This window comes from Stenotrophomonas sp. P5_A9 (assembly GCF_056400525.1).
Map to the genome: position 1 here is coordinate 1 of NZ_JBFULC010000031.1, position 42,755 is coordinate 42,755.

Annotated in this window: 36 protein-coding genes; 15 read left to right on the forward strand and 21 right to left on the reverse strand. The window is 66.6% G+C overall.

Annotation, left to right across the window (positions count from 1 at the left end):
* The first annotated feature begins 204 nt into the window (after positions 1-204).
* Positions 205-2,076, forward strand: coding sequence for an ABC transporter ATP-binding protein (locus AC1DR7_RS11470; protein ID WP_478051570.1), 1,872 nt, complete (start codon positions 205-207; stop codon positions 2,074-2,076).
* A 95-nt stretch (positions 2,077-2,171) separates the two neighbouring features.
* Positions 2,172-2,951: a ferredoxin--NADP reductase gene (locus AC1DR7_RS11475; protein WP_457320580.1), complete on the forward strand. Its 780-nt coding sequence runs from the start codon at positions 2,172-2,174 to the stop codon at positions 2,949-2,951.
* Between the two features lie 234 nt (positions 2,952-3,185).
* Here the strand turns inward: AC1DR7_RS11475 and AC1DR7_RS11480 are convergent, their stop codons facing one another.
* Positions 3,186-3,668, reverse strand: coding sequence for a glutathione peroxidase (locus AC1DR7_RS11480; protein WP_478052793.1), 483 nt, complete (start codon positions 3,666-3,668; stop codon positions 3,186-3,188).
* A gap of 262 nt (positions 3,669-3,930) precedes the next feature.
* Between AC1DR7_RS11480 and AC1DR7_RS11485 the strand changes: the two genes are divergently transcribed.
* Positions 3,931-6,102: a M3 family metallopeptidase gene (locus AC1DR7_RS11485; RefSeq protein ID WP_256775569.1), complete on the forward strand. Its 2,172-nt coding sequence runs from the start codon at positions 3,931-3,933 to the stop codon at positions 6,100-6,102.
* A gap of 93 nt (positions 6,103-6,195) precedes the next feature.
* Here AC1DR7_RS11485 and AC1DR7_RS11490 read toward each other — a convergent pair whose 3' ends face one another.
* The 4 genes from AC1DR7_RS11490 to AC1DR7_RS11505 form a co-directional block, all read right to left on the reverse strand.
* Entirely contained in the window at positions 6,196-6,720 is a 525-nt protein-coding gene (locus tag AC1DR7_RS11490) for a hypothetical protein (RefSeq protein WP_256775570.1), read from the reverse strand.
* Between the two features lie 94 nt (positions 6,721-6,814).
* Complete coding sequence (gene cfa, locus AC1DR7_RS11495; protein WP_478051567.1) at positions 6,815-7,933, reverse strand: cyclopropane fatty acyl phospholipid synthase; 1,119 nt, start codon at positions 7,931-7,933, stop codon at positions 6,815-6,817.
* 14 nt (positions 7,934-7,947) lie between these two features.
* Positions 7,948-8,835 (reverse strand): DUF3298 and DUF4163 domain-containing protein, encoded by an 888-nt coding sequence (locus AC1DR7_RS11500; RefSeq protein WP_457321247.1) that lies wholly within the window; start codon positions 8,833-8,835, stop codon positions 7,948-7,950.
* A gap of 36 nt (positions 8,836-8,871) precedes the next feature.
* Positions 8,872-9,186 carry a GNAT family N-acetyltransferase gene (locus tag AC1DR7_RS11505; RefSeq protein WP_457321245.1) on the reverse strand — a complete coding sequence of 105 codons (315 nt, stop codon included), beginning with the start codon at positions 9,184-9,186 and terminating at the stop codon, positions 8,872-8,874.
* A 306-nt stretch (positions 9,187-9,492) separates the two neighbouring features.
* On the opposite strand from AC1DR7_RS11505, the gene AC1DR7_RS11510 reads away from it, so the two are divergent.
* Positions 9,493-9,669 (forward strand): hypothetical protein, encoded by a 177-nt coding sequence (locus AC1DR7_RS11510; RefSeq protein ID WP_256775574.1) that lies wholly within the window; start codon positions 9,493-9,495, stop codon positions 9,667-9,669.
* 111 nt (positions 9,670-9,780) lie between these two features.
* Here AC1DR7_RS11510 and AC1DR7_RS11515 read toward each other — a convergent pair whose 3' ends face one another.
* Together AC1DR7_RS11515 and AC1DR7_RS11520 are read right to left on the reverse strand one after the other, a co-directional pair.
* Positions 9,781-10,404, reverse strand: a complete 624-nt coding sequence (locus AC1DR7_RS11515) for a rhomboid family intramembrane serine protease (protein ID WP_256775575.1) — start codon at positions 10,402-10,404, stop codon at positions 9,781-9,783.
* A gap of 8 nt (positions 10,405-10,412) precedes the next feature.
* A complete protein-coding gene (locus tag AC1DR7_RS11520) occupies positions 10,413-11,975 on the reverse strand; it encodes a POT-type proton-dependent oligopeptide transporter (RefSeq protein WP_256775576.1) in 1,563 nt (520 codons plus the stop codon).
* 173 nt (positions 11,976-12,148) lie between these two features.
* Here AC1DR7_RS11520 and AC1DR7_RS11525 point away from each other — a divergent pair, with 173 nt between their 5' ends.
* A complete protein-coding gene (locus tag AC1DR7_RS11525; RefSeq protein WP_457319278.1) occupies positions 12,149-13,000 on the forward strand; it encodes an endonuclease/exonuclease/phosphatase family protein in 852 nt (283 codons plus the stop codon).
* Positions 13,001-13,076: 76 nt separating this feature from the next.
* On the opposite strand, the gene AC1DR7_RS11530 is transcribed toward AC1DR7_RS11525, so the two are convergent.
* Positions 13,077-13,688 carry a superoxide dismutase gene (locus AC1DR7_RS11530; protein WP_256775577.1) on the reverse strand — a complete coding sequence of 204 codons (612 nt, stop codon included), beginning with the start codon at positions 13,686-13,688 and terminating at the stop codon, positions 13,077-13,079.
* Between the two features lie 247 nt (positions 13,689-13,935).
* On the opposite strand from AC1DR7_RS11530, the gene AC1DR7_RS11535 reads away from it, so the two are divergent.
* Complete coding sequence (locus AC1DR7_RS11535) at positions 13,936-14,397, forward strand: guanyl-specific ribonuclease (protein WP_256775578.1); 462 nt, start codon at positions 13,936-13,938, stop codon at positions 14,395-14,397.
* Positions 14,394-14,846: a barstar family protein gene (locus tag AC1DR7_RS11540; protein ID WP_256775579.1), complete on the forward strand. Its 453-nt coding sequence runs from the start codon at positions 14,394-14,396 to the stop codon at positions 14,844-14,846. The genes AC1DR7_RS11535 and AC1DR7_RS11540 overlap by 4 nt, the downstream gene beginning before the upstream one ends.
* A 316-nt stretch (positions 14,847-15,162) precedes the next feature.
* On the opposite strand, the gene AC1DR7_RS11545 is transcribed toward AC1DR7_RS11540, so the two are convergent.
* Together AC1DR7_RS11545 and AC1DR7_RS11550 are read right to left on the reverse strand one after the other, a co-directional pair.
* The gene (locus AC1DR7_RS11545) at positions 15,163-16,905 is read right to left on the reverse strand and encodes a hypothetical protein (RefSeq protein ID WP_478076493.1); all 1,743 of its coding nucleotides are present in this window, start codon (positions 16,903-16,905) and stop codon (positions 15,163-15,165) included.
* A gap of 9 nt (positions 16,906-16,914) precedes the next feature.
* Positions 16,915-17,514: an NfuA family Fe-S biogenesis protein gene (locus AC1DR7_RS11550; RefSeq protein WP_256775581.1), complete on the reverse strand. Its 600-nt coding sequence runs from the start codon at positions 17,512-17,514 to the stop codon at positions 16,915-16,917.
* Between the two features lie 102 nt (positions 17,515-17,616).
* On the opposite strand from AC1DR7_RS11550, the gene AC1DR7_RS11555 reads away from it, so the two are divergent.
* The 3 genes from AC1DR7_RS11555 to zupT all read left to right on the forward strand — a co-directional run bounded on the left by AC1DR7_RS11555 (position 17,617) and on the right by zupT (position 19,281).
* Positions 17,617-17,958: a 4a-hydroxytetrahydrobiopterin dehydratase gene (locus AC1DR7_RS11555; RefSeq protein ID WP_457319275.1), complete on the forward strand. Its 342-nt coding sequence runs from the start codon at positions 17,617-17,619 to the stop codon at positions 17,956-17,958.
* 4 nt (positions 17,959-17,962) lie between these two features.
* The gene (locus AC1DR7_RS11560; protein WP_457319274.1) at positions 17,963-18,379 is read left to right on the forward strand and encodes an energy transducer TonB; all 417 of its coding nucleotides are present in this window, start codon (positions 17,963-17,965) and stop codon (positions 18,377-18,379) included.
* Between the two features lie 92 nt (positions 18,380-18,471).
* Positions 18,472-19,281 (forward strand): zinc transporter ZupT, encoded by an 810-nt coding sequence (gene zupT, locus AC1DR7_RS11565; RefSeq protein ID WP_457319273.1) that lies wholly within the window; start codon positions 18,472-18,474, stop codon positions 19,279-19,281.
* 62 nt (positions 19,282-19,343) lie between these two features.
* Here zupT and AC1DR7_RS11570 read toward each other — a convergent pair whose 3' ends face one another.
* Complete coding sequence (locus AC1DR7_RS11570; protein WP_478052796.1) at positions 19,344-20,321, reverse strand: RluA family pseudouridine synthase; 978 nt, start codon at positions 20,319-20,321, stop codon at positions 19,344-19,346.
* Positions 20,322-20,727: 406 nt separating this feature from the next.
* Here AC1DR7_RS11570 and AC1DR7_RS11575 point away from each other — a divergent pair, with 406 nt between their 5' ends.
* Positions 20,728-24,273, forward strand: a complete 3,546-nt coding sequence (locus AC1DR7_RS11575; protein WP_478051670.1) for an Rne/Rng family ribonuclease — start codon at positions 20,728-20,730, stop codon at positions 24,271-24,273.
* A gap of 90 nt (positions 24,274-24,363) precedes the next feature.
* A complete protein-coding gene (locus tag AC1DR7_RS11580) occupies positions 24,364-24,792 on the forward strand; it encodes a hypothetical protein (protein WP_457319335.1) in 429 nt (142 codons plus the stop codon).
* An 82-nt stretch (positions 24,793-24,874) separates the two neighbouring features.
* Here the strand turns inward: AC1DR7_RS11580 and AC1DR7_RS11585 are convergent, their stop codons facing one another.
* From AC1DR7_RS11585 to AC1DR7_RS11630, 10 genes are all read right to left on the reverse strand, one after another.
* A complete protein-coding gene (locus AC1DR7_RS11585; RefSeq protein ID WP_457319336.1) occupies positions 24,875-25,804 on the reverse strand; it encodes an endonuclease/exonuclease/phosphatase family protein in 930 nt (309 codons plus the stop codon).
* Positions 25,804-28,938 (reverse strand): discoidin domain-containing protein, encoded by a 3,135-nt coding sequence (locus AC1DR7_RS11590; RefSeq protein ID WP_478051673.1) that lies wholly within the window; start codon positions 28,936-28,938, stop codon positions 25,804-25,806. The genes AC1DR7_RS11585 and AC1DR7_RS11590 overlap by 1 nt, the downstream gene beginning before the upstream one ends.
* 47 nt (positions 28,939-28,985) lie before the next feature.
* Positions 28,986-29,822, reverse strand: a complete 837-nt coding sequence (locus tag AC1DR7_RS11595; RefSeq protein WP_259203364.1) for a carbohydrate ABC transporter permease — start codon at positions 29,820-29,822, stop codon at positions 28,986-28,988.
* Positions 29,819-30,700, reverse strand: coding sequence for a carbohydrate ABC transporter permease (locus AC1DR7_RS11600; protein ID WP_256775590.1), 882 nt, complete (start codon positions 30,698-30,700; stop codon positions 29,819-29,821). The genes AC1DR7_RS11595 and AC1DR7_RS11600 overlap by 4 nt, the downstream gene beginning before the upstream one ends.
* Entirely contained in the window at positions 30,697-31,998 is a 1,302-nt protein-coding gene (locus tag AC1DR7_RS11605) for a sugar ABC transporter substrate-binding protein (RefSeq protein ID WP_478052799.1), read from the reverse strand. The genes AC1DR7_RS11600 and AC1DR7_RS11605 overlap by 4 nt, the downstream gene beginning before the upstream one ends.
* 39 nt (positions 31,999-32,037) lie before the next feature.
* The gene (locus AC1DR7_RS11610) at positions 32,038-33,672 is read right to left on the reverse strand and encodes a glucoamylase family protein (RefSeq protein WP_478052306.1); all 1,635 of its coding nucleotides are present in this window, start codon (positions 33,670-33,672) and stop codon (positions 32,038-32,040) included.
* Between the two features lie 231 nt (positions 33,673-33,903).
* Positions 33,904-36,963, reverse strand: coding sequence for a TonB-dependent receptor (locus AC1DR7_RS11615; RefSeq protein WP_256775592.1), 3,060 nt, complete (start codon positions 36,961-36,963; stop codon positions 33,904-33,906).
* Positions 36,964-37,052: 89 nt separating this feature from the next.
* Positions 37,053-38,090, reverse strand: coding sequence for a LacI family DNA-binding transcriptional regulator (locus tag AC1DR7_RS11620; RefSeq protein WP_256775593.1), 1,038 nt, complete (start codon positions 38,088-38,090; stop codon positions 37,053-37,055).
* A 149-nt stretch (positions 38,091-38,239) separates the two neighbouring features.
* Positions 38,240-38,509 carry a BolA/IbaG family iron-sulfur metabolism protein gene (locus AC1DR7_RS11625; protein ID WP_256775594.1) on the reverse strand — a complete coding sequence of 90 codons (270 nt, stop codon included), beginning with the start codon at positions 38,507-38,509 and terminating at the stop codon, positions 38,240-38,242.
* Positions 38,506-38,805, reverse strand: a complete 300-nt coding sequence (locus AC1DR7_RS11630; RefSeq protein ID WP_256775595.1) for a YciI family protein — start codon at positions 38,803-38,805, stop codon at positions 38,506-38,508. The genes AC1DR7_RS11625 and AC1DR7_RS11630 overlap by 4 nt, the downstream gene beginning before the upstream one ends.
* 345 nt (positions 38,806-39,150) lie before the next feature.
* Between AC1DR7_RS11630 and AC1DR7_RS11635 the strand changes: the two genes are divergently transcribed.
* From AC1DR7_RS11635 to AC1DR7_RS11645, 3 genes are all read left to right on the forward strand, one after another.
* On the forward strand, positions 39,151-40,056 hold the full coding sequence (locus AC1DR7_RS11635) for a segregation and condensation protein A (protein WP_256775596.1): 906 nt from the start codon (positions 39,151-39,153) through the stop codon (positions 40,054-40,056).
* A gap of 15 nt (positions 40,057-40,071) precedes the next feature.
* Positions 40,072-41,016, forward strand: a complete 945-nt coding sequence (gene scpB, locus AC1DR7_RS11640; RefSeq protein WP_478051031.1) for an SMC-Scp complex subunit ScpB — start codon at positions 40,072-40,074, stop codon at positions 41,014-41,016.
* Positions 41,009-42,755, forward strand: a 1,747-nt coding sequence (locus AC1DR7_RS11645; protein ID WP_478076494.1) for a pseudouridine synthase, incomplete at its 3' end; no start/stop codon positions are given. The genes scpB and AC1DR7_RS11645, both read left to right, overlap by 8 nt.

Sequence of the window (42,755 nt, forward strand, 5' to 3'; positions counted from 1 at the left end):
TGTGCCGACCAACGGTCGGCACCTACCGCGTGATTGCCGTGCTGCGCCGTGCCGACCAACGGTCGTCACCCACCGTGTGATTGCCGTGCTGCGCCGTACCGACCAACGGTCGGCACCTACCGATTTGGATAATTGCGCGCTTTGGTGTCGTAGCGTGCAACGCATTCATCCCTCCGCCACGGCACGGGCGCGCACAATAGCGGCATGCCCGCCTCCCCCGCCGCCGGCGCTTCCGGCCAGAAGAATCCCAGCCTGCGCGAACGCTTCCAGGCGATGCGCAACCTGCCCCCGTTCCTGCGTCAGGTCTGGCAGACGAGCCCCGGCCTGGCCAGTGCCAGCCTGGGCCTGCGCCTGATCCGTGCGTTGCTGCCGGTGGCGATGTTGTACGTGGGCAAATTGATCATCGACGCGGCGCTGCACCTGAGCCAGCACGAAGCCGGCTTCCCGCCGTTTGGCGAGGCACTGTCCAGCGGCGTGCTCAATCCACTACTCGGCCTGCTCGCACTGGAGTTCGGCCTGGCGATCGTCTCCGACCTGCTGGGCCGCGCGGTGAACTATGCCGACAGCCTGCTCTCGGAACTGTTCACCAACGTCACCAGCGTGCGGCTGATGGAGCACGCCGCCGAACTGGACCTGGAAGACTTCGAAGACCCGGACCTGCAGGACAAGCTGGACCGCGCGCGGCGCCAGACCATGGGCCGGATGAACCTGATGAGCCAGCTGTTCGGCCAGGTGCAGGACGCCATCACCGTGGCCAGCCTGGCGGTGGGCCTGCTGGTGTACGCGCCGTGGCTGATCCTGCTGCTGGCGGTGGCGCTGGTGCCGGCCTTCATCGGCGAGTCGCACTTCAACGCGGCCGGCTATTCGCTCAATTTCCAGTGGACGCCCGAGCGCCGCCAGCTCGATTACCTGCGCCAGATCGGGGCCAGCGTGGAAACGGCCAAGGAGGTGAAGATCTTCAACCTGCACCGCTTCCTGATCGAGCGCTACAAGTTCCTGGCCGACAAGTTCTTCCACGCCAACCGGGCGTTGGCACGCAAGCGCGCGTTCTGGGGCACCTTGCTGGCCGCGCTCGGCACGCTGGGCTATTACACCGCGTATGCCTACATCGCGTGGCGCACCGTGCGCGGCGATTTTTCGATCGGCGACCTGACCTTCCTGGCCGGCAGCTTCCTGCGCCTGCGCCAGTTGCTGGAAGGGCTGCTGATCGGCTTCTCGCAGGTGGCCGGGCAGGCGCTGTACCTGGACGATCTGTTCTCGTTCTTCCAGATCCAGCCGGAGATCCACTCGCGCACCGATGCGGTGGCGATCCCGCAGCCGATCACCGACGGCTTCGTGTTCGAGAACGTCGGCTTCCGTTACCCCGATGCGGAAAACTGGGCGGTGCGCCACCTGGATTTCGAACTGCACGCCGGCGAAGTGCTGGCGCTGGTCGGCGAGAACGGCGCCGGCAAGACCACGCTGGTGAAGCTGCTGGCGCGCCTGTACGACCCGGACGAAGGCCGCATCCTGCTCGACGGGCGCGACCTGCGCGACTACGATCTGGATGACCTGCGCGCCAACATGGGCGTGATCTTCCAGGACTTCGTGCGCTACAACCTGAGCGCGGGCGAGAACATCGGCGTCGGCCTGGTCGAAGCAATGACCGACGATGCGCGCATCCGCGACGCCGCCCGCCGCGGCATGGCCGATGAGGTGATCAACGCGCTGCCAAACGGCTACGACCAGCTGATCGGCCGACGCTTCAAGCAGGGCGTGGACCTGTCCGGCGGGCAATGGCAGAAGATCGCCATCGCCCGCGCCTACATGCGCGATGCACAGGTCATGATCCTCGATGAGCCAACCGCCGCACTGGACGCGCGCAGCGAATTCGAGGTGTTCCAGCGCTTCAAGGAACTGTCCGACCAGCGCACCGCCGTACTGATCTCGCACCGCTTCTCCTCGGTACGCATGGCCGACCGCATTCTGGTGCTGGCCGGCGGCCGGATCGAGGCCAGCGGTACCCATGCCGAACTGATGACCCAGGGGGGCCGTTACGCCGAATTGTTCGAGCTGCAAGCGGCCGGGTACCGTTGAAACCCCCACTCCACAAGCCTTTCCGGCCAGTCAATGAGAATTTATCTCATTTGAGATAAACTGGACGGGACAAAACAGATCAGACCCCCACCCCCATGTCTTCCGCTTTCGGCGCCGAAACGGTGCTTGAGGTCCGCCACTGGACCGACGCCTACTTCAGCTTCACCACGACCCGCGACAGCGGCTTCCGCTTCGAGAACGGCCAGTTCGTGATGATCGGCCTGGAAACCGAGGCACGCCCGTTGCTGCGCGCGTATTCCATCGCCAGCGCCAACTGGGAAGAGAACCTGGAGTTCTTCAGCATCAAGGTCCAGGACGGCCCGCTGACCTCGCGCCTGCAGCACATCAAGCCGGGCGACAAGGTCCTGGTCGGCAAGAAGCCCACCGGCACCCTGCTGATCAGCGACCTGCACCCGGGCAAGCACCTGTACCTGCTGGGCACCGGCACCGGCCTGGCGCCGTGGCTGTCGGTGATCAAGGACCCGGAAACCTACGAGCGCTTCGACAAGGTGATCCTCACCCACGGCGTGCGTTACGAAAAGGACCTGGCTTACCGCGACCTGTTCGAGAAGGAACTGCGCGAGCACGAATTCCTCGGCGAGATGATCGGCGACAAGCTGCTGTACTACCCGGCCGTCACCCGTGAGGCGTTCCCCAACCAGGGTCGCCTGACCTCGTTGATGGAAAGCGGTGAAATGCAGAAGACCCTCGGCCTGCCGCCGCTGGATCCGGGAAACGACCGCGCCATGATCTGCGGCAGCCCGCAGATGCTGGCCGACCTGCGCACCGTGCTGGACAGCCGCGGCTTCCAGACCTCCCCGCGCATCGGCACCCCGGGCCACTACGTCTTCGAGCGCGCGTTCGTCGAGAAGTAAGCGCGAATGGCGCACCGAAGGTAGAGCCACGCCACGCGTGGCTGAAGCCTTCCACGCACCCATTCGCCACCCGGTAGAGCCACGCCCCGCGTGGCTGGGGCCTTCCACGCATCCACTCGCCACCCGGTAGAGCCACGCCATGCGTGGCTGAAGCCTTCCACGATCGTCGTGTGCGAGGAGCCGGCCAGCGGCCGGCACTACCTTGCCGCGATCAGGCGGGGGCGAGTGCCCGCATCACCCCAGCGCCGCCTCGATATCCCCGCGCAGCGATTCCGGCTTGTCGGTCGGCGCATAGCGTTCCAGCACCTGCCCATCGCGCCCGACCAGGAACTTGCTGAAGTTCCACTTGATCCCGCGCGTGCCCAGCAGCCCGGACTTCTCCGCCTTGAGCCACTGCCACAGCGGATGCGCGCCCTCGCCGTTGACGTCCACCTTGTCCGACAGCGGGAAATCGACCGCGTAGGTCAACGAGCAGAAATTGCGGATCTCGTCGGCGTTGCCCGGCTCCTGGTGCCCGAACTGATCGCACGGGAACCCGATCACCACCAGCCCGCGTGCCGCGTACTCCCGACACAACGCCTCCAGCCCCTCGTACTGCGGGGTGAAGCCGCACTTGCTGGCCACGTTGACCACCAGCAGCACCTTGCCCCGGTACTGCTCCAGCGGCTGTGGCTGGCCGGTGAGGTCCACGAACGAGAAATCGAATGCGCTGGTCATGGGAAAGGCTCCGGTGGAAGGGGATCATCTTAGCGCCGTGGGGGTGTGGGGCTGCTGCCGAGAGCAGCCACCCATGGGGTGGCTCTACCGATTCGGGTTCATGCGGAGGAGGCCAGCGGGCGGCACCTGCGGTTCCAACACAGCAATCGGACGTCAAGCGATTCGACGCCTGCTCCAACCCGCAATCCCATGCCTTTCGACACAAGCCCCACGCCATCGCGCCGGGGTAACCTCGTGCACTTGTCTGACCGGAGAATTCCCCTTGACCACCCGCCTTGCCCTTGCCGTCGCCGTGACCCTCGGCCTTGCCCTGCCCGCCTATTCCGCCGTCGCCGCCGCCCCCGTGGCCGCCAACGCCCAGCAGGCCAACCCGTTCTTCGCCGACAGCCCCCTGCCCCTGCACTACCCGCAGTTCGACAAGATCAAGGACAGCGACTTCGCGCCCGCCTTCGACGCCGGCATGGCCCAGCAGCTGAAGGAAGTGGAGGCAATCGCCAACAACAAGGCCAAGCCGACCTTCGACAACACCCTCATTGCCCTGGAAAAGAGCGGTGACACCCTCGACCGCGCCACCACCGTCTTCTTCAGCCTGGTCGGCGCCGACACCAACGACGCCCGCAAGAAGCTGCAGGCCGACTACTCGGCCAAGTTCGCCGCCCACAGCGACGCCATCGCCCTCAACGGCAAGCTGTTCGCCCGCATCCAGGCCCTGTACGACACCCGCACCCAGCTCGGCCTCGACGCCGAAGGCGTGCGCCTGGTCGAGAAGTACTACGACAGCTACGTCCGCGCCGGCGCCAAGCTCAATGATGCCGACAAGACCAAGCTCAAGGCGATGAACGCCGAGCTGGCCAACCTGGGCACGAAGTTCAGCCAGAACGTGCAGAACGAAGTGAATGCCTCGGCCGTTGTGGTGGACGACGTCAAGCAGCTCGACGGCCTGTCCGCCGAGCAGATCGCTGCCGCCGCCGAAGCCGCCAAGGCCCGCAAGCTGGATGGCAAGTACGTCATCGCCCTGCTCAACACCACCGGCCAGCCGCCGTTGACCAACCTGCGCAACCGCGAGCTGCGCCAGAAGATCTACGAAGCGTCCGTCACCCGCGGCAGCCGCGGCGGTGAGTTCGACAACACCGCGCTGGTCTCGCGCATCATGCAGCTGCGCGCCGACAAGGCCAAGCTGATGGGCTTTGCCAACTTCGCCGCGTACAACCTGACCAACCAGACCGCCAAGACCCCCGAAGCGGTCAATGCCATGCTCGGCCAGCTCGCCCCGGCTGCGGTGGCCAACGCCAAGCGCGAAGCCGCCGACCTGCAGGCCATGATCGACAAGGAACAGAAGGCCGCCGGCAAGCCGACCTTCCAGCTCGAAGCGTGGGACTGGGCCTTCTACAGCGAGAAGGTGCGCCAGGCCAAGTACAACTTCGACGAGTCCCAGCTCAAGCCGTACTTCGAACTGAAGAACGTACTGGAAAACGGCGTGTTCTTCGCCGCCAACCAGGAATACGGCCTGACCTTCAAGCAGCGCACCGACCTGCCGGTCTACCACGACGACGTCACCGTCTATGACGTGTTCGATGCCGACGGCAGCCAGCTGGCGATCTTCATCTTCGACCCGTATGCACGCGCCTCCAAGCGCGGCGGCGCCTGGATGAACTCCTATGTGTCCCAGTCCGAGTTGACCGGCTTCAAGCCGGTGGTGGCCAACCACCTCAACATCCCCAAGCCGCCGGCCGGCCAGCCCTCGCTGCTGACCTGGGATGAAGTGACCACCACCTTCCACGAGTTCGGCCACGCCCTGCACGGCATGTTCTCCAACGTGAAGTACCCGTACTTCTCCGGCACGGCCGTGCCGCGCGACTTCGTCGAGTTCCCCTCGCAGGTCAATGAAATGTGGTCGGACAACCCGGCCATCCTGAAGAACTACGCCAAGCACTACCAGAACGGCACCGCGATGCCGCAGGCACTGCTGGACAAGGTGATCGCCGCGGCCAAGTTCAACCAGGGCTTTGCCACCACCGAGTACCTCGGTGCGGCCATGCTGGACCAGCGCTGGCACCAGATCGGTCCGGACCAGGTCCCGGCCGCCAAGGACGTGATGGCCTTCGAGCGCGCCGCGCTGGAGAAGGACGGCATCTACTACGCGCCGGTCCCCCCGCGCTACAAGACCCCCTACTTCAGCCACATCATGGGCGGCTACTCGGCCGGCTACTACGCCTACATCTGGTCCGAAGTGCTCGATGCCAACACCCAGAAGTGGTTCCGCGAAAACGGTGGCCTGAGTCGCAAGAACGGCGACCATTTCCGCCAGACCCTGCTGTCCAAGGGCGGCAGCGTGGATGCGATGGAACTGTTCCGCAATTTCGCCGGGCATGAGCCGCAGATCGAACCGCTGCTGGAAAAGCGTGGTTTGACCGGTGGTGATGGCAAGAAGTAAGCGTTCGATTCAACGACGCGTGTAAACAGGACCGCCCGGCAGTGCCGGGCGGTTTTTTGTTGCCGATCACGTGAGAGGATCCCGCCCCCCCCATCAATGGGCTTGTGGATCAAAGTACGCTTCCCACGTGCAGGACAATGCCGACAGCGCGCAGGCTCGGGTGAACGCCGTCTTCGCGCGTGCCGGCTCGCTCAGGTTGATCAACGCCACCCCCAGGTTGAAGTAGGCATTTTTGTCCCGGCTGCCCAACGCCAGCGCCCGTCGCAGCGGCGCAAGCGCCTGCTCGTGCTGACCCCGATCGCATGCAACCGCCCCCAACGCGGTAAGCAACCGCGCATCATCAGGATGGTGGCCCAGTGCATTGGCAAGAAACTCATGCGCAGACCGCAGCGCTCCCTCCGGATCGGATGCTCCTGCGAAGGCAGATTGAACCCGCTGACCAGCGGCCAGAAGGGCGTCAAGCACGGTCACGTCGTCGAAGGTCATGAACACATCGTAGTTGGCTGCCTGCTTCGGCGACAACCGACGAATCACATGGATTGAGTTCAACAGCGCGGCGTCACAGTGGCGATCAAGCTGACAGTGGCAAGAGCAATATTGAAGCCTGATATGACGCATCAACCGTGTTCTCGGATCCTGCTTTGCACAGGTCGCCGAAGCAGCCCTGATCGACCGCCAGGCCGGCAGGACTGGGGCATCTGCGCCGCCGCCATCACCGCGGCGCGATATACCCACCCGGTACGCCGTTGGGCGACAACACCAACTGCCACAACTGCGAATTCCGGCAGCGGAAGCTCGCCATCGACGCCGCCAGGTAGAACCGCCACATCCGCTTGAAGCGCGCGTCGTAGCGCTGCGGGTCAAGCCCGCCCCACGCCTGCTCGATGTTCAATCGCCATGCCTGCAGCGTGCGGTCGTAATCGGTTCCAAAACTGTGCCAGTCCTCCAGCACGAACAATCCTTCATACGCGGCGGTAATCTGCGCCGCCGAGGGCAGCATCGAATTGGGGAAGATGTAGCGGGTAATCCACGGATCGGTGCGGTGCCGCGAGATATTGCTGCCGATCGAGTGCAGCAGGAACAGGCCGTGCGGGTGCAGGCAGCGCCGCGCCATTTCGAAGTAGCCGCGGTAGTTCTTGTCGCCGACATGCTCGAACATGCCGACCGAAAAAACCGCGTCGAAGGTTTCTTCGACGTCGTGGTAATCCTGCAGCCGGATCTCGATCGGCAACCCGGCGCACAGCTGGCGTGCGTAGTCGGCCTGCTCCTGGGAAATGGTGACGCCCACGCCGGACACGCCGTAGCGTTCGGCGGCGTACTTCAGGGCTTCGCCCCAACCGCAGCCGATATCGAGCACGTGCTGGCCCGGGCGCAGCCCGAGCTTGCGGCAGATCAGGTCGAGCTTGGCTTCCTGCGCCGCATCCAGGTCCGTCGCATCGCGCCAATAGCCACAGCTGTAGACCAGGCGGCGGCCAAGCATCGCTTCATAGAGGTCGTTGCCGAGGTCATAGTGGCGCTTGCCAACCTCGAAGCTGCCATTGCCGGCCTGCAGGTTGAACAGACGCGCCTTGAGCGCGTCGGCGACTTCGCGCCAGCCGTGCACGCGATCGTCCAGGTGTGCCTGCATCAGGTGATACAGGAAGTCGTCCAGCGCGGCGGCGTCCCACTGGCCGTCCATGTAGCTCTCGCCCAGGCCGAGTGAGCCGTGGGCCATGACCCGCGTGTAGAACTGCGGGTCATGGACGTGGATGTCATGCGGCCGGTCACCGTCGACGGTGATTCCCGCGTCGTGCAGCAACAGCGTCACTCGTCGTTGCAGTCCCGCGTCCACGTCGCCTCCGTCGATCAGCCCTGGGCAAACAATCCCGCATACGCCGCACCGACATGCGGCGCCAGTACGTTGGCCGGCACATCCACGGTCTGGGTGCCATCCGAATACGGCCCCACCTGGTAGGGCGGGAACACGAAGCGTACCGCGCTGATCTTGCCATCGGTGCCGGTCAGCGGCTGGAACTGGCTGAAGTTCTCCGCGCTCGGCTCGGTGCCGTCGGCGATCATCCGGCTGGCGCTGCGCAGCGATTCCTGCAGTTGGCCCGGCTCCATGTCTTCGCTGCTCAAGCGGGTGGCCACGCGCTCGCGCAGCTGGTCACCGATGTAATCGCTGACCGCCTTCCAGCCCTTGGCATCTGCCACCAGCTTGTCGGCGGTGAGCATCTGCTGCTGTTCGGGCAGCCACACGAAGCGCGCCACCAGCGGCTCGCCATGGGCACCGCCGGTGTAGCGGCTGCCATCGGCGCTCACCACCACCAGTTGCGGGGTTTCCAGCACTTTTTCGAAGCTCAGCGACAGCTCGTAGGGCATGGTCGGCTTGTCGTTGCCCAGACCATCGACGGCCTGCTGCAACTCGCCGCGCGCGGCAGTGGCGTAATCGGCCAAGGCCTTGGCCAGGCCCGGGTACTTGGCGATATCGGTCGGGTAGCTGATCCCGATGACGGCCTGCGGCGTGTTTTCGATCACGTCGCGCAGCTCAACCGGCGCTGCGGCGACAGGCGTTTCAATGTTCGCCGGCTGCGTGGCGGTCGCGCCATCGGCCGGTGCCGTGGCGGTGTCGCCCGCGTCGCGCTTGCAACCCGCCACCAGCACCAGGCCCACGGCCATGGCCAACGCGCTGGCGCGCAGCGCGCGACGGTTTACTACGATGTTCATTGCAATCCCCTTGTTGAAACCCAGCATCATGGTGTGTCGTCCCTGAAGCGAGACCGCCCGCGGTCAACCGGCGAGCAGGTCGTCGTATTCCTCGTGTCGTTGCATGAAGGCTTCGGCGTAGGCACACGCCGGCACCACTTTGTATTTGTGTTCGCGCGCATAGCGTAGCGCCACCTTGGTCAACTCCCCGGCAATACCGCGCCCGGCGATCGGCTCAGGCACCTCGGTGTGGGTGATGACCATCCGCTTCTGTCGTTTCAGCGACGTGATCTGGTAGTCCAGCAGCGCCAGGTGCCCCTGGATCCGGGCCTGGAAACGGTGGTTGGCCAGATCGTGCTCCACCTCGTACGCCAATCCGGGCGGGGTGACCGAAGCCATGGGCGGTGTCTCCTGCGGCAACTGACGCGATAGTGCGCAGCGTAGCGCCATGATCGCGTGAAGCCTGAACAGGGGCAAGCAGCGACGCTGAGCGTCACTTCCGGACCCCGTGCCCTTCCCGGGCAGGACGGGGGCACCGGCGCCTTGCCACGCGGCCGGTCATCGCCATGCCGCCATCAAAGCGCGGTGCTGGGCGCCGCTAAAGTCTCGTTGGTTCAAGCCGATACCGGTAGCGGACAGGGCGTGAAAGCTGGCACGAGTTTTGCGACACCTGCCTGCCCGAATCCGTTTTACCAGGAGGTCCTCATGGACAACGCACCTACCTCCCCGGCCCCGGCCGACGCCGACAGCTCGCTGCTGGAAGGCCTGTTCCAGCTGGCCGTGAACGGCCAAACCAACGGCTGGGAATTCGATCAGATCGACAACGAGGTCTACGCCCGCCTGCTCAGCGCGTACGGCACCGACGGCAAGAAAGTAGCGTAACGCGTCGTTTGCAGGGGGCACGACCCACGGTCGTGCCCTTCCGCCGGCTGCTGCCGGCGTTCCTGGACCCGGCAGGTGCCGACCGTGGATCGGTACGTCTGCATCCCGGCATCACCCCAGCGGACGGAAGCTCGGGTTGCTCAGCTCGCGCAGGAAGTGCTCGAAAATCGCCGGGCGCATCGCCAGCATGAAGATCACCCCGAACGCGGCACCGGCCAGGTGCGCGCTGTGGTTGATGCGGTCGCCGCCACGGCGATCCATCCAGATGCTGTAGCCCACATAGAACGCCGCGTAGATGATCGCCGGCGCCGGGATGAAGAACACGAAGATCACGCTCCACGGGCTGAGCAGGATGAAGGCGAACAACACCGCCGACACCGCGCCCGACGCGCCCAGGCTGAGGTAGTTCGGGTTCTTCTGGTTCTTCAGGTAGCTGGGCAGGATCGACATCACCAGCGCGCCGAGATAGAACGCCGGATAGGTCAGGTAGCTGCCGGTCAGCTGGATCATCACCGACTCGATCTGGCCGCCGAAGAAGAACAGCGTGATCATGTTGAACGCCAGGTGCGCCAGGTCCGCGTGGATGAACCCGTAGGTCACCAGGCGGTCGTACTGGCGGTGGCGGTCCACCGCCGGCGGCCACAGGATCAGGCGGTCGCCGAGCTTGCGGTTCTTGAACGCCATCCACGACACGATGACGGTGATGGCGATCAGCAGCAGGTTGACGGGGGTCATGTCAGGGCTCAGGCCGTACGGTAGTTGTCGACCATACGATAGCGCCTGGCATACCAACCGAAGGCCAACGCGGCGAGGAAGGCGAAACCGGCGAAGAAGAACATCAGGAACGCGGCCTCGCTCAGGCCGGTACTGGCGATCTTGTGGGTCACCGTATCGTTGCGCACGGCCGCGTTGGACAGCAGCACCCACAGGTTGCCGATGGTGGTGGTCAGGTTCCAGAAGCTCATGACCACGCCCTTCATCGCCTGCGGCGCCTGGCTGTAGGCGAACTCCAGGCCGGTGGCCGAGACCAGCACCTCACCGAAGGTCAGCAATGCGTAGGGCAGCATCTGCCAGAAAATCGACATGACGTTGCCGCCATCCATCATCACCTGGATGCCACCGACCACGACCCAAGCCAGGCCGCTGAAGGCGATGCCCACGGTCATGCGGCGCAGCGCGGTGGGCTCGACGCCGAAGCGGCGCAGCGCCGGGTACAGCACCAGGTTGTTGAACGGGATCAGGATCATCACCAGCAGCGGGTTCAGCGCCTGCATCTGCGAGGCGGTGAACCAGCTCGGCATGGCCATCTGCTGGCCCTGCAGCACCCAAGTGGATGCCTTCTGGTCGAACAGCGAGAAGAACGGGGTGGTCAGGGCGAAGATCACCAGCACCCGCAGCACCGAACGCACGCCTTCGACCGCGTCGGCCGGGTGCACCGCGCGGGCGCGGTCGAGCTGGATCCAGGTACCGCCACCGATACCGACCAGCAGCAACACCAGCGCGATGCACAGGCAGATCACGATGCCGAGGCTGCCGACCAGGCCCAGCGAGGCCACCGCCAGCACCGCGCCGAGGATCGCCAGGGTGCGGCCCGGACGGCCCTTGCCCGGGACCTCTGCCGACAGCGCGCTACGCACCACGTTGCCGAACGAATGCGGGTCCTTCGGCGGCAGCGGCACGAGCACGTAACGCTTGCGTCCCAGCCAGAACACGAAGGTGGCCACGAACATCAGGATGCCCGGGATGCCGAATGCCCACTGCGGGCCCAGGTTCTTCAGCGCCAGCGGGATCAACAGCGAGGCAAACAGCGAGCCGAAGTTGATGATCCAGTAGAAGGCGTCGAACACGACCTTGGCCAGATGCTTGTTGCTCTGGTCGAACTGGTCGCCCATGAAGGAGGCCACCAGCGGCTTGATCCCGCCGGCGCCCAGCGCGATCAGGCCCAGGCCGAGGAAGAAGCCCTCCCGGCTGTCCTCGAACACGGCCAGGCAGGCGTGGCCGGCGCAGTAGATCAGGCTGAACCACAAAATGGTGTGGTACTTGCCGAAGAACTTGTCGGCCAGCCAGCCACCAAGCAGCGGGAAGAAATACACGCCGATCATGAAGCTGTGCATGATGTCCTTGGCCTCGCCCGCACGGCCTTCGGCGGTGATCTCCTGCAGCAGCAGCGAGGTGATCAGGAACTGCACCAGGATGTTGCGCATCCCGTAGAAACTGAACCGCTCGCAGGCCTCATTGCCAATGATGTACGGGATCTGGCCTGGCAACTTTCCTTTGCCGGGGCTGGCGGCTGCGATCGTGCTCATCCTATGGGGCTGTCCTGCGAATACGAAAGTGCGGGAGCTTACCGGAAGCCCCCGAGCGGCGCACGCTGCGCCCCTACGTGACAGTAGACGGCGAACATGGCAGCGGATCGCCGCAGATCGCAACGGAAGTCACGAAGCCTCGACGGCGCAAGCGTAAACTTATCGTTATGCGCATGATCTCCATTGCTGTCACGGGACGCTGGCCGGGTTGGCTGCTGCTGATGCTGTTGGCGGCATCGGCCGCGCAGGCGCATGCGCGCCAGTCCGAGGACGCACCGCGTCTGCTCAAGGTGGCCACCCTGGAACTGCCCACCCTGGGCGAGGGCCAATGGGAGCAGCGCCGCGACCAGGTGCTGCAGATGCTCGACGCGCTGCAGCCGGACGTGATCGCGGTGCAGCGCGTGCTGCAGACCCAGGGCCGCAACCCGGCCTGCTGGCTGGCCTCGCGGCTGCGCTACAGCTGCGATTTCGTCACCGCCGATCCGCCCAGCCAGGCACTGCGCCATGGCAGCGCGATGCTGACCCGGCTGCCGGTCAGCGAAGACGGCGTCACCCTGCTGCATCCGCCGGGCCAGTTCAGTGCCGCCGGCATGCTGCGGGTGAAGCTGCAGGAAGAACTCATCAACATCTATGTCGCGCGGTTGCGCCCTGACCCGGACGAGCCGCTGGTGCGCCGCCACCAGACCAGCGACCTGATGACCTGGATCGGCGCCACCGCCGAAGGCCTGCCCTCGCTGATCGCCGGCGATTTCTCGGCCGACACCGCCGAACTGGTGCGCAGCTCGCCAGGTTTCCAGCCGGCGCGCCGCAATCCCGGCGAACGGGTCGACCCGCCGTCGGCGGCCGGCAGCGCGCGCGGCCACGGGCTGGACGTGCTGTTCCAGGTCAAGCACTTCGAGGGCATCGGCCAGCAGGCGCTGAAGCTGCCGGCCAGCGAAGGCAGCGATGCCGACAAGGGCGCCCTGCGGCTGGGGGTGATGGCCACGCTGCGGCTGCAGTCACCGGTGCCGGTCAGCGCCCCCTGATCCACGGCGCGGTGCCGCAACGAAAACGGCCAGGCATCGCTGCCTGGCCGTTTTGTCATCTACCGTGCTGGATCGCTCAGGCGATCGCGGCCTGGTAACGACGTTCGACTTCGTTCCAGTCGACCACGTTGAAGAACGCGCCGATGTATTCCGGGCGACGGTTCTGGTACTTCAGGTAGTAGGCGTGCTCCCACACGTCCAGCGCCAGGATCGGCGTGTTGCCGTCCATCAGCGGGCTGTCCTGGTTGGCGCTGCTTTCCACCACCACCTTCTTGTCCGGGGTGACGCTCAGCCAAGCCCAGCCGCTGCCGAAGCGGGTCAGTGCGGCCTTGGTGAAGGCTTCCTTGAACTTCTCGAAGCCACCCAGCTGCGACTCGATGGCCTTGCCCACTTCGCCGACCGGTGCGCCGCCGCCGTTGGGCGACATCACGGTCCAGAACAGGCTGTGGTTGGCGTGGCCGCCACCGTTGTTGCGCACCGGGCCCTGCAGGTTTTCCGGCAGCGACTTGGTCTTCTTGACCAGTTCTTCGATCGGCAGGTCGGCGTATTCGGTGCCTTCCAGTGCCGCGTTGACGTTGTTGATATAGGTCTGGTGATGCTTGGTGTGATGGATTTCCATCGTGGCCGCGTCGATATGCGGCTCGAGTGCGTCGTAGGCGTAGGACAGCTTGGGGAGGGTATAGGCCATGTGGATCTCCTGGTAGCTCACTCACCCGGCAAAGACCGGGCGTTGCGCTGACGATGATGGGGATGGACGGCAAGCTTACCAAGGCCCATGTAAAGGAAATCTGGGCTCGCGCATGCAACCTCTGCACACCATGTTACGCAACGGTGACGGCAGCGTGGCGTGGATGGGTCGTTGTTCGGCTGCGCCTCATCGCCCGGCGCACGGTTGACGGTACAGTAGTGGCCACCTTCCCTGCCCCACCCTGCCCATGCGCAAGCCCTTGCTGTTGCTGGTCGCCATCGCGCTGCTGATCGGCGGCCTGGCCACGATCAAATTCGCGCAGCGTCCCCCGGCGCCACAGTTCGCTCCATCGCTGACCCAGCCGGCGGCACCGAACGCACCACTCGCTACCGGGACGCAGGGGGTGAAGCACGATCCGTTGCCGCCGTTCCTCCCGCCCGAGGCACGCCGCACCATCGCACTGATCCAGCAGGGCGGACCGTTCCCGCATCGGCAGGACGGCAGCGTGTTCGGCAACCGCGAACAGCGCCTGCCAGAGCGGCCGCGCGGCTATTACCACGAGTACACCGTCGACACCCCCGGTGCCGGCAACCGCGGTGCGCGTCGCATCGTCACCGGCGGCAATCCGCCGACCGGCTGGTTCTACAGCGACGACCACTACGAGACCTTTCGCAGTTTCGATGTTCCACCGGCCGGGAGCTGGCAATGAACCATGATGGATTCGAGTTGGGCCTGCACGACATCAACAATGCCGGCGTGTATGCGATCGGCAATGGCGATGTGGGCCCGTTGTCGGCCGCGATGCGCGATGCCGGCCTGCGCGTGGTGCAGATCGACCTGGACGGCTGCCAGGACAAGCGGATGCTGTTGACGCGGCTGGCCGGGCGACTGGACTTCCCCACCGGCTTCGGCGGCAACTGGGATGCACTGAGCGACAACCTGCGCGACCTGGCCTGGCTGCCCGCCAACGGCTATGCCCTGTTCTTCAACGACGCCGACGCGCTGCGTGCGCAGGCCGGTGCCGACTTCGACACCCTGCTGGACGTGCTCGACGAGGCCAGCCGCAGTTGGGGCGAAACCAACGTGCCGTTCTGGGCGTTCGTGGCGTTGCAGGATGCCGACGTAAGTGTGGATGCGGACGCGGAACAGGAGCCATAACGTCCCGCGCGATAGACGGCGCCACGCCATGCGCGGCTCGCAGGTGCCATGACGCCGGACCGGTAGAGCCACGCCATGCGTGGCTGGCAGGTGCCATAAACGCTGGACCGGTAGAGCAGGCACGCATGGCGTGGCTCTACCCGGGGGTCGGAACGCCTGACCGGAGAGCAGCCACGCATGGCGTGGCTCTACCCGGGGTCGGAACGCCTGACCGGAGGGCAGCCACGCATGGCGTGGCTCTACCCGGGGGTCGGAACGCCTGACCGGAGGGCAGCCACGCATGGCGTGGCGCTACCCCCGCCGATGCGGCGGGGCCTCAGCGGCTGCCGTTGTCTTCCTGCAGCTCTTTCTTGAACGGGATGTCCGGCGGCGGACGCGCGATCGCCGGCTGGTCCTGCATGTTCGGATCGCTCAGGCCGCAGCCGCCGCCGAACTGCAGGATCGAGACGACGCAGGAGATCGACGAGCTGGTGCCCGGGATCGGAATCTCCACGGCCTTGATGCCCTTGCGAACCCATTCGGCCAGCAGCGATTCGTTGGGCGCCCAGTACTTGTCGAACGACGTCGGGGTGTAGTCGTACGGCGGGCGCTTGAGCCAGGTGCCGGACTGGGCGATGCGCTCCTTGGTCCAGCCGTCCTTGTCACCGCCCGGTGCGCCGCGCTCGGTGGTGCCCTTGCCGTCCTGGCCAGGCACGCGCACGCTGCCGTCGGCCTTGAACAGGCTGTCGCCGTGGCTGCCGGTATCGGCGACGGCGCGGCCGTCGAGATCGCGATCCTGCGGATGGTTGGCCGCGCCCCAATCGTCGCCGCGCGTCGGCGTGGCCCAGTTGCCCGGGTTCGCCGCCGGCTTCGCGGCGGGCTGGGTGCTGGCGCGCGCGGTCGAGGGGCTGCTGCTGGTGCTCGGCGTGGTCGCCGTCGCGGTGGACGTCGCGCTCGCCGTGCGCGGCGCGGTGCTGGTCGACGCCGGTGCCGGCCGCGCGGCTGGCGTGGGCACGCTGCGTTCGCGCACTGCAACCTCGGTCGACCTGCCGCTCACGGTGACGTCCCGTTGCGGCACCGTCGCCATCGTCACCGATGGCGCCGTGACAGGCTGGACCTCGCGTTCGCGCACCTGCACCTCGCGCTGGGGCAGCGTGGCCTCCACGCGTGGACCGGGCACGCGCACCGTGGTCGCAGGCGCCCCGACCACGCTGACCTGGCGCTCGCGCACCGTGGGCTCCGGCGTGCGCAGCTGGGGTTCGGCCGGCCGCGGCACCGCCACGCTGGCGCGCGGGGTCGGCGCCTCGACGGTAGTGACGGTGCGCTCGCGCACGGCGATGTCCTGCGGCTCACGTGGCGTCACCCGCACCTCGGTGCGCACCACGCTGGTGGGCGGCACGACAAAATCCGTGGTCGCCTGCGCAACTTCGGTGGCCTGCACCGGCTGCTCGACCGGCGGCGTCACCGGGCTGGGCGGCGTCGGTTGCGGCACCTCGGGTGGCGTGGGCTCGGCACTCGGCTGCGGGGCCGATGCAGACGCCGACGCCCGCGGGCTGCTGGCCGCTGCGTCCGGTTCGCTGGCCGGTGCATTGCTCGGGGCACGTGCTGCCGCATCCGGCGTCGCTTCGCCACCGCCCTCTTCCTGCGGCGTGCCACGCCMCACCAGGGCCACCTGCACGCGGCCACTCTCGCCACCCTGCTCGGGCTCCACCGGCGGCCGGATCAGCGCAACCCACAGCAGCAGCACGGCAAACAGCACATGCAACAGGAGGCTGATGCTGGCCGAACTCCAGCGCATCCAGCGCTGGTCGCGCGGCGCCGGGTCCCAGCCCTGCCACAGCAGGCGTCGGATTGACTGCAGGAAACCCAGCTGCGGCAGACGGCCGCTGGACACCGGCAATGGCCGCTGGATCAGCTCGGCGATAACCTCACTGGCACGGAACGGCCGCGGCAGCGGGGTGAGCGCACGCAGCCACAGGCCCCACCCATACGGCAGGCCCGTGGTTTTTTCGAGGATGCGGTTGTCCGGCTGGCGTGCCAGCAGCCACTCGAGGATGTCGTCAGCCCGGCGCAGTGGCACGCAGCGGAATCAGGCGGCCGTGCCGCGCGGAATGTACGGCGCGTTGCCACTCTCGTGGTCGGTCGCGTCGCGCACCGCGGTAATCCCAGGCACTCGTCCCATCAAGGTCTTCTCGATGCCCTGCTTGAGGGTCACATCGGCCATGCCGCAGCCCTGGCAACCGCCGCCGAAGCGCAGCAGCACCACGCCATCGGCGGATACTTCCTGCACCGCGACCTTGCCGCCGTGGGAGGCCAGCTGCGGATTGACTTCGTTCTCCACCACCCAGCGCACGCGCTCGACCAGCGAGGACGCGTCGGTGGGGGCTTCGCCCTTGATCTTGGGGGCCTTGATGGTCAGCTGCTGGCCACCAGTGGCGTTGCTGACGATGTCGATGTCGGCACCGTCCAGCCAGCCCACGCTGGTGGCATCGACGTACAGGGTGAAGCCATCGCAGTCCACCGCCCACTCATCGCCCATCAGGTCGGTGGGCTCGGCGAACTCCAGGCGGGCGTCGGCACGCGGGGTGCCAGCATCGACGGCGCTCAGGCGCACGCCCATGCCGGGCACGGCCTCACGCTCGATCAGCTTGCGGAAATAGGTCTGGGCAGTGTCGGATATCTGGATCATCGGGCTATTCTAGCCACTTACATGTTATGCGCTCATTCGGTTTATACACCGTCCGGCGCATCGTTCAGGCATCTTGCAACACGAAAGGGAGTGGAGGATTTCATGGCCGACCTGATTCCGCTGGCGCAGGCGCATTGCGTGCCGCGCAAGGGCAGCGACCACAAGCTGGGCGAGGCCCGGGTGGCCGAACTGCTGGCGCAGATTCCCGGCTGGGCAGTGGCCGAGCAGGGCCAGGCGCTTACCCGCACGTTCCGCTTCGACAATTACCACGGGACCATGGCGTTCGTGAACGCGCTGGCCTGGGTGGCCCATCGCGAAGACCACCACCCCGACCTGGGCGTGCATTACGACCGGGCCGTGGTGCGCTTCTCCACCCACGATGTGGGCGGCCTGAGCGAAAACGACTTCATCTGCGCAGCCAAGGCCTCGAGCCTGACGGAGTGATTCCATGAAACTGCAGTGCCTCGTGTTGTCCAGCCTCGCCCTCGTCAGCCTGGCCGGCTGCAACAAGCCGGCCACCCCGGCCGCACCGGTCGCCGCGCCCACCGACGTGGCCGCGGTGAAGACCCCGCCGCCGCAGTACCCGATCGAACTGGCCTGCCAGGGCATCGGCGGCACCAGCACCTTCAAGGTGGTGATCGCCGCCAACGGCAAGCCCGGCCAGGTGGCGCAGGTAACCGGCAGCGGCAATGCCCAACTGGACGAGCTGGCCAGGAAGGCGGTCGAAGGCTGGGAGTTCAAGGCGGCCACGCGCAACGGCCAGACCGTGTCGACCACGATCCAGGTGCCGGTCAGCTTCAACCCGCCGCAGCCCAAGCCGGACGAGTGCTTCGCGGTGGAAGAGCGGCTCCGCCGCGGCGGCTGAGCGCCGTCGTCCTATGAGGCCAGCCGCCGCAAGCCTCTCCTTCACGCGCCCCGCCCGGGGCGCGTTGCACTTCTACAAGGACGCTGCGGCGCATGCTCGACATTTCGTCTGAACACGTATGGGTGGCCCTCGCCGTGACCTTGGCCGCCGGCCTGGCAACCGGCATCGGCAGCTTGATGGTGGTGTTCTCGCGCCGCCCGAACCCGCGCCTGCTGGCGTTCGGGCTGGCCTTCGCCGGCGGGGCGATGGTGTTCGTGTCGCTCACCGAGATCCTCAACAAGGCGATCGACTCGTTCACCCAGGCCTACGATGCGCGCCTCGGGTTTGCCTACGGCACGGCGGCGTTCCTGGCCGGGGTGCTGCTGATCGTGGTCATCGACCACCTGATCCCCAACCCGCACGAGAGCCTGGACAAGCAGGACCCGCTGTTCCGCGACAACAACAAGGCCTACATCAAACGGGTCGGGATGCTGACCGCGATCGCGATCACCGCACACAACTTCCCCGAGGGCCTGGCCACCTTCTTCGCCACGCTGGAGAGCCCGTCGGTGGGCATGCCGCTGGCCTTCGCCATCGCCATCCACAACATTCCCGAAGGCATCGCGATCGCGGTGCCGGTGTACTTCGCCACGCAGAACAAAGGGTACGCGGTCGGTGCAAGCCTGTTGTCCGGCCTGGCCGAGCCGGTCGGGGCCGTGATCGGCTATTTCGCGCTGTCGGGCGTGCTCAACCACGCCACCTTCGGCTGGGTGTTCGGGCTGATTTCCGGGGTGATGGTGTTCCTGGCCCTGGACGAACTGCTGCCGGCGGCCAAGCGCTACGCCAAGGGGCACGAAACGGTTTACGGGCTGGTGGCGGGCATGGGCAGCCTGGCGATCAGCCTGGTGCTGTTCAAGTGGTGATACCCCACCCGGCCACCCCCGGCACTACCGTTGGCCGTCAACCGACGGCCGGTACCTGGGGTTTATTTCAGGCGGTTCAACACCTCGGCCAGCTCGTCGGCCAACGGCGCGTTGAGCAGGTACGGGGTCTTGCCGTTGTCGAGGAAAAACTCCAGCGAGGCCGCGTGCAGGAACAGGCGTTTCAGCCCGATCTGGTCACGTAGGCGCTTGTTGACGTCCGGATCGCCGTACTTGTCGTCACCGGCCACCGGATGACCCAGATGCTGGGCGTGCACGCGGATCTGGTGGGTGCGGCCGGTTTCGATGCGCACCTCGCAGTACGAATGCCCGCCCTTGCGCTCCAGGACCTTGAAGTGGCTGATCGATTCTTTGCCGATCGGATTGACCTGGACGTGACGCTCGCCGCCCTGGCGAAGCCCCACATGCAGCGGCGCGTCCACGGTCATCGTGCCGTCGGGCATGCGCCCCACCAGCAGGGTCAGGTAGTGCTTGCGGATGCCCGAGCCGTGGTCTTCACGCAGCAGCGCCTGCAGCTCGCTCAGCGCCGACCGCTTCTTTGCCACGATCAGCAGCCCCGACGTGTCCCGGTCCAGCCGGTGGACCAGCTCCAGGGTCTTGCCGGGCCGCAGCGCGCGCAGGGTTTCGATCGCGCCGAAGCTGATCCCGCTGCCGCCGTGGCTGGCCACGCCGGACGGCTTGTTCAGCGCCAGCAGCCGATCGTCTTCGAACACGATGGCATCTTCCAGCCGCTTCATGAACGCGGCGGGCGGACCGGCTTTATCTCCTTCTTCATTGAGACGGACCGGAGGCACGCGCACCTCATCGCCGGGCTCGAGCTTGCGCTCTGCCTTGGCGCGGCCGCCGTTGACCCGGACCTGGCCACTGCGGACGAGCTTGTAGATCAGGCTGCGCGGTGCACCCTTGAGCTGGCCGAGCAGGAAGTTGTCCAGGCGTTGCCCTGCCCGGTCGGCCGGGACAGTGAGGATACGTACGCTGGTCATGGCTTCAGCGGCTTTCGGGGTGGGCTCGGTAACGGTCATTGGCCTTTTATTCTGTTACACTCGGCGGGCGAGATAAGGGATTGATTTCGTTGGAAGTTGCTCTGGGCCAGAAGCCCGACTTCCCTCGATTCCGGCACAGTGCGCAGCCACCGCCCCCGGGGCGGCCATGTTAGCGGCTCACCGGCGGTCCCGGCCATCGCCGGATGCCTGACAAGCGTCTGAGCTGAAAAACATGTCCCTGTGGCGCTCCAGCCTGGCTGAAAGCTGCCTCCGGCCCCGTTACACCCAAACCAAAACAAATGAAGCGCTCCCGCGGCCTGCCGTGGTGTTGTAGCGCTGGAAACCCAAGCCGCCCTCCCCGCGCCTGCGCGATGGGCGACGAAGCGTGACCAGAAGCGAAACCCCATGGCGTTCCGCGCGGTAGCAGCGCGCGAGGAACGCAAGAATGAAGCGAATGCTGATCAATGCCACGCAGGCCGAAGAGCTGCGGGTAGCCATCGTGGATGGCCAGACGCTGTACGACATCGACATCGAACAGCCGTCCAAGGAACAGAAGAAGTCGAACATCTACAAGGGCCGCATCACGCGCCTTGAACCTTCGCTGGAAGCGGCCTTCGTCGAGTACGGTGCCGACCGCCATGGCTTCCTGCCGCTGAAGGAAATCTCCCGCGATTACTTCCAGGCTGGCGTCGACCCGAACAAGGCCGGCATCCGCGAGCTGCTGCGCGAGGGCCAGGAAGTGGTGGTCCAGGTCGACAAGGAAGAGCGTGGCAACAAGGGCGCCGCCCTGACCACGTTCATCTCCCTGGCCGGCCGCTACATGGTGCTGATGCCGAACTCGCCCACCGCTGGCGGCGTCTCGCGTCGCATCGAGGGTGAAGACCGCGCCGCGCTGAAGGAAGCGCTGGACAAGCTGAACATCCCCGACGACATGGGCGTGATCATCCGCACCGCCGGCGTCGGCCGTGATGCCGAAGAGCTGCAGTGGGACCTGGATTACCTGCTGCAGGTGTGGAAGGCCATCGCCGAAGCGGCGCTGACCAAGCCGGCCGCGTTCCTGATCTACCAGGAGTCGCGCCTGATCGTTCGCGCCCTGCGCGACTACCTGCGCGCCGACGTCGGCGAGATCCTGGTGGACACCCAGGAGCTGTACGACACCGCCCGTGAGTTCATGCAGCAGGTGATGCCGCAGACCCTGCGCAAGCTCAAGCATTACACCGACGACATCCCGCTGTTCAACCGCTTCCAGATCGAATCGCAGATCGAAGGCGCGTATGAGCGCAACGTGCGCCTGCCGTCCGGCGGCTCGATCGTGGTCGACCAGACCGAAGCGCTGACCGCCATCGACGTCAACTCCTCGCGCGCCACCAAGGGCAGCGACATCGAGGACACCGCCTTCCAGACCAATCTGGAAGCGGCCGAAGAAGTGGCCCGCCAGCTGCGCCTGCGCGACCTTGGCGGCCTGGTGGTCATCGACTTCATCGACATGGCCTCCAACAAGCACCAGCGTGAAGTCGAGAACCGCCTGCAGAACGCGCTCAAGTACGACCGTGCGCGCGTGCAGCTGGGCCGCATCTCGCGCTTCGGCCTGATGGAGATGAGCCGCCAGCGCCTGCGTCCGAGCCTGGGGGAATCCAGCCAGATCGTGTGCCCGCGTTGCGACGGCCATGGCCGCATGCGCAGCGTCGAGTCGATGTCGCTGTCGATCATCCGCGTGGCCGAAGAGCATGCGATGAAGGAGAACACCGGGCAGGTGCTGGTCCAGGCCCCGGTGGAAATCGCCAACTACCTGCTCAACGAGAAGCGCAGCGCCCTGCGCGAGATCGAACAGCGCCATGACGCGCCGATCGTGATCGTCGCCGACGAACAGCTGCATACCCCGCACTACGAAGTCACCCGCCTGCGCGAGAACGAGCTGGGCGAAGAAAGCGGCAAGCCGAGCTACCAGCGCGGCACCCCGCGCAAGCTGCCGGTACACGCGCTGACCAAGGCCCAGCTGAACATCCCGGCTGCCCCGGTGGTGACCCAGGTCAAGCACAGCCAGCCGGCCCCGGTGCGCGAAGCGCCGGAACCGGAAGCCGCGCCGATCCCGGTCGCCCCTGTGGTGGTGGCCGCACCGGCCGCCACCGGCGTGGTCGGTTGGCTCAAGCGCATCTTCGGCGGCGAGCCGGCCCCGGCCGCTGCACCGCAGCCGAGCGGTCGTCCTGTCCAGGACGGCAACCGCAACAACCGCAACAAGGATCGCAACAAGGACCGCAACGGCGGTCGTCGCGATGAGCGTGGCGAGCGTGGCGGCAACGGTCAGGGCCAGGCCCAGGGCCGTGGCAACAAGGACCGCGCCGAGCGTGGCGAACGTGGCGGCAAGAACGAGCGCCGCGACGAGCGTCGCCAGGACGTGGCCGCACCGGCCGCAGCCGCTGCACAGGTGCAGGCACCGGGCCAGGGCAAGCCGCGCGGTGAGCAGCAGCCCAAGCAGCCGCGTAACGAACAGCAGCAGCCCAAGCTGAAGCAGCCCCGCCAGAACCAGAACCCGCAGCAGCCCAAGCCGCAGCAGGGTGAGGGTGACAAGCCGGCCGCCAGCGAGAGGCCGGCCCGTCAGCCACAGGCCGATGCGCCCAGGCCGGTCGACACCGCCGCACCCGTCGCCGATGCCGCCGTGCTTGCCGCCGCGGCGGTGACCGGTGCCGACGGCGGCGCGCCGCATGCAGCCGTACAGCAGGACGACAGCGCCCCGCACGCAGCCTCCGCTGCGACCGAGGAAGCCGCGCTGACCACCGGTGAAGCCGGTGAGCAGACCGACGGCCCGGGCAATGCCGACGACGCCAACGGTGATGGCGGCTCGCGTCGTCGTCGCGGCCGTCGCGGTGGCCGTCGCCGTCGTCGTGGCAATGGCGACTCGGCAACGGGCAGCGAAGGCTTGAACGATGACGCCGGTCTGGACGACGACGGTGACGACCAGGATGGCGACCAGGACGGTGCAGATGCCGCCCGGGCCGAACGTCCGGCCGCCAACAACGGTCAGCCACAGCCGGAGTTCGACTTCGACGACGACAGCGGCAATGCGCCGGCCCCGACCGCACCGGTCCAGGCCCCGCGCCCGGCCCCGGTGGCTGCTGTCGCCGCCGCTGCACCGCTGGCCGTGGTGAGCAGCCCGGTGGTGACCGCCGGCCACGCCGAGGCCAGCCCGGCCCCGGAAGCGGCCGCACCGTCGTACACCGACCGCGTGCCGTTCGTGGAATCGCCGACGCCGGCGCCGGCCGTGGTGCAGACCCCGAAGCCGGCCGCCGCGCCGCATGCCGAAGCGCCGAAGGTTGCCTACGCTGCCCCGGTTGTCGAGACGCCGAAGGCGGTTGAAGCTGCTCCGGCTGTCGAGACCCCGAAGGCCGCTGAAGCTGCCCCGGTTGTCGAAGCCCCGAAGGCGGTTGAAGCTGCTCCGGTTGTCGAGGCCCCGAAGGCCGTTGACGCTGCCCCGGTTGTCGAGACCCCGAAGGCGGTTGAAGCTGCCCCGGTGGTCGAGACCCCGAAGGCGGTTGAAGCCGCTCCGGTTGTCGAGACCCCGAAGGCGGTTGAAGCTGCTCCGGTTGTCGAGACCCCGAAAGCGGTTGAAGCTGCCCCGGTTGTCGAGACCCCGAAGGCCGTTGAAGCTGCCCCGGTTGTCGAGGCGCCGAAGACTGTCGAGGCGGCACCCGCCGCCGTGACCGTCGACGCCAGCCACGAGGCCCGTCCGGTGCAGTCGAGCATGCTCGACGCCGCGGTCGATCCGATCCAGGCAGCGCCGGAAAAGGTGGCACCGGCTCCGGCCGCCCGTGTCGAGGCCACCCCGGTGGTGCACAACGGCCAGCTGTTCGGCACTGCCGCCAGTGACGCCCCGGCCAGCACCGATGCAGCTGCCCAGGCCGCACAGGCCGAGGCCCGCGAGGACATCCCGACCGATGTCGCGCAGACCGACGCCACCGACAAGCAGGATCAGGAAAAGAACGACAAGGCCTGATCCCGCCCACGCGGTACGCAACACCCAGACAGCGGCCTTCGGGCCGCTGTCTGCGTTTGGGGATCACGGAGGCTGTGGCATGCTCGGCCGATGCTGCGATCCATCTCCCTGCCCGCCTGTGTGTTGTTGCTCTGCACGGTGGCTGCGTGCCGCCCTGCCCCTGCGCCGGCACCTCCCCTCAGCGACGCGGCCATCGCGGTACGCGATGCATTGCCGGAGGATCGGTTCCGCGGCCAGCTCGGCGGCGCGCCCGTGGAACTGCTGGCGCGGGACTGCACGGTGTTCGGGGTCGCGCGCGGGCCTGGCCAGGACGTCACCTTGACCGAAGTGCTGGCGCCGGAGCCCTATCCGTTCTTTACCGGCTGCGAGCGGCAGTCGCTGCGCGAAGAGGACGGTGCAGTGATTGCGGTGCTGGGTCGACGTGCGTTCGGTGCGGGCGGCTGCTGCGCCACGGGCGGCACCTGGCGGACGCGCAATGGACAGTCCTGGGAGAAGATCAGCGGGCAGGCGATTCCGTAGCGCGTTTGCGTTTCCGGACACCGGGTGGAATGCGGCCACGCATGCCGTGGCTCTACCGGGCCGTCCGCCGCGTCGGCGCGTTTCAGGGCGTGCTGGCGGCCGGGGTGCCCGGCGACGGGGCGAACTGCAGGCGCGTCCACACCCCGTAGTGGTCCGATGCCCAGCGCCCTTCGGCGTAGGGCTGGTCGAACAGGATCTTCGCTTCGCGGGCGAGCAGCCGGTCCTGCTGGAAGAAAATGTGGTCGATGCGCGACGGCGCCTGGTAATAGTGCCGGTTGAGCGTACTGACCTGGGCCAGTTCGTTGTTGACGTGCACGCTGCCGAAGCTGTCGCCGTACTGGTTGCGCAGCGCGCTCAGGTCGCCGGCATCCACCAGCGCGTTGAAGTCGCCGGCGATCACCACCGGGGCATCACCGGCGGTACCGGCAATGAAGGTGAGCAGATCGGCGACCTGTTCGGCACGGATGCGGCTGCCGGTTTCGTCCGAGCGTTCGTTGAGATGGGTGGCGTAGACATTCACCGGCCTGCCGTTCACGTCGATGCGCAGATGCGCGACGGTGCGGTAGTCGCCCCGCGGCGCGAGCAGATGGTCGTTGCGCGCCAGCACCTTGCGCCGGGTCAACAGCGCGTTGCCATAGCGCTTGAAGCGCCCCGGCGGATCGGTGGACACGAACTGGTAGTCGTAGCCGAGCCGGCGTGCCAGCCACGCGGCCTGGTTGCGCACGTTCGGCTTCTGGATCACTTCCTGCAGCGCGATCGCATCGGGGCGCAGCGCCTGCAGTTCGCGCAGGATCACCTTGCGCCGCGCCGGCCAGTTTTCCCGGTCGTGATGCAGGTTGAAGGTGACCATGCTCATGCCCGGCCCGGCGCTGGCCGCCGTACCCGGCGCCGTCGTGACCGCCGCAACCGGTGTCGGCTCGGCCGCGTGCACGACGCCGCTGAGCAGGCACGCCACGGCCAGGGCATGGACAAACGCACGGCGCGCGCGTGCAGTGAAAGCAGACGTCCGCATTACTGTGCCTTGCGTTCTGCGCGACGTACCGAAGACGGCACGTCGATCTCGACCTTGGCCGGCACCTGGGTGATGCGCAGCTCGCCATTCAACCACTGTGCCGGTTCGCCGTTGACCAGGGTGTCGCCCGGTTCGCCACTGTACGGCCAGCGCAGGATGACCCCGCCCTGCGGCGGCACCACGCCGGCCGCGACCTCCAGCACCAGCTGCTTGTCGCTACGGCTCAATGCGTAGCTGAGCTGCCCGTTCGGCGTACGCAGGCCTTTGATCGCCACGCCTTTGCCATCCAGCCAGCGCGACGGCACGCCGGCGGCGAGCACCAGGCTGTCGTCGACATCACGGTTGTAGGCGAACATGTCCAGCGCCGAGCGCACGAAGTCCGAGGCCACCCAGGCATGCGGCAGGTCGCCGACGAAGAACGGCTTGCGCGGGGTATGCGAGACCACTTCGGCCCACTGGTTCCAGGCCTGCGGCGCGCGGTCCTTGAAGAAGAACTCGGTGGCCTGCCAGGCGCGGTCGCGCCAGCCCAGGCGCACGAACGCGGCCACGTTGCGCCACTCGTAGGGGGTGTAGTCCTTCCACTCGCGCTTGCCGTCGCGGCGTTCCACGAACTGCGTCCAGTACCGCTCGAAGGTGTTGTCCAGGTACGGCTGTGGCAGGCGCCCCTGTTCGCCACCCGGGGCCAGCGCGATGGTGGTCGAGGTGGCGTCGAAATCGCCCAGCTCGGCCGAACCGGGCAGGTAGTCGATCTTGTGCTGGGCCACCGCCGCCTGCAGCGAGGCCGCGAGGTCGTCACGGAACTGGTCGCGCGAGGCGCTGATCTGCATGGCCTCGGCCTTGCCCAGCGTGCTGGCGATGATCGCCGCATCCTTGTAGCCGCGCAGCGCCCAGAAATTGTCCCAGTACGAGTGCATCGGCTTGGCCGAGTAGCCTTCGTGGCTGATCGACACCGGCATCATCCCGTAGAAGGCCGGATTACGCGCGCGGTTCTCCTCGGTGCGCTCGCTCAGGCGCAGCTGCTCCATGTAACCGTAGGCGCCCTGCACGTGCGGCCACATCGCCTCCAGGAAGGTGCTGTCGCCGGTATAGCGCCAGTACTCGGCAATGTTGAAGATCAGCTCGCCATGGCTGTCGTTCTCCGGCACCGGATCGCTGCCGCGCGCATCCACGCAGCACGGCACCTTGCCGTTGTCGAACTGATGCGGCGCATACCAGCTGACGTACTCGCGCACCGCATCGCTGCGGCCCATGCGCAGCAGGCCTTCGGAAATCATCGCCCCGTCGCGGATCCAGCTGCGCGAATACGACCGCGTGCCCGGCTGGATGCTCGGGCCGATCCGCGAGATCAGCATGTGCGCCAGCGCGGTGCGCAGGGTGTCGGCCAGCGGCTTGCCGGCGGCGGGCACCTGCAGGGTCACCTGGTCCAGCTTGGTGCGCCACATCGAGGCCACGGTCTGCTGCGCCTTGGCCGCGTCGAAGTCCTTGGGCATGGTCCACGCGCCGGTCTGCGGCAGCACCAGCGCGACCTCGCGGCTCTGGCCCGGTTCCAGCTTCCAGCGGTACACCAGTGCGCCGGAGGCCAGGCCGGTGGGATCGCGGACCTCGGTGGTGGTCGGCAGCTTGCCGCTGGCCAGGTGCACCACGTCCAGCTTGCTGTCGAAGGTGGTGGCGAAGGTGGCGTCCGGCGCCTGCGCCGGGTACACGCGCGGGGTGCCGTTGACCTCGACGTCGCTGGCCTCCACCGACAGGTTGTCGATGCGGCTGAAGCCGCCGACGGTGTTGAGGAACTGGGTGGGCGGATTGACCTGCCACGGGCGCACGGCCAGTGCCAGGGTGTATTCGTGGGCGACCTTGTCCGGGTTGCGCAGGGTGTAGCGACCGACCAGCTGCGCCTTGTCGGGGGTGCCCTGCACGAAGCCGGTGACCTGCAGCGCGGCCTTGTCGTGGCTCCAGTCGACGCTGGCGATGGGCAGGTAATCGTCCTGCAGCGACTGCCTGCTGGTCACATCGGCCCAGCTCAGCAGCTTCTTGCCGTCCACCAGCACGAACGGCTCGACGCTGAAGCTGGCCTTGGCCACTTCCAGCGCGCCGTCTTCGCCGATCAATGCCTGTTCGCGGCCACCATCCAGGCCCAGTAGCGTCCAGTACGGCTGTTCGCCGCTGAAACCGCGCGGCACCGAACCGCGTGGCAGGTCGGCACCGACCGAGCGGATGAAGTCATTGGGGGTGTCGGCGAAATCCAGCGGTTTCAGGCTGATATCGCGGATGCCGTAGCGCCAGCTGGGGCCGCCCTTGAGGTCGAAACGCAGGTAGCGCGCCTCGGTATCGGGCAGCGCCAGCCAGTCGCGGTCACCACCGCCACCGACCACCTCGCGCACTTCCTTCCAGCTACGGCCATCCTGCGAGGTGCGCACCACGTACCGGGTGGCTTCCAGTCCCGGCAGCCACTGGATGACCGCACCGCCGAACTCGCGCACCTTGTGCAGGTCCAGGCTGATGGTCTGCTCGGCCACGCCGCCGCTGATCCACACCGTGTCCGGTTTGCCGTCGGCGATGCGGCTCTGCAGTGCGGTGGCGGTGTCGGCGATCACCGACGGCGTCAACGCCGAGGTATCCATCGGCGGCAGGCCCTGCAGGGTCAAGCGGTCGAAGCACACCGTGCCCTTGCCGCCCACCTTGCTGTAAATCGTGAATTCGATCGCGGCGCTGCGGGCGAGCGTGGTTTCCTTGGACGGCCCCCAGGCCTTCTCGATCTGGCGCGCGCGGTACTGCGCGCTGCTCCACGCCTTGGGGAAGGTGTAGCCGGGCCGGTTGACCCACCACACGTTGTCACCGCTGGCGTCGATCAGCTTGAACTGCAGGTCGTTGGACGGGGAGTCGCCGCGCAGCTGCAGGCCGAACTGGTAGTTGGCCGGGTACTCGATGCCCAGCTCGCGGCGGATGCCGACGTAGCCGGAAACGTCGTGAAAATCGTAGTCCACGCACAGCGCGCGCCCGCCGCCACTGCCGACCACGCTGCGCAGCGAACCGCTGACCTGGTCGGACACCACCAGCTTCCACGGACTCATGTCGTCGAAGCTGTCCAGCACCTTCGGTGCCGGCAACGCTGCCGGCGCGGCGGCCGGGGCCGCCATCGACCACATCAGCCCAAGACCCAGACCCACCGCGACGACGGCATGTTTCACCCTTTGACACTCCCCAGCAGCAGACCTTGGATGTAGTAACGCTGCAATGCCAGGAACAGCAGCAGCACCGGCACCACCGTGACCACCGCACCGGCCATCATCATCTCCACGTCCATGATGTGTTCGCGCGACAGGGTGGCCAGGGCGACTGGCAGAGTGTAGTGCTCCTGGTCGGTCAGCACGATCAACGGCCACATGAAATCGTTCCAGGCGCCCATGAAGGTGAAGATCGACAGCGTTACCAGCACCGGCTTGAGCATCGGCAGCACGATCTGGAAGAAGATGCGCATCTCCCCTGCCCCGTCCATGCGCGCCGCTTCCAGCAGCTCATCGGGGATCGAGCGTGCGTACTGGCGCACCAGGAAGATGCCGAACACGCTGGCCAACGCCGGCACGACCACGCCGCCGAAGCTGTTGACCAGGCCCAGCTGCTTCATCAGCAGGAACAGCGGCAGCATCGCCACCTGCGCCGGAATCACCAGCGCCGCCAGCAGCACCTGGAAGATGCGCTCGCGGCCGGCGAAACGCAGCTTGGCGAACGCATAGCCAGCCATGGTGTTGAGCAGCAGCGAGCCCAGCGTGATCGCCAGCGACACGCCCAGGCTGTTGATGAAGTTGTTGCCCATGCCGGTGCGCGCGAACAACTCGTGGTAGTTCGCGGTGGTCACCGAGGACGGCAGCAGCGGCGGCGGGAAATGYGCCGCCTCGCCAGTGGGCATGAACGACACCGACAGCATCCACAGCAACGGCGCCAGGCTGACCAGCGCCAGCACGGTCAGGCCCCCATTGATCCACCATGCATGCCAGCGCGACTGGCCGATTTCACGACTCATACCAACTGCCTCTTGCGGCCGAAACGCAGCATGACGCTGGTGACGGCCAGGATGATCAGGAACAGCAGGAACGCCACCGCGGAGGCACGCCCCAGGTTCCACCACTTGAAGCCTTCTTCGAACATGAAATACAGCACGCTGACGGTGCTCTGCAGTGGGTCGCCGCGGGTCATCACGTAGGGCTCGGCGAACAGCTGGAAGTAGCCGGACACGGTAATCACCCCGACCACCAGCAGCACCGGGCCGAGCATCGGCAGGGTGATGTGCAGGAACTGCTTCCAGCGCGAGGCGCCGTCGATGCGCGCGGCCTCGTACAGGTCATGCGGGATCGCCTGCAGGCCGGCCAGGAAGATCACCATGTTGTAGCCGAAGTTCTTCCACACCGCGAACAGCATGATGGTCGGCATGGCCCAGTTGGGATCGCCCAGCCAGTCGATCGGGCTGATCCCGAGGTGGCCCAGGCCGTAGTTCACCAGACCGTAGCTGGTATGGAACAGGTAGCGCCAGATCACCGCCACCGCCACCAGCGTGGTCACCACCGGGGCGAACAGCGCGGTGCGGAACAGCGCCTTGAAGCGCGCGGCCGGGGCGTTGAGCAGGATCGCCGCACCCAGCGACACCGCGATCGACATCGGCACGCCGACGATCACGAAGTAGGTGGTGTTCCACAGCGACTTCCAGAACATCGGGGTCTGCAGCAGGTCGATGTAGTTGCCCAGCCCGACGAAGCGCAGGTTGCCCCCGTCGGCCAGGGAGTACAGGTCGAAGTCGGTGATGCTCAGTGCCAGCGCCGAGAACACCGGGAGGCCGAAGAACACGCCGATGACCAGGATGGCCGGGCCGGCGAACATCCAGCCGGCGAGCGAACGCTGCTTCATTGCGCCGCCCCCACTGCGCTGGAATGCACGCCGGTACCGGCGGCCTTCTCCTGCGCATCGCGTTCATGCATCCAACGGCGCTTGGCGAGGACCTTGTCCACGCGCTTGTCCAGTTCCTTCACTGCCACATCCTGGTCGAGGCCACCACGCACCACCTGTTCGGTGATGATCCGCATTTCCTGCACGATCCGCTCCCACTCCAGCACCTTCGGCGTGGGCTTGACGCGTTCCAGCTGGTCGCGGAACGGCTGCGCCAGCGGGTCATTGGCCAGCGAGGGGTATTCCCAGGTGCTGCGCCGCGGCGGCAGGTCGCCGATGATGGAATGGAAACGTTCCTGGATCGCCGGGCGCGACAGGAATTCGATCAGCTTCCACGACGCTTCCTTCTGTTGCGAGGAGCGGAAGATCACCAGGCTGGTGCCACCGGCGATGCCTGCGCCCGGGCCGTCCGGACCCGGCAGTGCGGCGGTGCCCCACTTGCCTTCCAGTTCCTTGGGCTGCAGCTTCTTGAACTCGCGGATATTCCACGGGCCGGACAGGTAGAACACGTTGAAGCCGCGGAAGAACTCATCCCACACGTTGGAGATCTGCGTCTCGGACATGCGCGGTGCCCAGCCCTGGGCGAACATGTTTTCGTAGAAGCCCAACGTCTTGCGGAAGCCCGGGCTGCTGAAATTGCCGCGGGTGTCGTCATCGCGCAGCAGCGGGTCGGGCTGCTGCAGGGCGAAGGACAGCTGCTGCTCGAACTCGTTGATCGGCATCAGCACCGCATAGCGCTTGGGCCCCTGCATCTTCTTGATGGCCGCCATCATCTCGTTCCACTCCGCCCAGGTGCGCGGGGGGTGGTCGTAGCCGGCCTGGGCCAGCAGGTCCTTGCGGTAGTACAGCAGGCGCGTATCGACATACCACGGCACCCCGACCAGCTCGTCATGCACGACGTTGGTGTCCCAGATGCCCTGGAAGTAGTCGGCCGGATCCACCACCTTGGACTGGGCCACGTACGGCTGCAGCGGCACCAACGTGTTGAGCTCGGCGAACTCGGGGATCCAGGTATTGCCGAGCTGGCACACGTCCGGCAGCCCGTCGGCGGCGAAGGCGGTCAACAGCTTCTCGTGCGCGGCCGTCCATGGGATGTTCTGCACATCGACGTGGATACCGGGATTTTCCGCTTCGAACTCGCTGATCAGGCCGCTGACCACCTCGGCCTCGCGGCCCATCGCCCAGAAGCGCACGGTGACCCCTTCGGGCTCCTTGCGACAGCCACCCAGCAACACGCTGCCGACCAGCAGCAGGAACAGACTCAGACCCAGCGTGGGGCGCGACGACAATGGCACTGCTTACTTCCCCTGCTGCTGGTTGCGGTTCGTATTGGAACTGTTCTTCTGTTCCTGGGCCGCTGCCGCGCGCGATTCGGCGATGCCGACCGAGCGCGCCGAGGCCGCCTTTTCATCTTTCTGCAGTTCCATCGGCTGGTCCTCGCCTTCGGGGGTCAACCAGCCACCGCTGAAGCCGGCCCGTTCCAGGCCCCTGCGGATGTGCACGTTCTTCTTCATCACGTCCCAGACGAAATCGTTCCGGTAGTTGGCGATCATGGTCAGGATCGGGCCCTGGTCGATGCCGATGTAGTCACTGGCCACCCAGCCGCGGTCGGGCACCAGCCGACCGGTCTTGATCGGGATGTCGTAGTTGAAGCTGGGATTGAACGAATCCAGGAACCCGTAGCTGGAATAGATGTAGTCGCCGTAGCGCTTGTGCAATTCCAGCGTGGCCGGGATCACTTCTTCCGGGGCGAACACCACCGAGGCGATGGCCGCGGTCGGGGCGATCGTGCCGTCGTCGAAGTTTTCGCGCAGGCCGGCGCCGCGCGAGGAGTAATGGCGGAACTGACGCTGCTCGCCGCGGTACTCCTGGGTGGTGTTCTGCGGACCATCGCTGGCGGTCAGGCCCCACACGTTTTCGCCATAGTCCTTCCAGTTCATCGGATTGGCGATGGCGTACTCGCGCTGGGCCAGCGCGGCCGAGCGGCTGTTGAGGAAGTAGGTGCTGCCGCGCTCGCGCATGTAGGCATCCTGGATGTCACGGAAGTCCACCCACACATGCGTGTACTGATGGCCGAACAACGGCCCGAAGGACAGGTATTCCTGGCCCTGGTAGACGCCCCAGTCGTTGTCGTAGGTGCGCGTCCACACCGTCCAGGCATCCGGGCTGACCGGATGGGTCGGCGAGCCGAGCGCGAGGATGTAGACCATCATCGCCTCGTTGTAGCCCATCCAGTCGTGGTCGATGAAGCCGCTCTCGGGGAACCAGCCCATCGAGATCAGCGGCGCGCGCTGCTGCAGCCACGGCCAGTCCACGCGCTTGTACAGGGTCTCGGCGATGTCGCGGATTTCCTTCTCGCGCGAATCGTCACCGGTGTAGTACGACTGGGCAAACAGCACGCCCATCATCAGCAGCGCGGTGTCCACGCTGGAGAGCTCCACCCAGCTGTCGTAGCGCGCGCCCTTCTGCATGTCCAGGAAGTGGTAGTAGAAGCCCTTGTAGCCGCCCTTGCCGGTGCGCTGCGGCCCCATCGGCAGGTCGCGGAAGAACTTCAGCGTCAGCAGGGTGCGGTCCACGGCCTGGGTACGGCTGACCCAGCCGTTCTCCACGCCGATCGGATAGGCGGTAAGCGCGTAACCGACCGAGGCGATGCTGGCGAACGGACGCGAGGGATAGCGGTCCGGGCTGAGGCCATTGACTTCGTTGGTGGTGTCCCAGAAGAACTGGAACGTGCGGCGCTCGATATCGTCAAACAGCGGCGGCAGCTCGGGCTTCATCGGGCGCGGCGGCACGTCAGCCTCGACCAGGATGACCGGCGGCTTCGGCTTTTCGGGCTTGTCCGGCGCCTGCTTCTGGCAACCGGCGACGGCCACGGAGAGCAACGCCAGCGACACCATCCGAGATGCATTCATCGACCACCACCTTTTGCGCATGTTCGTGCTGCAGAGCATAGCCTCAACCAAGCTGAAATCGTTTACAGATCACGATCAAAAAAAATCCGCCAGAGCGGACCGTCTGCGTACCGACCAACGGTCGGCACCTACCGCACACGCGCTTGCCCATCCGTGGACGGCAAGCGCCTGTACAGTCCCGCCGGCCGGCCCAAGCCGGTCGGCGGTACTGCCCGGCACCGTCCCTTTGGACGATGCCGGGTATTGCAGGAATCAGAAGCGGAAGCCGACTTCCGCCTTGACCTGGCGCGGCGTACCGACGATATCGCCGGTCTCGTTGTAGCTGGCCAGCAACTTGCCGTTGGACTTGGTGTAGTTGTAGTTGGAGAAGTTGTCGAAGTTGAAGACGTTGATGATGTCGATACGCGCATACAGCTCGGTATCGCCCGGCATCTTGAACGTCTTGGTGGCCTGCAGGTCGACCGAACGGTAGCCGAAGATCTTGCCACCGAGCAGGAACTTGCCGTTGCCATTGGGCACCGCGGCGCCCGGGGTCGGCAGGTCGAAGCCGGTCGACTGGGTGACCGGGTACCAGTCGTTCACCGCGGTCGGGGTGGCCAGGGTGATCTTGCCGCCGAAGGTGATGTCCCAGAAGCCGGCATACGAACCGGTGAGCACCAGGCGGTGACGCGGTGCGCCGTTGGAGCGGATGGTCGGGTAGTCCTCGATCAGGCCACGGTCGAACGCGTACTTCTCATTGATGTCGCGGTTGTGGCGTGCGGTGGTCCAGGTGTAGGCGATGGAGGTGCCCCAGCCGCTTTCCTTGGTGAACGGCTTCTGTGCCGACAGCAGCACCTGCGTTGCGCGCGTCTTGATGCCCTGCTGGCCGATGATCAGGCTGCCGAAGCCCGGCACGTTGCAGCTCCAGGCCTGGCTCAGGCCCGGGTCGGTGCCACCGCACAGGCGCGGGTCATCGAAGAACTGGCCGGTCGGGTAGCGGTTGCCCAGGGTGAAGGCGAAGCCGTCGTAGCTCAGCGTGCGGGAGATGGTGGCATCGGTCAGCCAGTCACCGACCTGGTTGCTCATGCCCAGGCTGAACTGGTCGGAGTACGGCACCTTCAGGTTGTTGTTCAGCAGATCCACTTCCAGGCCGGCATTGCTGGTCGAACCGACCAGCGACTGCAGGTTGCCGATACCGTTGAGCAGGTTCGGGTTCCAGTCATAGCAGGCAGCCTGGCCGTTGAGGCAGCTGCCGGTGGCCGGGTTGCGGAAGTAGACGGTCGGCTGAGGCAGGGCCAGCTTGGTGGTTTCCAGCTGCAGGTTGTCGAACAGGTCGCGGTCATACGAACGACCGGCACCACCGTGGATCACGTGCTGCTCGTCGGCGTTGATGTCATACGAGAAGCCCAGGCGCGGCTGCCAGGCATCCTTGAACGCCTTGCGGTTGTGGCCGTTGCTGATGTAGTTGCTGATGTCCAGCCCGCCCAGCGCCAGCGTATCGGCGAAGGTCTGGCCAGCGGCAGCGCGCGGGTCCTGCGAGTAGATCGCATCGACCACGGCCTGCGGGGTCACGAAGTCCAGGTAGGCCGGGGTCTTTTCGTAGTCCCAGCGCAGGCCGATGTTCAGCTGCAGGTGGTCGTTGACCTGCCAGTCGTCCTGGATGAACAGGCCGATCTGCTTGGACTTCGAACGCACTTCGCCGGACACGCCCGTTACGCCGTTCACCGGCTTGACGAACTGCGCCTTGTACGGGATGTCGGACGGGAAGTCCGGATCGCCCAGCGAGTAGGTGAACTGCGGATTGATCTGCGCCGCATCGGAGGCGTACAGGTCGATCTGCTTGTACTTGGCGCCCATCTTGATGGTGTGGTCACCGGCCCACTGGATGCCATCCAGGGTCAGGTTGTCCTCAATCGCCCAGCCCTTCTGGCCCTTCACCTGCGAATCCAGCGCCGAGGCGCCACCGATCTTCACCAGGGTACGGTCTTCGGTGCCGTCCGGCGCGGTGTAGGTGAAGCCGTTGCCCAGGGTCAGCGGGGTCGGGTTGTTGAACGAATCTTCATGGGTGAGCATCATTTCGTTGTAGTAACGCTCGCCGCTGTGGTTCCAGCGCAGCGCGTAACGACGGTCGGTGTTCACCACTTCACGGCCGGCTTCCGGCGCGGTCTGACCACTGAACTGCTGCTGGGTCTCGTCGCGGTCCTGGAAGCTCAGCTCGATGCGATCGTTGTCGGTCGGCTCGAAGTCGATCTTGGCGAAGATCAGGTCCTGCTCGAACGGCTGGCTGGCCGGGCCGAGGCCGGCGGCGGCGTCTGCCGGCAGCAGGCCGACGCGGTTGGTGACCGAGCCTTCCGGCGCGATGGTGACCGGCAGGTCGAAGCGCTTGGCTTCATAGGTCACGAAGAAGTGGGCCTTGTCCTGGATGATCGGGCCACCCAATGCAAAACCATATTCCTTCTCGGCCGACGCCTCCTTGGTCTGGCCAGCCTGACGCTCGGCCGGGGTCTTGGCGCGCATGTCTTCGTTGGTGTAACGGTAGAAGGTTTCACCCTTGAACTCGTTGGTACCGGACTTGGTCGCCGCGGTCACGGCCGCGCTGGACACCTGGCCATACTCGGCCTTGTAGTTGCCGCTGATGACCTTGTATTCGCCGATGGCCAGCTGCGGGAACGGGTTGCCGGCGCTGCCGGACTGGCCGGCCACGCCGCCGCCCTTGACGTAGCTCTTCTGGCCCACGCCGTCGATGTAGACATTGGTGCCGTCGGCATTGGTGGCACCGCCGCGCAGCGAGGTGTTGCCCTTGGCATCACGGGTGAAGATCAAGCCCGGGACCGCGTCGGCGAATTCCAGGAAGTTGCGCGACACCTGCGGGGTGGTCTGGATCTGCTGCAGGCTCACCGTCTTGCCCACTTCGGAGGTACGCACTTCCTGCAGCAGGGTCGGTGCAACGACGTTGACCGTGTCCAGGTTGGTGGCGTTGGCGGTGCTGCCGTTGGCCGGCGCGCCGCCGAAGTTCAGGGTCGCGGTCGAGGCCACGGTCACCGTCACCTTCTGGGTCTGGCCATTGGCCACGACGTCGTAGGTGCCCGGATCCAGGCCCATCAGCGAGTAGCTGCCGTCGGCGCGGGTGGTCGCGCGACGCACGGTGCCGCTGGCCAGGTTGGTCGCGGTCACTTCGGTGCCGGCGTCGGCCTGGGCAACCTGGCCGCGCAGCGAGGAGGTGGCCGACTGCGCCATCAGGCTCGGGGCGGCGCCCAGCATCAGGCAGGTGACCAAGGCGCTCGTCAGCAGGCTGCGAGCCGGCGTGCGATTGCGGTGATTGGAATACGTCATGTAAATCTCCGGGTGGTGGTGGCCGTCTTTGCGGCCCCTGTCGTTTTTTTATTACGTGGTTTTAATGCGCCACGACCAACGGTCGTGACCTACGGCTCGTTTCTGGGCTTGCTTGAGTCACGCACGATCAGGCTCGGTACAAGCGTCTGCTTGTCGCCGGCCGCTTCCGTGTTGTTGCTGTCCATCAACTGCAACAGACGCGTCATCGCCTTATCGCCGAGGTCGGCGATACTCACCTGCATCGTGGTCAACGATGGGTGAACGAAACGCGCCAGCGGAATGTCATCGAAGCCCGCCAGGGCGACATCGGCCGGTACCCGCACGCCTGCCTGCGCGAACGCATACAGACACCCCAGCGCCATCATGTCGTTGGCGGCGAACACCGCATCGGGCAGCGCACCGGCTGCCAGCAACTCCTGTCCGGCGCGATGGCCGGAGGCTTCGTCAAAGTCACCGGGCAACTCGATCCCTGCCGCATCCGCGCCGAAGGCGGACAACGCATCGCGGAAACCGCGCAGACGTTCGCGGGCATCGAAGTTGAGATCCGGACCAGAAATGAACGCGATGCGGCGGTGGCCGACATCGAGCAGATGGCGGGTCATCGCCATCGCGCCGGCATGGTCATCGATGCTCAGCACCGGATGATCCTGCTCGGGCAGATAGGTGTTGATCAGCACCGTCGGCAGCGACTGCGGCAGGTTGTCGGTCAGGAACCCGGGGCTTTCCGCATACGGGGACAGCACCAGCAGGCCGTCGACCCGGCCACGCATCGCGCGCAGCGCCGCACCCTGCTGCTCCTGGTCGCCGTGGTAGCTGGACACCAGCAGGTGCTGGCGACGCTCACGGGCGACCCCGTCGATGCCGCGCATCAACTCGGAGAAGAACTCGCCGTACAGGTCCGGCAGGACCACGCCAATGGTGTTGGTGCGCCGGCTGCTCAGGCTGCGGGCCGCCGCATGCGGGGTATAGCGCAGACGCGCAGCCACCTCCAGCACCAGCTTGCGCACCGGTTCGGCGACATTTTCGTGTCCATTGAGCGCACGCGAGACCGTGGCCACGGAGACCCGGGCTTCGCGGGCTACATCTTTGATTGTGATGGCTGCCTTGTTCACTTCGCCGCCCTCCACGGCTTAGAGATCTGGGGCTTGGCGCGGAATGTAAGCGTTTTCAATCCTGAATGTAAACACTACGTTAGGCCAATGTCGTACGGCGGTAACGCAAACCTGTCCTTGGCGGTCCCTCAGGGGACTCGCCAGGACAAGGCAGGACAAGGGTTTCAGCGGTTTTTGGCCGGGGCCTCGGCACGGATGGACAGCGCATGGATATCGGTGTCCATCATGCTGCCCAAAGCGGCATAGACGGCCCGGTGGCGCGCAAGTGGCAGCGTGCCCTCGAAGGCGGCGCTGACCACATGCACGTTGAAATGGCCGCGACCGTCGCGCGCGCCCTCATGCCCGGCATGGCGGTGGCTGTCGTCCTCCACTTCCAGCAGCTCCGGGTCCAGCGCCTGCTGCAGGGCCGCGCGGATGCGCTCGACCCGGTTCACGGCAGCACCTTGCGGAACGGGCGCACCTGCACGCGGGTGTAGACCCCGGCGGCCACGTACGGATCGGCATCAGCCCAGGCCCGGGCCAGCGCGAGCGAGCCGAATTCGGCGATCACCACGCTGCCGCTGAAGCCGGCCGGGCCCGGGTCCTCGCTGTCGATGGCCGGACACGGCCCGGCCAGCAGCAGGCGGCCCTCATCACGCAGGGCGGTCAAACGGGCCAGATGCGCCTCGCGCACCGACATGCGGGCGGCCAGAACATCGGCGCCGTCATAGCCTTCAATCACATACCACACAGGCAACTCCAGGGTTCAGCTAAACGAACCCGGCGATTCTAGCCCGCCTCGCTGGACACTGCGGGCCTGAACCCGTACTCTTGGATCCATTGCACGTGGCTGGACGCAGCAGCCCCGTCGGCACAAGGCTTCACTGCCACCCGACGACCGACCCGCTGCCCCACACCAGCACACGTAGACGACCTCCTTGTAGTTCTGTCGCTGCCCATCGCGGCGCGCCTTTGTGTTCGAAGTGTGGAACCGCGCCGACCCAGGCGTGTCATGGCCAGCCATCGTACCGCCCGGAATGCTCCGGCTGCGGGCACGGCGCGGCGACCGGTCCGTTGCAATACAGACGTCAACTTGATGACCTCCGAACTCGCGCTCGACGCGAACCCGCAAACCCGGCCGACCGCCCCACAGCAGCAGGAAATGCCGCTGGCTGTAGTGCATGGTCAACCGGTCCTGCAGATTCCGCAGGACCTGTACATCCCGCCGGATGCGCTGGAAGTCATCCTGGATGCGTTCGAAGGTCCGCTGGACCTGCTGCTGTACCTGATCCGCCGGCAGAACCTGGACATCCTGGACATCCCGGTGGCCGAGATCACCCGGCAGTACGTCGAGTACATCAACGTCATGCAGGAGCTGCGCTTCGAACTGGCGGCCGAGTACCTGGTGATGGCGGCGATCCTGGCCGAAGTGAAGTCGCGGATGCTGCTGCCGCGGCCGCCCAGCATCGAGGGCGAGGAAGCCGATCCGCGCGCCGAGCTGGTGCGGCGGCTGCAGGAGTACGAACGTTTCAAGCAGGCAGCCGAGGACATCGACAGCCTGCCCCGCCAGGACCGCGACACCAGCCTGGCCCATGCCTTCGTCCCCGACCGGGCTGCGGTGAAGCTGCCACCGCCGGTGGACCTGAAGGAAATGCTGGTGGCGTTGTACGACGTGCTCAAGCGCGCCGAGCTGTTCACCGGCCACGCGATCAAGCGCGAGGCCCTGAGTGTCCGCCAGCGCATGGGCGATGTGCTGGGCCGGCTGGAAGATGGCCGGTTCTACCGTTTTGAATCGCTGTTCACCGCCGAAGAAGGCAAGCTGGGGGTGCTGGTCACCTTCCTGGCCCTGCTCGAACTGGCCAAGGAACAGCTGCTGGACATCGTCCAGGAAGCACCGCTGGCGCCGATCTACGTCAAATCCCTGGCCGCCGGCAACACCAACGAACCGCTGCAGTTCAACAGCGAGTTCGACGACGCCGACGCCGCCAACGCATCCGACTGAGCACCCGACCCACGCATGGATCAACCGCTGATCAACCGTATCGTCGAAGGCGCGCTGCTGGCGTCCAGCCAGCCGCTGACCCTGGCGCAGCTGCAGGGCCTGTTCCCCGAAGAGGAACCGGCACCGCCGGGCAGCATCGAACGCGCGCTGGAACTGCTGCGCGAGGCCTGCGCCGATCGCGGCGTCGAGCTGGTCGAGGTGGCCTCCGGCTTCCGCTTCCAGGTCACCAACGAGGTCCACGGCTACATCAGCCGGTTGTGGACCGAACGCAAGACCCGCTACACCCGTGCCACCCTGGAAACGCTGGCGCTGATCGCCTATCGCCAGCCGATCACCCGCGGCGAGATCGAGCAGGTGCGCGGCGTGGCGGTGAGCAGCAACATCATCCAGGCCCTGGAAGAGCGCGAATGGATCCGCGTGATCGGCCACCGCGACGTGCCCGGCAAGCCGGCGCTGTTCGGCACCACCAAAGGCTTCCTGGATTACTTCGGGCTCAAGCGCCTGGACGAGCTGCCGCCGCTGTCCGAGTTGCGCGACCTGGGCGAACTGGAACCGCAGCTGCCGCTGGACAACGACGGCCAGCCCGCCGGTCGCCTGGCCGCCGGCGCAGCCACCCCGGAGGGCGCGCTGGATGCCGACGCGGCCAATGACGACACCGACCTGCCACTGGCAGGTGAAGAAGAATCGCAGGACAATTCACCCGTCGGCGCGCAGATCCCTGCCCCCGACGTTGCTGCAGAAACAGATACCGAATTCAACGCGCCGTTGTCGCCCCGCGACGACGACGCTGGAATGACCGCCCCTGATGGCGAACCCGATACCGCGCCGGGAGAGCGCGCGGCGCCCCAGAACGAAACCGAAAACAACGCCGTCGCGAAGACGACCGTGGCTGTTGACGAAGCCGATCCCGAACCAGAGGCCGACGCACCCGTCGCCGGCCGGAGCCAAGTAAATGAGTGACACCCCCCGCAAGCCGTCTTTGAACAAGCTTTCGCTCAAGCGCGAAACCGCCACCGACCAGCCCAAGCTGGAAGAACGCCTGCACAAGGTGCTGGCCCAGGCCGGCCTCGGTTCGCGCCGCGCGCTGGAACAGCGCATCGCCGATGGCCTGGTCAAGGTCAACGGTGAAGTTGCGCAGACCGGCCAGTCGATCAAGAGCGGCGACAAGGTCGAGCTGGACGGCCGTGGCTTCGTGGCCACCGCGCTGACCGAAACCTCGCGCGTGCTGGCCTACAACAAGCCCGAAGGCGAAGTGACCACCCGCGAAGACCCCGAAGGTCGCCCGACCGTGTTCGAAGCGCTGCCTGCCCTCAAGGGCGCGCGCTGGATCGCGATCGGCCGCCTGGACATCAACACCACCGGCCTGCTGCTGGCAACCACCGACGGTGAGCTGGCCAACGCGATGATGCACCCCTCCTACGAGGTCGAGCGCGAGTACGTCGTACGCGTGCGTGCACCGGAAGGCGAAGAGAAGGTGCCGGACAACATCGTCGACCGCCTCGCCCGTGGCGTGGCGCTGGAAGACGGCCCGGCCAAGTTCGACGAGATCGAACTCATCGGCGGCACCGATTCGCACGACTGGTTCCGCGTGGTCGTCAAGGAAGGCCGCAACCGCGAAGTGCGCCGCCTGTGGGAATCGCAGGGCTGCCAGGTCAGCCGCCTCAAGCGCACCCGCTACGGCAAGGTCAGCCTGCCGCGCGAACTGCTGCGTGGCCAGTCGGTCGAACTGCCGGCCAAGCAGGTCGAGGCGCTGCGCGCCGAACTGAAGCTGGAAGAAGGCGCGCCGTCGGCGCTGACCCTGCAGCCGGTGATCGGACAGCGTCGCGCGGCCAAGACCACCGTGCGCGTGTCGCGCGATGGTGCCCGCAGCAATGCCTACGTCAACGGCCACAACTCGGCCGATGAAGGCCGCGAACTGCGTCGTTTCGACAACGTGCGCGAAGAGCGCGGCCGTGGTCGCGGTGGCAAGGGCGGCGGCTTCAAGGGCGGCCTGACGGTCAGCGGCGAAGCGGCGGCCAAGCAGTCGCAGCGTCCGTTCAAGGCGCGCCCGGACAAGGGCAACCGGGCACTTCCCGAAGGCAACCCGGCCGCGTTCCGCAGCTGGTATGTGCCCGACGGTGTGAGCACCGGTCCGAGCGGCCACCGCAATGCCGGCCCCGGCGCAGCCCGTGGTCCCGGCGCACGTGGTCCGGGTGCCGGCGCAGGTGCCGGCGGCCAGGGTCGCCCGTACGGCAAGCCGAAGGGCCCCGGTGGCGCAGGCGGCCCGGGGCGCGGCAGCTATGGCGGCGGCGCTGAAGGCCGTGGTGGCTATGGCGGCGGTGGCGGTGGCGGTGGCGGTGGTTACGGCGGCGAGAATCGCGGCGGCGAAAGCCGTGGCGGCTACGGCGGCCAGGGTCGTCCGGCCGGCGCAGGCGCCGGTGGCAACCGGGGTGGCCAGGGCGGCCAGGGTCCGTCGCGTCACCCCTACGGGCATCCGGGCAATGCCCCGAGCTTCCCGTCCGACCACGCCAATCCGGGCGTCAGCCCCTACGGCAGCGCGCGTCCGGCCGGTAATCGCGGTCCCGGTGGCCCGGGTGGTCCCGGTGGCAACCGCGGTCCGGGTGGTCCGGGCAGCCGGGGCCCGGGTGGCGCCAGTGCACGCGGCCCCGGCGGTCCGGGTGGCAATCGTGGTCCGGGCGGTCCGGGCGGCAACCGTGGGC

Bases quoted from the DNA above. Each gene is read 5' to 3' on its own strand.
- AC1DR7_RS11470 (WP_478051570.1), top strand. From the start codon at position 205: ATGCCCGCCTCCCCCGCCGCCGGCGCTTCCGGCCAGAAGAATCCCAGC.
- AC1DR7_RS11475 (WP_457320580.1), top strand. From the start codon at position 2,172: ATGTCTTCCGCTTTCGGCGCCGAAACGGTGCTTGAGGTCCGCCACTGG.
- AC1DR7_RS11480 (WP_478052793.1), bottom strand. From the start codon at position 3,668: ATGACCAGCGCATTCGATTTCTCGTTCGTGGACCTCACCGGCCAGCCA.
- AC1DR7_RS11490 (WP_256775570.1), bottom strand. From the start codon at position 6,720: ATGCGTCATATCAGGCTTCAATATTGCTCTTGCCACTGTCAGCTTGAT.
- AC1DR7_RS11500 (WP_457321247.1), bottom strand. From the start codon at position 8,835: ATGCTGGGTTTCAACAAGGGGATTGCAATGAACATCGTAGTAAACCGT.
- AC1DR7_RS11505 (WP_457321245.1), bottom strand. From the start codon at position 9,186: ATGGCTTCGGTCACCCCGCCCGGATTGGCGTACGAGGTGGAGCACGAT.
- AC1DR7_RS11510 (WP_256775574.1), top strand. From the start codon at position 9,493: ATGGACAACGCACCTACCTCCCCGGCCCCGGCCGACGCCGACAGCTCG.
- AC1DR7_RS11515 (WP_256775575.1), bottom strand. From the start codon at position 10,404: ATGACCCCCGTCAACCTGCTGCTGATCGCCATCACCGTCATCGTGTCG.
- AC1DR7_RS11520 (WP_256775576.1), bottom strand. From the start codon at position 11,975: ATGAGCACGATCGCAGCCGCCAGCCCCGGCAAAGGAAAGTTGCCAGGC.
- AC1DR7_RS11525 (WP_457319278.1), top strand. From the start codon at position 12,149: ATGATCTCCATTGCTGTCACGGGACGCTGGCCGGGTTGGCTGCTGCTG.
- AC1DR7_RS11530 (WP_256775577.1), bottom strand. From the start codon at position 13,688: ATGGCCTATACCCTCCCCAAGCTGTCCTACGCCTACGACGCACTCGAG.
- AC1DR7_RS11535 (WP_256775578.1), top strand. From the start codon at position 13,936: ATGCGCAAGCCCTTGCTGTTGCTGGTCGCCATCGCGCTGCTGATCGGC.
- AC1DR7_RS11540 (WP_256775579.1), top strand. From the start codon at position 14,394: ATGAACCATGATGGATTCGAGTTGGGCCTGCACGACATCAACAATGCC.
- AC1DR7_RS11550 (WP_256775581.1), bottom strand. From the start codon at position 17,514: ATGATCCAGATATCCGACACTGCCCAGACCTATTTCCGCAAGCTGATC.
- AC1DR7_RS11555 (WP_457319275.1), top strand. From the start codon at position 17,617: ATGGCCGACCTGATTCCGCTGGCGCAGGCGCATTGCGTGCCGCGCAAG.
- AC1DR7_RS11560 (WP_457319274.1), top strand. From the start codon at position 17,963: ATGAAACTGCAGTGCCTCGTGTTGTCCAGCCTCGCCCTCGTCAGCCTG.
- zupT (WP_457319273.1), top strand. From the start codon at position 18,472: ATGCTCGACATTTCGTCTGAACACGTATGGGTGGCCCTCGCCGTGACC.
- AC1DR7_RS11570 (WP_478052796.1), bottom strand. From the start codon at position 20,321: ATGACCGTTACCGAGCCCACCCCGAAAGCCGCTGAAGCCATGACCAGC.
- AC1DR7_RS11575 (WP_478051670.1), top strand. From the start codon at position 20,728: ATGAAGCGAATGCTGATCAATGCCACGCAGGCCGAAGAGCTGCGGGTA.
- AC1DR7_RS11580 (WP_457319335.1), top strand. From the start codon at position 24,364: ATGCTGCGATCCATCTCCCTGCCCGCCTGTGTGTTGTTGCTCTGCACG.
- AC1DR7_RS11585 (WP_457319336.1), bottom strand. From the start codon at position 25,804: ATGCGGACGTCTGCTTTCACTGCACGCGCGCGCCGTGCGTTTGTCCAT.
- AC1DR7_RS11590 (WP_478051673.1), bottom strand. From the start codon at position 28,938: ATGGCGGCCCCGGCCGCCGCGCCGGCAGCGTTGCCGGCACCGAAGGTG.
- AC1DR7_RS11600 (WP_256775590.1), bottom strand. From the start codon at position 30,700: ATGAAGCAGCGTTCGCTCGCCGGCTGGATGTTCGCCGGCCCGGCCATC.
- AC1DR7_RS11610 (WP_478052306.1), bottom strand. From the start codon at position 33,672: ATGCGCAAAAGGTGGTGGTCGATGAATGCATCTCGGATGGTGTCGCTG.
- AC1DR7_RS11615 (WP_256775592.1), bottom strand. From the start codon at position 36,963: ATGACGTATTCCAATCACCGCAATCGCACGCCGGCTCGCAGCCTGCTG.
- AC1DR7_RS11635 (WP_256775596.1), top strand. From the start codon at position 39,151: ATGACCTCCGAACTCGCGCTCGACGCGAACCCGCAAACCCGGCCGACC.
- scpB (WP_478051031.1), top strand. From the start codon at position 40,072: ATGGATCAACCGCTGATCAACCGTATCGTCGAAGGCGCGCTGCTGGCG.